Consider the following 57671-nt stretch of genomic DNA (forward strand, 5'->3'; position numbering starts at 1 on the left):
TCAGCGTTTGATGTTCTCCGTTCGAGTGCGCCGCGGCATACGAAAATGCGAAAATCTGACTAATCAGTTATAAATCTTTTATAACCTATCTATTCAGGCTCAACCTTTAAATCAGTGCTTGACTTCCTCTGACGCCATACTAACTGGATTTTATGTAGGTAAATAAGCCGGATTAGATGATGTTTCGTAATCTAACTGAAAATAATGCAGCTAGTTCGGACCAAATCGATCTCTTTCATCTCGTTCCCCAATTCTAACGGCAGTTTTTCCATTTAGATTGGCTTTCTAGCCAAACCATGCAAGAACGAACTGCAGAAATTACATTTAGTTAGCCAAGGCCAAGAATGATCTGTCATGGAAGCCTCTCAAAGTCAAGGACTGATTATGGTTCTGATAATGGCAAACTTGGTCTAGGCTCGCTCATGTCTGAATGCTACCTTTCGCCGTTCCTGACACGCTCAAAGAGCCTCTCGGCAGCCGCCGCCACAGCCATGGCCGTATCAGGCCCCATGGAATTGGTTTCCTCATAGTGGCTTCTTCCGAAAGAGTCCACGCCTCTTTCCACGTAGGGACGGGATGGATGCACAAAAAAGTCGCTTGGAGGAACGCCAGTCCTTGATCCTGCGGCTAATGAACCGCTTTCAAAACACTAATACGATCAGGTCAACGATCTGCTTACAGGGTGGGGATCAGTACTCGCAATACATACAAGCACATGTCGCTCAAATTTCCCCTTTTTTACCGTGCATCGATCGACAATCTCAAGTCCTGCCTGTGGAAGGATCGAATCCATTCGCTCAGTCGTTACGATAAGCACCCGCTGTGCCAGCCTGCAGGAACTGGATAATAGCTGCAACTTTTCCAGATCAGGCAGCACAGAGCACAGATTGTATGGCATATCCAAAATAACAACATCGTAGTGCCCTTGGAGTGATCTCATGTCGCCCAATGTGACGATGCTCTTGTACTGAAAATGCGCCAGATTCTCCCGTGCTCCAATGGCTGCGAGCGGATTGATCTCATTGCCCACGATGTCGATGCCCATCGAAAGAGCTTCGAGCAAGACCGTACCTATCCCACAGCAAGGGTCAATTACCTTGACCTGCTCGATACAAGGCACAGCAATGTTGACAATAGCTCGAGCGACGCGCGCACTTAATGCCGTTGAATATTGTCTTGGCTTATTCTGATGTTGCAGCCAAATTGGGACAGACTCCTCAACTTTACCAAAATACCAGCTTCCCTCGAGTTGTAAAAAACCATACACAACTGCAGGATTGCGAAGCTCAGCACGTCCTTGAATGCGGCTGCCCACCTCGCGCTCGATGCTCCGCCTTTCCTCGCTTGACAGCTTGATCCACTTCCCATCTGCCCCTACATGCACCGGATTCAGTAGAGCTGCCTTGAAGCTCTTCCCCTGTGTATCAAGCCCCTCAACCCGCTCAATCAATTCTCCCAGTGCATCTGCCTTGAGCAGAACCTCGAGCCTCTTTTTGACAAATGGGCTCCGGCTAGGCTCAATTTCTCGCGAGCTGAGGACATAATTGCTTGCTGAAGACAGGGAATGCTCACCACCAAGGAGACTGCGCAGCTCCATTTCACAAAGCGCTCGCTCATCCTCATGGCAAACGATCATATAAACATAGTAACGCATAAACTCATTATTCATTCTCAACCGTAAACCTCTTTCCTAGCTCTAGCCCGGTCATTAGCGTTCAAACCACTCAGGGACTTGATTCATTTATATGACTTATCCGAGACTTCATTATATCACAACACAGAAATATCCAATCAGTTAAACCTCTCGACGCGATGTTTACCACAATATGGGTTTTGGTTCGTAGCTCTATTTTACTGGGAATTTATTCATACTGGCTGACTAATTGGATTTTCTACAGGTCGTTTTATGTTTTGTTCGTTAGATAGCCGGACTAGATGGAAAACCTACAGTTAGAATGGGAGTTAGTGATGGATAGACTCGATTTGGCCCAAACTAGCTGGATGATTTCCAGTTAGACTGCAAAATCGTCTGTTTTTGGCGTATATACCTACATAAAATCCAGTTAGTTTTGAGTTTAAGGCTGAGCTCTATGTATTACTTTTTTTGGATAATCAACAGACGTGTATTTTTTACAACAATGACCAGGAGGTGCAGGGGTAAAGCGTCAAATTGTTGCACGGCATACAGCATTTCCGCCTATAAAAGGGGGTTACGCCCAGGAATGTTGTACTGCGTGCAGCAATTCCGCGGAAATCGCCTTGGCTGCCCGTAAATAATGCATCAAATAACATACAACATTTTATCGAGCCTCTGCGCTCCTTTTCTGGTTAGCATGGCCATCATCCGCCACCAACAAAAGCCCCGCCAAGCAATGGACAACTTCGGAAAGCTGTACATTACATCTGGCGGGGATTGCTTTTCTCATTATTAAACTGTTAACTGTTCAGAAGCTGATACAACATCTTGGCAAGTTCCGCCCGCGTTACATGGCCTTTCGGATCGAAACGATTGCCGCCTTTCCCGTTCATAATACCAAGCGTCTTCACTTCATTTACAGCATCAACTGCCCATGAGGATGTAAGCCCGATGTCTGCGAAAGAAGCGCTCGAGACCTCATTCTTCTTCGTTTTTCCCATGTAAGCTGCCATTCTGGCCATCATAACTGCAGCTTCCTCGCGGGTAACGGTAACCAGCGGGCGGAATTTGCCGCCGCTGCCTTGTACGATTCCCAGGGCTGCAGCTTTGGCCACATACTCGGCATAATAAGCACTTTCCGGTACATCGCCAAATGCAGGGCGGGATTGGTGGTCCGTCTCCGGCATGCCTAATGCGCGAATGACAAGCGTCGCAAAATCCGCACGCGATACGTTCTGTGCAGGGCCAAAACGATAGTCGTCTATGCCGCGAATAATATGCTTCGCCGCGAGCTTCTTAATGTACGGCTCAGCCCATCCGCCCGTTACATCTTCGAAAGCTTTATAAAACTCTAAAATTGCATATTGCGATAATTGATCGGCAGTGAAGGTTACCCTGCTGCCCTCAAATTTGCCGCCAACATAGTTCGTTTCTCCTTTGGCCAACGAATATACGCCGGCATAATCGATATTTATTTGGCGAAGCTGGTCAGCGGTCAAGGTGATCACAATTGTCACCGGTTCTTTTAGCTGCTGAAGCAAGGTCTCCTTGCCATCCTTAATCATGCGAAGCGTTAATCCGTATGCAACGCCGGTTGGCCTAAGCTTATCCTTTGCTTTGACCCAAGGGTTGTGCAGCGGCTCGGAATCTTGATTCAGCGCCTCAAGCTCCAGCACAACGGTCTCAGCATCAGCCGCCTGATCCGGCAATGATGAAGCCGGAACCTTCACCGTTACAGACGGCGTCACAATTTCCAGCAGCAGCTTGCGCTTTACCGCTTCCTGCCATGCGGCCGCATCCAGCTCCACTCTCTGCTTGGAGCCGCTTGGCACCTGATCGTCGATACGAACGCCAATCTTTCCGCTATTCGCCTGCTGCATCGCCTTCTCCATAGCTGCACGGTCCGCGATATACTTGCCATCAGCTGTTCCAGGCGCAAATTTGATGATGCCATTTTCTACAGTTGGCTGCGTTACCGGCTTAGGGTCAACCGGACCGGTTGATGATCCTCCTGAGCCGCCTGAACCGCCGTCAGATCCGCCGCTGCCACCGTCGCCTCCGCCCGGCGCGTCAGCTTCGCCCGTCTGGAAGCTCCAAATATCTGATAGCACCATGCCGCTGTTCGCATCTTCTGCTTTTACATACCATTGATAATTCGTTTGGGGGCTCAGCTTCTCCCATTTCAGCGAAGCCTCAGTGCCGCTCGGCACATCTTTGATGCTGCCGATCAGCTGATCGGTATATATTTTTACGCCGATATAGTCCGTGGCAACGCGCTTCGTTTTTGGCTGCAGGTCAAGATCAAGTGAAAACTCATCCTTTCCAGGGAATTCAGCCGGATCATAATAGTTGTATTGATTCAAATACGGTGAATAAGTTTTCACATGAAGCTTATTATTCTCGATATCGAACTGCAGAAGCCGAATATAACCGAGTCCGCCTTCCGCCGCTCCCTGGTAATCGGCAAGAATCTGATAAACCTTGCGATCCGCTATGCCGTCGCCGTCATCATCCAGCTCATCAACTTTTAGCTGCGAATCATGGTAATGGCCTGACAGCGTTGCAAAAACGTTCTTATTCGGCATGACAACCTTCTCGTAAATTTTGTCCGCAATCGGCGCGCGGTTGTTCGATACGAGCAAATATTCATGCAAGGCCAGAATCGCTTTACGTTCCGGGTAACGGGAGACAACTTCATTCATCCATTCGATTTCCTCGTCTGCAAGGCCCCAGCCCATATAGACGATAATGAAATCATTGCCGCCTGCCGACACCAGATCATAGTGGCCGCGGTTATTTTTATAGGAGCCGCCGAATGTTGGCATATCCTTGAAGCGCCAGTCGCCAAAGTACTCATAATACTTCGTATAATCGTTATTTTGGTGGCCGACGTCATGGTTGCCTGCCAATACGCCGTACGGAATGTTGGCAGCCTCCAGCACTTTCATATCCTTGTCCGCTTCTATCCATTCGTACTCCTGATATTCCTTGTCCACAATATCGCCGGTGTGAACAATATATTTCAGATTGATGCGGTCCTTGTTGTCCGCGAACCATTGTACAATGGACTGGTAAATATAAGGATAGCTTTGGGAATAATACTGCGTATCTGACATCCATCCGATCGTAAAATCATATCGGTCTTCGGTAACAGGCGATGGCGATGAGTAGGCAGCAATCTCATCTTGAACCAGGATTTGAATCGTATGGTCTTTGGCATAATCACCAGCTTTTACAGCCGCCTTCAGCTCAAAATCTTCTGTTCCGGCAATTTGGCTGTTCAGCAGCTCCCATTTTCCGCTTGAATAGCTCCATGCATACAAGCTTACTTTACGCCCTTCAAGCGAATTGCCCTTCCACTCTATAACAGCCTGGTCGGTTGCTTTCACTGTAGGATCGAGTTTGATCTCATAACGCTGGTACGGGAATTGCTCGACACTATCATTAACCAAGTACTGCCCGTCTGCAGCCCCGATTTTGACATAATCATCCTCAGTAAGCGCCTGCTCACCGCCCGGAATCATCACTTTAGGCGGCTCTGTATCGGAGGCATGCTGAAAGCCTTTGAACCCTGTTTTATGCTGGCCGTCATATTTATATCCTTTGTAGAAAGAGACGTTTAGCGCATCTCCTTCCGGGTCCTCCACCTTCACGATCAGGCTTGGATTGCTGCCGACATCGCTTTGGCCGTCTTTCGGCCCTACAAGCAGCGGCGCGTTCGGATTTTCATCCGGTACCTCGAAATGAACCGTCTTCTCGGCCGCATTGCCGGCCTTATCTATTGCTTTAATAAATAATGTGTGAGAACCGCCATCCAATTTGCCGGACGAGGTTGCATACGGCAGTGCAATAAGCTGTCCGTCCAGCTTCACTTCCACTTGCTCCACGCCAGACAGCGCATCGGAAATATCAGCGTTAATCTCGAAATTGCCGCGGTATTGCTTGCCCTCCTCCACGCTTGTCTTAATCGATGGAGCTGTATTGTCGACCATCACCTTAGCGGTTACTTCACCAGCCCCATGCTTCACCTTAATCTCATGGCTGCCATCCGCCAGTTCTGCGGTGTTCCATGCATACGATTTGGATTTCAGCATATCGGGCGTCAAAGTAAATTGGAAACCGAGCCACTCATGCTTGCCCGCACTGTCGCCCATCTTAATTTCTTTGTCGCGCTCAGCATAGAGCGGATCTCTAATTTCCGTTCCGTCCGCCAGCAAGAGCCGAATATTTTTAATTTCGAAATCGTCTTTATTTTCCTCTGGGCGCGGATCAAAAGGCGATGACTTGGACCCTGCGCGGATATAAATGACATTGTCGCTGCCAAGCTGAAGGCGCTCCGCAGGAATCGGGAAGGACAGCGTCGTATAATTCGGAATCGGGTCCATAAACGTATACAGAATCGTTTCATCGCCCAGCTCTGGCGGCCCCATCGTAATGCCGTTTTTAAAGTAATAGTCTACATTTTTGGCTTCAAATACAAAGTATGCATCATTCTCAAGCGCTTGTGTTGTGCTGCTCGCAGCAATCTCTTTGCCGTCAATGAATAGCGTTAATTGCTCTTGGCCGGCATTTTGTGCTGTGCCCTTAATAATGGCAGTACCGCTAATAATGTCTCCGTCTTTCACATTAAGCCTCAGCGGCGATTGGTCCGGCCCGCCAACAATCTCCACTTTTTTAATATTGGTTTCTACGATATTCGTTCCATCGGACACACGGAAGTAATACTCCACATAAGCTCTGCCGATCAGATCAGCAGAAGGAAGCTTGTAATGGTACAGTTTGTCGTTATAATCCTCCGTTAAATGCTGGCTGACAAAAACAGGCTGCTTGTCGGAACGGACGAAGGCTTCTACCGAAGTAATTTGCTTGTCATCTTCGGCACGAACCTTAAGATCGAGCGTTTTGGATTGATCGATCTGGGTTACGTTTGTAAATTCGGTAACCACTGGCGGGGCCGTATCGGGAATAACATGCTTAGGTTCGGCAGGAACTTGAGACGGATCTACTTTGCCCGGCGATGCCTTTGCCATGCCTGAGCTTGCTTTGATCATCGTCGAACTGCCGTTGACCGGATATTTGTATTGAATGCCCCGATCCTCTTTCGTTTCGTCGCTTTTCACGCCGCCGTCATACATTTGGTCCGCATCGTAATAGGCAGCTGAAATTTCCGTGCCGGTATTCGTCTTAATGACAACTGCACGCCGGCCTGAATTCGCCATCCCGTCACTCTTAATGATGAACAGCTCTTGATTCTCTACCAAAGCGGTATTAAAAAATGAATTGAAATCCTGGACCGTATAATCGCTGTTCGCGCTGTTCATAATCCAGAACACAACAGACTGCCCGGCCGGAATGATAAAATCCTCTTTCGTAGATGCCCATTTTACGTCCGCAGAAGGGCCTTTATCGGGATAGCGGTAATAAATCTTATAATCGTTAAAGTTTAACGGCTGATCGGTATTGTTATAAATTTCAATAAACTCGTAAGCATCCGAAGACGTGCCAGACACATTCGTTGAATTAGGCAGCAGTTCGGTGACAAGCAGATCAGGCGCCTTCTCAGAATCAAATTCAGGCATGTTAACCTGAACCGAATAGCTGACCGATGTATCCTTGACCCGAAGCTTGTATTCAAGCACAGGCTCAACCAAGGCTGCTGCAGGGATCATGGCGCTGAACTGCCCTGCGCCCTTGTCCATCATAGATACAACCGTATATCTTGCTTGGGAAGGTGTTTTGTACAGCAGCTCCATTGCCGGCAGCTTCCCTTCCTCGAAGTCGGAGAAGTTCTGGACAGAAGCGGCTACCACATAATCAGCGGCCTCTATGGAGGAAGCCGGCGTATGTACAATTACAGGCTCTACCTCCGTAGTAGCCGGAGGCGTAATTTGCTGTGTTGTTACTGTGCCTGGAGTCGCTGCCAACGTACCCGAGTCAGGCATCATAACGTTCATATTTTTACTTGCGCCTTCCGGATGACTGAAGAAAATACCTTTGTTCAATTTGACATGACTGGCCTCATAGGAAGCCGATACCACTACAGCATCGCTTCCCCGCTCCCTGATTTGCAGATTGCGCGCAGCTGTATTCGCCATGCCTCCGCCGCCTTCAATGCGGAACAAATTGACGCCTTCCTGAAGAGCAACGTCCGTGGCGAAATTCGCCACAAAGCCGTCTACTGTTTCCGCCGCATTTTTTCCGTTCATGATCCAGAAGACAACAGCTTTCTGAGCCGGAATGACAACAGGAGCTTCTTTATTGGTCATGGACCAAGGATCAACATTATTGTAGAAAAAATAATAGTTCTCAGCAAAATTGACCGGTTGATCCGTATTGTTGTAAACCTCAACAAACTCGTAAGCATCTGCCCCATTGACATTATTCGTGTCCGGCACCATCTCTGTAATTAACAGTGCGGGTCCGGTAGGGCCTGCTTCGGCTGCTGTCTGAACAGGATCGCTTACAGCTGCTTCTGTTGCCACGCCCGCAGCACCTTCTTCAGCTGCCGCACCTGCCGCCTGAGCAGGTTCCCTTACAGCTGCTTCTGTTGCAATACCTGCTGCACCTGCTTCGCCTTCCCCTGCCGCACTCGCCGCAGGGACGGCCACGCCCAGCAGCAAGCTGCCCAATGTGAGCATCGATACCCACTTCTTCAATTTCCTCGTCAAAATCACTACTTAATACTCCTCTCCTTAGATGAACCAAAATTCCATGGAATTCATCTGTGCGTCAGCTAAGGATAGCAAGTAATTATTTGCCGGGGATCAACTGTATGTTTAGATTTAGTAAAGCTTTAAATAACATTCCAATTCCCCCATGAACGCTTTTCCATACAAAAAAATCACGTCCAAGGACGTTCCTTTGGTAAACGCGGGCGAAGCCGACCTGAGCGGACCGTGGTTCCGTTATCTGTGAACAAAACAGCAAAAACGGCTTGCTCGCGGACCGTAGATCCGTTATTGGTCTCAAATCGCCGCTAAACCCCAACAAAATCGGCAAATAACGGAACGTCTGTCCGCGTAACCTCCAAATTAGCTGGCTTTCCACAAAATAACGGATCCTATGTCCGCACGACTCACAGTTGCCCGCTTCTGCGGCAAAAAATCGTTATTGCAATGCCCAGGAGGCGACAGGTTCGTGCCGCGGTACACGAAAAAGGCCGAATACAGGAGCATATTTCATCCCTGATTCAGCCTTTTTTGACCGCTTATTGATCGGCGTTTTTGCTAAAGCTAATACGATACGTACCGGAACCAGCCTCAAGAAGTACCCCTTCTTCAGTTTCGGTATAGGCAAGTATTCCTTCTGCGTCCTGGATTGCTATCCCGTTCTCAGTCATTGAATCGAGACGGGCTCCGGGCAGCCAAATCTCTGCGCTTGTATTTGCGGGTATTTCGGTACAGATCTCAATATTATTTTCCATAATATTCCACCAAACAGAAACTCTGCCATAAGCCGAATCCAGGCTTGCCCGGGCAAAGGTTAGTTCCCCTCCGTCATAGCCAGGACGGATTCGCAGCTTGCGATATGCCGGGATCGTTTCGTCCATGTCTAACCCGGCCACATAACGGTACATCCAGTCGCCGATTGCTCCGTAAGCGTAATGGTTGAAAGAGTTCATATCGTCGCTCCAGAACGATCCATCAGGCTTGATGCCGTCCCAATGCTCCCAAATTGTAGTCGCACCCTTTGAGATGGAGTAAAGCCAAGAAGGGTAGCTCTCTTGAAGCAGCAGCCTCATCGCCGTCCCGTGATAACCGTTCTCCGATAGTGCGAGGCATAAGTATGGCGTTCCGACGAAGCCGGTATCGAGATGGCAGCCTTTTTTCCATACCAGCTCATTCAAATCGGAAGCAATCTGTTTGCGGTCCTCGCCTTCGACCAATCCGAATACAAGAGGCAAAATATTTGCCGTTTGGGTTGCAGCTATCATGCTGCCATCAGCGGTCAAGAACGTTTCACGGAACCTGGCTGTAATGCCTTGGAGCAGTTGCCCGTACTGGCGGGCGTCTTCTTCTTTGCCCAGTACAGCAGCGGCATCTCTCAAGATACGGGTTGACAGTGCGTAATATGCGGTAGCGACCAATTCGACTGGGGTTGCACCGAAATAGCTGCCTTCATGGGCATCCAGCGCCAGCCAGTCACCGAAGTGGAAGCCGGTATTCCATAAATGCTCGTCATTGCCCTGTGCCCTAATAAATTCTACCCATGCCTTCATGCTCCCGTATTGCTCTTCCAAAAGACGGCGGTCCCCATAAACCAGATAGACGGTCCAAGGACAGACGGTAACAGCATCTCCCCAGGCAGAGGAGGTGTACGTTTCGTCTCCCCACTGGGGTGAAGTGTAATCACCCAATGCATTCGGGACGACGAATGGAACACTGCCCGTCTCGCGCTGATCTGCTTTAAGATCGCGCAGCCATTTTGTAAAGAAAGGACCTACATGATAGTTAAAGGCGGCCGTGCGGATGAACACCTGTGCATCTCCTGTCCAGCCCAGACGTTCGTCTCGCTGCGGACAATCTGTTGGGACGTCCAGGAAGTTACCTCTTTGTCCCCAGACAATATTTTGCTGGAGCCGATTGACCAGCGGATTGGAGCACTCAAAGCTGCCTGTACGCTGCATATTTGTATGGAGAACTTCTGCGGTGAACGCTTCAAGCAATTGCTCGTCCGACCATTCTTCTAATCCTTCTACCAACACATATCTAAAGCCTTGAAAAGTAAAATGCGGGGCGTAGTTGACTTTGCCGCCTTCCCCAGCCATATACTCGACGATTTGCTTGGCTTTGCGCAGGTTGGCTGTATAGAAATTGCCTTCCTTGTCCAGCACCTCTGCATGCTGCAGCCGAATATGAGCTCCGGCGGGCAAATCCAGCGTCATTCGCATGCGGCCGACCAGATTTTGTCCCATATCGAGCACTCTTGCGCCTGCAGGGGTTCTCACGATGGAAAGGGCAAGCAAAATTTCGGTTACACGTGTCGGTTCATTTTCTTGCGCTGCCAGTTGAGCGTATCCTAGGGGAAGGATCTCTATCCCAAACCAGTCGCCGTCAGGGAGAGCCGCGTCGCTCCAACCGTTGCGCTCTTGTCCGGCATCGTAGATCTCGCCCGCATACAGCTCCGACATACGGATGGCGCCCGTCGAAGCTTTCCATGAACGATCGGTGGTGACCCATTCTTCCGTTCCGTCCGTATACTGTATCCATAATTGCAGTAAAGCTGCTCTGCGATTGCCGTAGATGTTTCGCTTGCCGAGCCAGGTCAGTTCGCCTTTATACCAGCCGTCGCCAAGCAGGATGCCGATGCCGTTCTCGCCGTTTTTTAGCAAATCGGTTACATCATAGGTCTGGTATTGATGGCGGTCATGATAGCTTGTCCAGCCCGGTGCCAGCACATCCTCTCCCACGCGACAACCGTTGACATACAGCTCATAAACCCCGGCGGCTGTGGCATAGATTCGCGCCTTTTCAATCCCTTGCTTTGCAAGGAAGCTCGACCGCAGCAGGAACGCTTCCGGTGCATCCGGATCGATTGCTTGCGACTCAGGTGTGATCCAATCTGCCTTCCACTCTTCCGATGACAGCAGGCCGGTTTCCCACCAGCAGGGAAGGCTCCATTCCGACTCGCGGCCATCATGATCCCATGCTTTTACCCGATAGTAGTATCTCGTTCGTGAACGGACTTCCGGACCGCCATACTCTACGAGAATTGTCTGGCTGGATTCGATCCGTCCGGAATCCCAGCTCGGCGAGTCAAATCCGTGAATCGATTCCGCGGTTTGAATCCGGTAAGCCAGTTGTGTCGTTCCTCTACGATTTGCATCCAGCTTCCAACTGAAGCGGGGGACTTTTACATCGGTTCCAAGCAGCTTTTCGCGGTATTCGCAAGCTAAAGATTGGACCTTTAATTCCGCCATTTTCCGTTTCCTCCTCTCATTGCTCATGCGGATAGACGACGACTTTCAAGCTCTCGCTCTTATTGTTCAGTGCCCGTTCCATTGCTTCCTGAGTCTGGCCCAGCGAATATCGGTCGGTGATCAGCGAACGGATATCGCAAATGCCGGACGCCAAAATTTCGATTCCCGCAGCGTAAGTGTCTGTGTAGCGGAATACGCCATAAATATCGACCTCATGATCGCTTATAAAATGAATATTTAACGGGACTTCCGCTTGTACGGGCAGACCGACGACCGCCAGCTTTCCTCCGCGCTTCAATGACAGAAGAGCCGACTGCAGCGCCAGCGGATTGCCCGCTGTCTCCCATGCGACGTCTACGCCGGAGCGGCCGTTCAGCGCTTTGATCGTTTCCACCGCGTCCTGGTCGCGGACGTTGATCGCGTGTGTCGCTCCCAGCTTCCTGGCAGCTTCCAGCCGGACAGGCTCCAGATCGGTAACATAGATCCGGCTTGCCCCATAAGCTTTGGCAGCTGCGACGGCAAGCAGCCCGACGGGCCCCATCCCCATAATCGCTACAGAGGAGCCGGGCTTCAGGTTCGTCCGGTTGGCAGCATGAATGCCGACGGAGAACGGTTCGACAAGTGCAGCCTCTTCATAAGATAAGGTGTCGGGAATAGGGAACAGCAAGTCCTCCCTTGCCTTGACATATTGGGCAAATGCTCCGTCGATTGGCGGCGTGGCGAAAAACTCGACCTCAGGACAAAGATTGTATTTGCCGGATTTGCAGGCGGAGCAGCGTCCACAGGTCGTCTGAGGCTCAATCGCCACGCGGTCGCCCGCCTTGACTCGGGTAACCCCGGGACCGACAGCAATAACTTCTCCTGCGCATTCATGACCGAGGATCATCGGATATTGCACGATCGCACTCCCAATTCTTCCATGCTCATAATAATGGACATCGGAACCGCATACTCCGACCGCCATCACCTTTATGAGCGCCTCATGCTCGCCGGGCTCGGGAACCGGCAGTTCTGTTGTTACAATTGTACGCGGTTCTGTCATAATTGCTGCTTTCATCGTTGCAGGGATATTCATTATGATTGCTCTCCTTTTGTTGATTGCAGCTATGGCACGACATGAATCCTTCACGGATAACGTTTCGAGGCTATTATAACCCTGGGGACGGTGCATTAACTTTAGTGAAAAAAGTACACTATTTTTAGACACGCAGTATCCTTGTATGGCTAATGCTGTTGGCTTACCGCAGGCAATCGTGTTATCCTATTTTTAGATTCGAGTACCTGGAGGATTGCTGATGATCAAGCGCAATATTAAGAATAAGCTGTTTTTCGTCTTTCTCGGCATCTCAATCATCCCTATTTTTATCGTGACCTTAATTTCATATAATGCTTATACTAGTCTCGTTGCCAAGCAGGTTTCACTCGTCTCAACCAATACGATTGACAATACGGTCGAACGGATCGACCACATTTTCCAAAACATTGACCGCATCACCTTGACCTTTCAGCAGTTTTCCACCAGACCGGGTGCTGTAACTGTATCTCAGGAATTAAACAAGCTGGTCAATAATCCGAATGCTGACCAATACGACTTGTTCATGGCTCGTTCCAATATGCTGTTTTTTTTCAATAATCTTATTCTTGGCAACCCTTACTTGAATGGCATCTACATCTTCTTGCCGGACGGCAAATCGATCAGCTATGGAATCGGCACCGATCTGGTCATCGATTATGAGCCCTTGCAGGACGATTGGTACGTGCGAACGCTGGAAAAAGGGGGCGGACTGTATATAAGCGACGCGGATAAGAAGGATTTTTTATTGAACGGAGAGCCTTCTATTACTTTTTCGCGGGCACTGTATGATGTGGATACCCGTCAGCTTCTCGGCGTGTTGATGCTCGATAGCGGGCTGGATATTTTCAAAGGAATAGATAAAGATATCGTTCCCAATATTACGAACATGTTTCTTGTGAACGGCGACGGCAAAATCTTATACGATAACTACAAGGCAAGGATCGGAGAGCAGCTTCCCGAGCCGCTCGCGGAAAGATTGGCCGGCTTCGACGGCAAGACGGCGGAGAAAAACAGTGACGGTACATTGACCGTCATCAGGTCATTCCCGGACAATGACTGGAAGATTGTCGCTTCAATCACCTTATCCGAATTATATAAGCAGTACGGTGTCTCGAAGCGCCTGCTGATTTATATTGGGGCTACATGTACAGTGATCTTTGTTCTGCTTTCCGTGCTGCTGTCGAGCTTGATTACGAAGCCGATTATCGACCTCAGCAAGACGATGAGAAAGAGCAAGTTTCTGAATCTCGTTTCGGCGAAAAAGCATCTGGAAAGGTCAGACGAGATAGGTGCGCTCTACTCGATGTACAACAAGATGATCCAGGATATTAACAGCTACATTAAGGACAGCTACCAGAACAAGCTAATAACGCTCGACTCCCAAATGAAAGCTTTGGAGGCGCAGGTCAATTCTCACTTTTTATACAATACGCTTGAATCGATCAACAGCATTGCCGAGATCGAGGAAGTCGAGAGCATCGTCGTCATGACGAAAGCGCTGGGGGACATGTTCCGTTATAGTATTAAGACGGAAAGTGAGCTGGTAGCGATCGAGGATGAGCTCGCGCATGTTAACAACTATTTGACGATCCAGAAGATCCGCTATGAGGAAAAAATCGATTTTCGCTTTGAAATCGAAGAAGGAGTGTCATCCTATCGCGTATTGAAGCTCATTTTGCAGCCGATCATTGAGAATGCGTTGTATCATGGGCTGGAAGGCACGAATAACAAGGGAACCGTCACTGTCAAAGTGTACCGAAGCAACGAACAGATCCTATTCGAAATCGCGGATGATGGCATTGGAATGGCCCCCGAGCAGCTTCAGGAGCTGCAGACGCTATTAGATGCGCCTCCTGCGTTCAGCGAATTGGGACGGCGGGATAAGCAAAGTATAGGGCTCAAAAATGTTCATTCGCGAATCTCACTTTACTACGGCTCTGAGTATGGCTTGACGCTTGAGAGCGAACAAGGCAAGGGAACGAAGGTTTTTGTCAACGTTCCCATTCTGAATTGAGGTGTTTCGGATGTATAACTATATCATCGTGGACGACGAGGCGCTGATCCGGCGCGGGACGCTTAAAAAAATCCGTGCGGCCAAGTTGGATGGCCGGCTGAACTTTGCCGGAGAAGCGAATAATGGCGAGAATGCGCTTGCTTTAATAAACGCAGTCAGCCCGGACATTATCATTACCGATATGCGAATGCCGGAGATGGACGGCAAGCTGCTCTTGCAGACTTTGCAGCAGGACTTCCCTGACAAAAAGGTGATCGTCGTCAGCGGATATTCCGATTTCGAGTATATGAAGGAAGCGATTTCTGCCAAAGTAGTCAGCTACCTGCTGAAGCCATTTAGCCGCGCAGAAATTCGAGATGCGCTTGTCAAAGCGATCACACTGCTGGATTCGGAGCGTTCAGTTCAGAAGCAGCTTGAGCATCGGGAGATAGAGAGACAGGAAATCAGCTATGATGCTGATTTGCAGCTATTAAGCCACCTCATTATAGGGCTTCACCGCAAAGAGAAGGAGCCGGGCTTCCGCTCAAGCAAGCTGCTGGCGCTTGCTCAAGCGAAGCGGTATGTACTGCTGACTGTCTATTCCTTGAACGGGTCCGACCCATCCAATCTGGACTCGTTCATTGAAGAGCCGAATGCTGCATGCGTCTATGTACCGCATACCCAGCACGATCATCTCTCTTTCTATCTGTTCTATGACGGGCATGGCGATCAGGGGCTGCGAGCTTCAGCTATAACGGCCGCCGCACAGATCGCGGCAAAGGCGAGCGGCAATCTGAAGCTGGGGATTAGCAGCGAGAAAGGCGCCTTGAGCGAACTGTTCCGCAGCTATGAGGAAACGATGGAAGCGCTCAACAGCATTCGCATCGATGAAAATGGAACAGTCGTTGCCAGCCATGGGGACGACTCTGAATATTCTGCGTCCGCAGTGCGAACTTGGGACCGGACGGATGAACTGCTGTTTTTTATCGAATCGGGCAATGTGGCCAAGACGGCCGAGTTGACGGAAATGATGTTTGCTTATTACTCGGAAATTTCGGATATGAGGCTGGCTGAAGTGAAGAATGAGTGCCGGCTGCTCGTCCAGGAAGTTCGTACGATCCTGAACCGCAACTTTCAGATCGACGGAAATCAATCGCCGTCCTCCAGCTTTGAAGCGGTTTTGTCCGGATTTTACGATCTGGAGGCGATCAAGGCTCATCTACAGACCATTCTGCCGAGCATTGCCGAGATGATGCTTGAACAGCATGTATATTCATCGGAGCATATCATTGACAATATTAAAGCGTACATTCGCAACAACTTCAACAAGACGCTGACACTGGAGAAAATCTCCTCTTTATTTTTTCTGAATCCAAGCTACTGCAGCTTTCTGTTCAAAGAGAAGACTGGGATTAATTATATCGATTATGTGAACCAGGTCCGGATCGACAACGCCAAGGCCATGCTCGAAAATTCCGATGATAAAGTGTACAAAATTGCGAAAGCGCTCGGGTATGACAACACCAAGTACTTTTTTCGCGTGTTTAAGAAGCTGACAGGCTTGACGCCTGAGGAGTATCGAACACAGAAAAACCGTTCCTCGTGAAAGCAGAAGCCTGGCTTCTCTTTCCCGAAGAACGGTTTTTTGGCGTCTCTCCCATTGCCGATCCTTAACTTAGCCTTTGACTGAACCCACCGTAAGACCGCCGATGAAGTATTTTTGCAGGAATGCGAACAGGAGAAGCAGCGGCAAAGCGCACAGAAAGCACGCCGCGAACAGGACATTCCAGGCGGTAGGGTTCGTCTGGTCTCCCATAAAGCCGAGCATTGCCAGTGGCAGCGGAGAGTCTGCAGCTTTGGAAATAAAGATCATGTTGAAAAAGTAATCGTTCCAGATCCATACACCTTGCGTAATGACAACCGAGACCGTGACCGGAAGCAGCAGAGGAAAGACAATCTGCCAAAACCGGCGCAAAAGACCTGCACCGTCAATCAGTGCTGACTCCTCGACCTCGATCGGAATGCTGCTCTTGATGAACCCGGTATAGAGGAAGGAAGAGAACGGAATACTGCAGGTGATAAACATAAGAATCGGTGTAAATTTTGAGCCTGGAATGTGAAGCTCTTGAATCGTCTGCACGATCGGGATAATGACCATTTGACTGGGTACGACCAGTCCGCACAGAAAAAACAAATACAAAGTTTTGCTGAGCCGATTGTTAAGTCGCGCGATCGGATATGCAGCCATCGAGGTGAACAACACGACGACGACAACGGAGATGACCGTCAGCAAGAGGCTGTTCCCGAGCGCTTGCATGAAGTGCATCTTCCCAAATGCAGCCCGATAGCTTTCCAGTGTAAATTCGCTAAACAGCTTCAGCGGATTCGTCATGTTGGAGACAGAACGAAACGAACTGGACAACGCAATGACTAAGGGCAGCAGATTGAGCAGCAGGACTGCTGAGATGCCGATATGTGTGAGCGTTTTTTTGGCAATGCCGTTCATGCCGACACCTCCCGTTTATTCAAGCGCAAGACGAAGAAGATTGTAATGACAATAATGACGGCGAATGATACGACTGCAAGCGCAGAAGCTTTACCGAATTGCTGTTCCCGGAAGGCCATGCGAAAAATTTCAAACAGCAGTGTACTGGTCGCCCTACCCGGTCCGCCGTTCGTCATGATGAATGAATAGTCGAATGCTTTTAAGCCGTTGATTAAGCTGAGTGTAACGTTAATCGTCATTGATGTGGCAAGGAGCGGCAGCCGGATAAAGCGGGTCACCTGCCAGGAGCTTGCTCCGTCTATACGGCCCGCTTCCTCAAGATCAACAGGAACCGTTTGCAGACCTGCTAGGAAAATAACGGTGCTCGTCCCGATATGCTTCCAGACGTCTACTGCAGTGATCGCATAAAGCGCAGAATCGTAGCTGCCGATCAAATTGAGATTTGCCCCGTCAAGTCCGAACCAGCTCAGTACGGTGGCAATTAAGCCGCTGTCCGGCATATAGACATAGCTCCAAATAAAACCGACGACGATTGCGCTAAATAAGGTTGGAATGTAAGCAGCTGTACGATAAAGGCCAGTGGCTCTTATTTTCATATTTAAGAGGAATGCCAGACCCAACGCGATCAAGTTGCTGAACACGACAAAAACAAACGTGTAAATTAACGTGTTGGATAAGGATGTGCCGGCTACGCCGTCCTTGAAAATGAACGAGAAATTATCGAAACCGACATAATTAAAATTTTGCACATACCCGTTGTAATCGGAGAAGCTGTATTGGAACAGCTTGAAGATCGGATAGATCCAGAAGACAAGATACATCGTTAGTGCGGGCAGAACGAACCAGTACATCGTTTTTTTCATAACCGCTGAATTCATGCTGAAAATTCCTTTCCGAATGGAATGAGAAGGGGACAGGTTCAGTCCCCTTCAATTCTCTTGGCGGAGTTGGCCTAACTTATTCCTTCCAAAGCTCATCAAACTTGGCTTGCATCGCGCTCGTTACTTCCTCCGGCGTAGTATTGCGTCCGCCAATAATCTCGCCAAATTTCACTTGCAGTGTATCGGCAACGCCGTTCGGCCACATTTGGTTGGCGAAGTAGATCGAATTGCCGCTGGATTGATAGAGCTCGTAAGCATCCTTGTACAATTCGTTGTTAAGCGGAACTCCGTTGAACGCACTAATGGAAGGATTTAGCTTGACCCACTCTGCAAACAGATCGGAGCTGTTATCGAACCAATAGTTTAGCACTTGCTTCACTTCATCCAGATGCTTTGATTTCGCATTAACACCCCAGCCTGCTGCTGTCGAAACGGCTTGCCATACCGGCTCACCTTGCTCATTGCCCGGGAGCGGGAAAAAGCCGCGTTCAAAATCTGCCGCACCTTTGGCCGTCAGCGTCGGGTAGTCCCATGTGCCGTCAAATACCATGGCCGCCTTGCCGTCAATGAACATCTGGGTTGCTTGCGGTCCGCCCAGTCCGAGCGTATTTTTGGCGATATAGCCTTTGTCATAAAGCTCTTTGTACATCGAGAGAGCTTTTACCCAGGTTTCATCCGTAAGCTTCTTCTCGCCGGCTTGCAGCTTAAGGTCGAAATCTTTATCTGCAGCATACACCGTGTTCGCTGCTAATTGGTATGAGCCAAATTGAATCCACCAAGGATCTTTGTCTCCCATGACGATCGGCGTGACACCGGAATCGAGCAGCTTTTGACAAGCGTCAAGGAACGACGGCCAGTCCTTTGGCACATCTGCGATGCCTGCTTTTGCGAACAGATCTTTGTTGTAATAAGTGCCGAGCATATCAATGCCCTTGGTAATGCCGTATACTTTGCCGTCATAAGACATGTCCTCGCGGGCGCCGTCACTGATGTTGCTCATAAAAGTCAAATCTGACAAATCGGCCAAGTAGCCGCCTTTTGACAAATCGATGATGCTGGCCGCATTCCCCATTCTAGGCCACACGCGGAAAATATCAGGCGCTTCCCCTGCTGCCAGCTTTGTTTTAATAGAAGTATGGTACTGATCATCCGGAAGCTTCTGCACTTCCAGCTTAATATTCGGAAACTTGGCATTGACCAGCTTCGGCAGTACATCTAATTCAAAGTCTTGGCCGTCTGCCGCCTTGTTGCCGGAAACAATCATCGTTAATGTAACGGAATCCCCGTTTTTACTGCCTTCGTTGTCATCGGAACTGCCGCAGCCGCTTAATAGCATTACACTTGTTGCAAGCGCTGTTGCACTTGCGATTACTGTTTTCTTCGTAAACATTGCACTCATTCCCCCTATTCTTGTTGTGCGATTTATATCGTTTGTTAAGCTATGTTTATGTTACCCCCTATGCCGGTGTATTAACTTTAGTACTTATAGTGCACAATTTTTAGAAAAGTGTCCATAGGTAAACTCGCTTTTCCTTTGGATTTCAATGTCCAACATCAATTCACTCATCCTTGTAAAATTCAGTTGGCTGTGCTACATTAGAAATATGTTGGTCAACCAACCAAATTAGAGGGGGTGAATGCAGCGAAGAATGGCCAAACCAAAACGCGAACAGATTATTGACGCAGCTTACAAAGTGATGTCTGCCAAAGGGTATGAAAAAGCCTCAATCAAAGACATTGCCCAGGAGGCGGGAATAGCGCCCGGACTGGTTCACTATTATTTCCGCAACAAGGAAGAAATCCTTACGGAATTGTTAATGTCGGCGTCCAAACAATACACAACCGCTATGCAAACCCTTCAATCCAGTGTCCCTCCCGCCGAGATCGCCAAAGCAGCCTTAAATGAACCGAAGGAACGGGTAGAACAGCAACCCGAGTGGTACATGCTCAGATATGAATTGTTTGCATTAGGATTGCGTGACCCGAATATTTCGCCAGGAGTTAATGACCTGTTAGAAAATGCCCGCAACGGTATTTCCGATATTCTGCAAAAGATTTTTGGCAGTTCCCAGGAAGAAACGGCTTCGATTGCTGCGATCTTGGTTGCTTGCTTCGATGGGCTTGCGCTGCAAAAGCTGCTGAACCCCGAATTCGACTTGGAGCGTGCCTACTCGCAACTGGAGAAAATGGCAAGTTCTTTGAAATATACTCCCTAACAAGGAGTTATTTCTTTGAAATGTACTGGTTGGTCATACAACCAAATCAGAGGAGATGATTATCAATTTGTTTAACCTCATTTTACTGTCTATTGAAAACCTCGCGTTAGCACTCATCGTTGGCGGCGGTGTCATAATGGCTGCAGGCGTTCGTCCGCTTTTGCTGGAAAAATTGTCGCAGCGTTCAGATCCGAATCTCGTTGCTGCAATCGAGGGGATTTCCATCAGCTCATGGAACAAATACAACCGTTTTGCCTTTTTTGCAACACTTTTAATCGTTGCTGTAGATTTGATCCGGCTAGGCAGCGGCTTCTCTTTTGCCTATTGGCACATTGGTTTAGCAATATTGATGGTTATAGCGCTGATTAGAAAATTCGCCATCGATAAACAAATGAAAGATCGTCTTAACGTTGACGCAGCCGCCGCAGTAGGAAGCAAAGAACAGAATGCCGGTCATCGTCAGGTCGAGTTTTTGTCCAAAATGATTCTGATTTTTGCACTGCTGTTAATTATTTTGCCTAAATAACGTGAGAATTCTGCTGAGCCTGTGCGGCTTCAATATACTTATCCGGCCCTTAAAGCGGCTCGGGAGGGATGCCCCATGTGGCCATGTGGCGGCACCCTTCTCCTTTTGAGCCCGAGTTGGCTGGCAATGATGTCAGCGACATGCCAGTTCTTCCGTTACTTCCGCTTGCCGCGTCTAGGGATGCTGCGGATATTTCCCTTTTATATATTGGTACGTACGATCGTATACTTCCCGCCCAGCCGCCGTTTCGGACTGTGCCGCCTTGAGCAGCGTCTTGACCTGCTGATAGAAGGCGTTAAGCGATTTTTTCATAAACTTGTATTCCCTGCCCGCATCGAGATACGCATAGTAGCGTTCCCGCAGCTTCTCGTCTGTCAGCACCGTGTCGCTAAGTTCGATCTCCACGCCCATTCCGTTATTAAAGGCAGCCTGCGCGATGGTGTCCAGCCGATCGACGCCTGCATTGGCATGGAAGAAATAATTTGGCTGCATCAGTGCGCTGTCAAACCCATTGGCCTGCCAATCGTTCCAGCCACGGGCGAAATAATACGGAATCCATTGAAACGTCGCGCCTTTGGAGCGGACATAATCGCCCGTTTGCTTGACCAGTTCGTGGTCGAGCTCGCTTAACTGATGCGCGATATATTCGTTGTACCAGTAAAAGGATACCAGCTCGAGGTCGCTGTACGCCTTTGCATTCCACCGTTTATAGACTTCGTCGACGAACCACTTCGTTACTTTCAGCCGGTTTTCCAGCGCTGCCGCTTCCCCAACTTCGCTAACGTTCAAGTTTTCGCTGATGCCGTCGCCGTCCACATCTCCGAAGTCGCTTTGATCCGTGCGCGGATACGGGATCGCGATAACGACTTTCGCCTCGTATTTCTTCCCCGGCATGTCCGCCTTCGCTTCTTTCACCGCTTCGTTCAGCGCGCCCAACTCATAATCGTCGCGAAACAGGCGGTCAAGGAACTGCTCAAAATGCGCCTTGCTAGTCGGTTTGCCGGTTGTCGGACCGTAATTGGCTCCGTCCATTAGAGGTGCATACGGCAGGAAGAGGAAGCCATCGAACATGAAGTCCTTGCGCTTCATATTGGTGTCCACATAAGATACGTAAGGCTTAAAATCCTCCTTGCTGAAAGAAATCCAGTCGCTTGGCTGGTACTGCCATTCCCCGGTATAGATAAGTACTTCGTTCTGGATGCCTCCCGTCTGCTCGGAGCCCGGGCGCGGATAACCCTGATTTGGTTTCGGTTCTGCAGAAGCTTTCAGCTTCCGGCCGGACTGGTCACGCGTACCCATAACCTCGATCTCGTCGAGGAACAGCCAGCTCTCTACCGGAATCGTCACTTTGACGTAACGGGCGACGGCATTCACCCCGGTCCTGGCAATCGTTTGCTTTACCGGACCTTTTTCCGTCGTGGGCCGTCCGCTTTTTACTTGGCCCAGATCCTCCCACGTTTTGCCGTTCGCCGAGAGCGAATACGAGATTTCTTCCGGAAAATAGATGCCGTTCGCTATATCTTGCAGCGTGCTGACACGGATGTCCTGAATCGTCGCGAGCTCGCCAAGATCGAGCTTGAAGGTGCGATAACCCTGCCACAGTCTGCCCACATATGCCTTGTCCGAGAACGTCATCCCGCCGAAAATTCCGTCCGTCAACTGCTTGCCGGTGTCATCCGGATAAGCGTCTTCTGTCGGTCCGAAATGCGAATCGCGCGGGTATGGGCTTTCAAACGTATACGGCAGATTCAGCGCCAGATTGACGAGCGGTGCCGATGAGGTCGCTGTCGTAAGATCCGGAGCAGCCGACGCAGTCGGCAAGAGCAGTGTTCCAGCCAGTATCAGAGATAAAAAAGCTGACAAAATATTGGATCGTGATTTCATTTGCTTCCCTCCTGTTAATAAACGTTTGACGAAAACGGTTTCAACGACAGGCGCAATTAATTGTGCTGCAGGATGACCGTATTGGTCCCTGTCTTGGGCGTCAGATTAGCACCGCCGTAAACTGCTTCCTAGCGAGCCATTCTATAAAGGCAAAAAAGAAAACCCCTCCCTTATGCTGTCTTCAAAAAATACTATACAACATTCGAGAGGAGATTTCCTCCTTTTTTATTTAATTTTATGAATTTATTTTTCAATAAAGCTTTCCGACAACCGATTTGGTTGTTTTCTCAATCGCCTGAAACGTCTCTTCTTTCCGCCGCAGCGCAACGATGGTCGATAAAATATCCAAAACGTGAATCTGCGCCAGTTTGGAAGCGAACGCGCCTCCTTGCAGCGGTGTTTCTTTGGAAGAAGCGAGCAGCACGGCATCGGCGTATTGGGTAATCGGCGAGCGGGCATGGTTCGTCAGGCAGACGATCGTCGCCCCATTCGCATCGGCAAGCTGGATGGCATCGACCAAATCTTTGGTGCTCCCAGAGGTCGAAATGCCGAACACCACATCTTCCGGCCCTGTTAAAGCGCAATTCATAGCGATGACATGGGAATCGCTGGCGCAGAAGGTTTGAAAGCCAAGGCGCATGAAGCGGTAATGCGCATCCATCGCCGTCACGCCGGAAGAGGCAACGCCGAAGAAAAAAATCCGCTTTTTGGATAGCAGCGCGTCGACTGCCTTTTGCAATTCCTTCCTCTGCAGCAGACTCAAGGTGTCTTTCAGCGCCTGGCTGTTGCTGGAGGTCATCTTTTGGGCGATGTCTTCAATCTTGTCGTTCTCGTCAATCTTCCCGTGTACGTTTTCGTTCGGGCTGACGAGATCCTGAGCGACGGCAAGCTTGAACTCCTGAAACCCGCGAAATCCGAGCTTGCGGCAAAATCTCAGCACGGTTGTCTCTCCGGTCGCCGCCATCTCGGCCAGATCGGTAACGGAGCTGTACACGACTTTTTCTTTGTTATGCAGCACTAAATCGGCTACTTTTTTCTCCGTTTTGGTCAGCGAATTGTAATGGCTTTCGATCCATAGCAGCGTCTTTGCGCCCGTCGACTGATTGTTCATATGCAGCCACCTCATAAAAATAATTTCGTAAAACTGCTCGCTGGCCGGAAGCTTCTTTAGAAGGCGATAGACAGCAATTCCGTCAGATCGTCCGCGCGGTAAACCGCAGTCAATCCGTCGAGCCGCTCGGCCTGCGTTCCATCGTACCGGCGCGCATCGGCCTGCTCGGTATGCAGAAAGCGGATCGTCAATTCGTACGGTCCGGCGAGCTGCAGCGGCTTCACGCTCTTTGCATTCCCGACTGCGCGGCGCACCGCTTCCTGCAGCTCGCTGCGCACCCGCTGCGGCGGCTTAAGCAGCGCAGCATGGCGGCCAAGCGCTGTCTTCGTCGCATATGCGGCCACTTCGGGCAGCTCGCTTGCCGCTTCCATGCATGTCTTGTCATCGCCGGAGACGAGCAGCACCGGAACGCCCCGCTGCCCGATCAGGAGCGCGTCCAGGCCGATCTCGCCGATCGGGCGCCCGTTCAGGCGCAAGGACTGCCAGCCTTGGGAGGTCATCGTATGATCCCGTACGGCCAGAGCCGTTCCTCCCATCGCGTGATAGCCGATCAGGAGCGCGCCGGCGAAGCTGTCGTCGAGGCCGGGGAAGCGGTTTTCGACCCGCGTAGCGCCCATCACATATTCGGCTTTCGGATGCAGCAGCTCGGGAATAAAATTGAAACCGCTCCCGTGAGCATCCTTGACGACGATGTGCGTTGCGCCGGCTGCCAGCAGCGCCTCCGTAACAGCGTTCGTTTCCAGCGTCAGCAGCCGCCGGGCTTCCTCGTACAGCAATTCACCTCTTATCAGTTGTTCCCTTAGCGTCACACCCCCAATCCCTTCCATATCGCAGCTAACGTATATTTTCATGCGGTGCTCCTCCTTTTCCTGTATCTGACTGGCATTATTATACTATAAGCGCCTAGAGGAAATCTTCTTTTTTTATCACGGATACGGAATAATCCTCCAAAAACAGTTTGCCAGCAGCTACCCCTTCTTATATAATGGAGATGTTCTCCGGAATACTTTATTTTTTTGGAGTTTAAATTCAATCCAACGACAACGGAAGGTGACCTATGAACGCGCATGAAACGGATCGGCTCGAGACCGAAACGCGTAACCCTTGGGCTCCCGAACTGGATCTAATGCAAACGGCGGAATTGGTCCGCTATATGAATGAAGCCGATCGATCGGTTCCCCTTTGTGTCGGAGAAGCCTTGGAGGATGTCGCCGTCGCGGCAGACGTCATCGTCAACGCCATTCGCCGCGGCGGACGGCTGTTCTACGTTGGCGCAGGAACGAGCGGCCTGCTCGGGATGCTCGATGCGTACGAATGCCCGCCTACTTTCGGCACCCCGCCGGAGCTGGTTCAAGCGATCATGCCCGGAGGCGGCAGTCTCGCGGAGGCCGATGAGAGCGGCGAGGACAATGCCGTTGCCGGCGCAGAAGACTTGCGAGCCCGCGGGCTCACTCCGCAGGATGTCGTTGTTGGCATTGCCGCCAGCGGCCGGACACCTTACGTCGTTGGCGCGCTGCACTGTGCCCGCCAGGTCGGAGCGGCCACAGTCGCGGTCAGCTGCGTGCGCGGCTCAGCCATCGGCGCGATCGCCGAAACCGCGATCGAAGTGCCGGTAGGACCAGAGGTGGTGACAGGCTCCACCCGACTCAAGGCAGGTACGGCCCAGAAGCTGGTGCTGAACATGCTGAGCACTGTCACCATGACCCGGCTCGGCAAGGTGTATGGCACCCTGATGGTCGACATGAGACCGACAAACAGCAAGCTGCTTCGCCGAGCGAAGCGCATCGTCGAGATGGCGACAGGCGCTTCGCCGGAAGAGGCCGACCGCGCGATGCAGCAGACCGGGGGCGAAGTGAAGCCGGCCATCGTAATGCTGCTTGGCTCCGTCGGAGACGCCGGCCGGGCGAGCGAGCTGCTCCGCCTGGCGGACGGCAATGTGCGGGCTGCACTGCGGCTCGCACAAGCGGCGGAGTGATCGGGTAGAGTGATCCGCTTGCTGGCGGGAACGGCGCGTTAAAAATTTTAAGAGAAACGAGGAACGGCGATGAAACCGATAACAGGCACGTGGTTCGATTTTTATCATTGCAATCCATACGAGGGTGACACCTGGAATGCGGCGACGCAGCAGTTCACGGCCCGCGACTGGGAGCTGAAGCTGACGGAAATGGCGGAGGCCGGCATGGACACCTTCGTGCTGCTCAGCGTGGCGCTGCACGGCAAAGCATTCTATCCATCGGAAGTGATGCCCCTGCGTTGGGACACAGTATGTCCCGATCCGCTCGAAGCCGTACTAGCCGCTGGAGACAAGCTGAACGTCTCGTTATACCTTGGACTCGGGTTCTTTACCACGCCAATCATGGGCCAGCTGTCCATCGACGGCGACTATTCCCGTCTGCGCATCGACATCGCGAAAGAATTGTCGGAGAAATACGGGCATCATCCCTCCTTTGCGGGCTGGTACTTTCCCGTGGAAGCGGCGATTCGCGAATATTTTCCGGACAAATATATTACTTATGTGAACGATCTGGCCGATTGGTGCCGCAGGTCCGGCCCGGATAAGGTGCTGATCGCCCCGTACGGAACCCGCACCGTGCGTGCCGATGACCGCTTCACGGCGCAGCTTCGCTCGCTGGAGGTCGATTTTATCGCTTATCAGGACGAAATTGGCGTAGGCCGGACGACCCGCGAGGAAGCAACGCGCACGTTCTCCGCCCTCCGGGAAGCGCATGACCGCGCCGGCAAGCCGTTGTGGGCGGACGTGGAGCTGTTCCGGTTTCAAGGAAAGGTGCTCATGCCCCCTGACTTCGAACGGATCGAAGGCCAACTGCAGGCCGTCTCGCCTTTGGTGGACAAAGTGCTCGGCTATCAATATCTCGGCATGATGAACAAGCCGGGAAGCCCCGTCCATGCGGGACATGAATCATCCGTCCGCCTGTACGAAGACTATATGGCGTTTCTGGATCGCAACGGCCTGCGTCCGGGGCGATGAGCCCGCTAACAGGGGCAACTAACTATCCTGAAAATTGCCCGGTTTGGTTTGGTGCCATCTTCATTCCTCTGATGGCACTGCGAGAGCGGCATAGGCGTCTAACTGGATTTTATGCAGTTAGATTCGAGCGAATTGTAGAAAGGGATTAAACTAGCTGCAAAAATGGCATTTAGACTGGGTGATCGCTACCCTTATATCGCCCTTTTTGCCCTAACTAGAGAGAGATTTTCTTCTTAGTTTTTCGTTTTTCTCCCTAAAGCAGCAAATTAGCTGCACAAATGTATTTAGTTTGTCCCTCGCGGAGCGGATGGGAGCAGGGTGCGGGGGTGGGGACGGGGCGCCGCCAGTAAAGCAGCGCCTGACGGCTTCCTTGGCGCGAAACAAGTTCCTTCCCCTGAAACGTTATCGCATGCATCGCCGAAGGTCACGGGTTTGAGCCCCGAAGGAGGCAAGCTGCAAAGCGATTTCATCTAAGGGAACCCACAGACGTTATTTCGTCAATAACCTTCCTTTTTGAAATCTAACGGATGAGAGCGCTCTTAATTGGACGTTTTCCGGCAAAATCGTGCTCATGATCAGCTAATAACGGCGCACAGTTCCGTTACAATTTCAGATCGGCCGAATTTTCGAAAATAGCGGCTGTGACTTCCGTTAGCGTTCGTTCATGCGCCAGGCCGCTGTCAAACTCCGCGGCCGCCATAAAGCCTCCCCCGAACGGACCGTGGGAGGCTATCTATTCATTGTGGACATCTGTCGAAGTGGGCCGTGGCGCACCGTGGTTCCGTTATCTATAAACAAAATAGCTGAAACGGCTGGCTCGCGGACCGGCTCAATTATCAAGAAAAAGAGCCTCTTTGCGTCCGGTAAGGACGAAAGAGGCTCTTTTCTTCTATTTTGCTTGCCTTGCACGAGAGCACGTACCGCTTGAGAGCTACACCTGACCGATCGACGGCCAGGCCAGTTCCACGCCGCGCTGCGTCAGCGCCCGCTGGAAGTCGGCGAGCCTGGCGGGATCGCGGCGCACTTGGCGCGGGGAAACGCCCCGCTGCAAGCAATAGGCGGCCAAAGCCCCCGCGGACTCGCCGATGTTCCATTCCACCGGATGCAGCCGATAGCAGCCGTTCGTCAGGTGGGTAACGCCGATATTTTTGCAGGCGGGCAGCAAATTCTCCATCCGGATCGGGATTAGGCTGCCGAGCGGAATTTGAAACGGAAAGCTAGGGATATAGAAGCCTTCGCGGCCGCCGGTAGTCGGATGCAGATCGATCCGGTAGCAGCCGACGCCGATGCTGTCGCTGAACGCCTCGCTGCCGCCCGCGCCGCGAACCTCAGGGCTGATGTGCTGCTCCTTCACCGTAAATTCCGCCCGAATACGGCGGGATTCGCGAATATACGGCGCTTTGGCGAGACCGTCCGCGGTACCTGTCACATCGCCGCGCAGCCGCAGTCCGGGGTACCCGGTTCCGCCGTCCGGCCGGGGAGCGTCGGTCTGCAGCCAGTACAGCAAGCTCAGACTTAACTGTCTGGCCCCTTCCAAATGCCGCTGCCGCTCCTCCTCCGTCACGTCATAGATGCTGCCGAGCCAATAGTCGTTTTGCGGCCAGTTGATGAGCGTTATATCGCTGTCGAAGGCTCCCGGAGCGAACTGCGTACGGTCCGCGATGCGCCGGTAGTTCCAGAGCGAGAAGGCCCCTGCTTCCGGGAACAGCGAGAAGCTTTTCACCGCCCCGTTCGTCTGCAGCGGCGTCCAGCTGAACATCCGGTCCCGTTGGAACGGAGCCTGGTAGCTGCGCCAGAAGTCGTAAACCTCAGGCTTCGCGATCGTATGATCCTCCCCTTCGCGGTAATCAAGCGCAAAGCACCATGTGATCGATTGAATGTCGTCAGGCTCCGCCTCGCCCTCGAGCGCATGCGGCTCCCCCGTATCCCGGCGGGATTCGGCGCCCGTGACATATTCGGTTCCGGTCAGCGGGAGCAAGTCGCCGCATTCCGTCGCATCAAGCACATAGTGCGCCGAGACGGTGATACGTTCTCCGGATTCCGCCCGCTCCAGCATAACCGCGCGAACCACGTCCCCGTCCGTATCTGCCGCAACGGGACGAACGTGCAGCAGCAGCGTAATTCGCCCGGCATGGATATAAGGGGCAAGCATATCTTCCAGCACGGACAAGGCGACTCGCGGGTCGCAGGACAGGCGGCTGACGATGGCATTGCCTGGATTAAACCGGTTGTCACGCATCGCATTTGCCGTCAGCGGATAGTTCGCCTTATAGTAGCCGCGGACGCGATTGCGGAACTCCCGGTACTTGGCTGTGCAGCCGAACTGCTCGATCCAGGGGTGCTCGTCTGCCGGTACAGCTTGGCTCGTGAACTGCCCGCCGATCCAATCCGTCTCCTCCGTAAGCACGACCCGCATTCCGGCTTCCGCCGCGGCCAGGGCGGCTGCGCAGCCGCCGACTCCGCCTCCGATGACGGCGATATCACAATCGTAATGCGAGGCGAACATCGCTTCGCTTCGCTTTTTAGTGCTCATTGCTCATCTCCCCTTCTGTCGAATCACCAATTTCGTAGAAGCCTCTGACGGCCGTCTCCATCACTATATCATATTAAGGAGGAATAATCCGCTGTACAATATAAAAGAAGAAGAAAAATTCCTGCGGACTTTCTTGACATCCCGCATTCCGAGAGACTACTCTTAAAGCATCTTAGACAAGCCCGGGGGGTGCACATCCATGTGGAGACAAATCCCATGGTTCCGCGATACATCATTCAAACGAAAATTGTTCATATACTCCCTCGTCATCAGCCTGCTGCCCGTCGTCCTGATCGGCAGCGTTCTTGCTCAAATGGCGGCCTCTGCCATCCAAAGCGAAGTGAACCAGAACCATCAGATCATCCTGCAGGAAATGCAGCGGCAGGTTGATTCGTTCTGGGCCGAGCTCGACAAAGCTTCCATTCAGCTCGCCAATCATAGCGCGCTGGAGAAAGCGGTGCAGGTTGGACCTTCAGGCAAATATTTGGATGAAATGCTCGAGCTGACCGATACGATACAGAAACAGCGAAGCATTTCCACATTTCCCTACGACGTATCTGTCGTCTTTCTTCATTTCGGAAAAGTCTATTCCAGCAAGCTTGGCTTCATTGATCTTGAAGAATTCCCGCTCCGGAACGCGATCGACCGGATTCCGTCGCATTTCCGCTCGGAAATCATTCCGCCGGATACTTATCCCGGACAACACGAGCTGCTTTATCTGAGGCCGGTGCCAATCTTCTCCGATACTCAGGGAAGCGGCATTCTTATGCTTCATATTCAGAAGGACAAGTTGGCTGACTTCGCCCAGCATGTTCCGCTCGGCACGAGCCGCAAGCTGTACGTTTCCGACGAGAAGGGCATCGCCTTGATCAGCCGGAAGCCCGAGGAAATCGGCACCCGTCCTTTGCTGATTTCCGGCGGGCTGCCCCGTTACGGCGCCGATGATGCGGCGGAGACGGAATTGGACGGCGAGACGTACAGTTTGACTGTCCGGCAATCGGAATATACGAGGTGGACTTACGCGGCCATGACGCCCAAAAAAGAACTGACGCGCCAGGCCAAGCGGATTCAAGTGACGACCTTCGGCATCGTACTGCTGCTTGCCGCATTCTGGGCGTTGATTGCCCGCTTCGGCTCCACGCGGATGTACGGTCCTGTGCAGCATCTGCTGAACCGGCTGCTGCCAGCGCGCAGCGAGGCCTCTCCCTCCTTCAAGAACGAGTGGCGCACGCTTGACGCTTACGTGACCGGAATGCTCCAGACAAACGAGCAGCTCCGTAAACAGCTTCACGAGCAATCGCCGTATTTGAAAGAGACAATCGTGCAGCAGCTTCTGCGGGGCGAGATCAACAGCAACGAGGCTGAACGGATTCGGCAAATGTTCGGTTTTCAGCTCCGGGGAAGCCGGTATGCGGTATGCCTGATCGACATCGACGATTATGCCGCATTTCAGCGGATGTATTCTGACAAAGACCGGCTGTTGATGATGTTCGCCCTGCGCAAATTCGCTGAGGAGATGTTCGAGGAGCAGTTCTCCTGCGTGTCCGGCATCTCCTTGCCTGGGCAGATCGCCATGATTGTAGGGCTTGAAAAGGGCGATCCCGCGTTGGAAAGTCTGCACCGTACCGCCCGTTCGTTTCTCGCAACCTCGTCGGAATACTTTCGGTTCACGGTCACGCTCGCCTGCTCCCATCCCGTACTTGCCTATCGGGATATTAACGATGGCTATCGGGAAGCGCGGGACGTGCTCGGCTACCGGCTGCTGCACGGACCGGGCAATCTGCTGCTGCCGCAGCAGATTCAGCCGGCAGAGAACCGGATTGCGAGCGATCTTCTCAAGCGGGAGAAACAGATCGTCTCCGCCGTTATGCAGGGCAAAACAGCTGAGGCCGCGGCGCTGCTCCGCGAATGGGCACGGGACATCCCGCCGTTTGTGCATCATTTCAATGCGGCGCTTGGACTGTTCGCCCACCTGATCGGGGAACTGGTTCTCTATATGCAGGAGCTGGAATTGGCCCCTTACGAGGTATTCGGTGAAGACCCCTACAAGCGGTTGTACGAGACAGCGACGATGAACGAAGCGGCGGAGTGGCTGGCGGATTCAATTTTCCCTGCAATTGGTGAACGTCTGGAGATGGCAAGTACCAGCAAGCAGCAGCGTCTGATTGGTGAAATCATCCGGTTTATCCACGGCCATTTCGATACCGATTTGTCGCTGCAGCAATTCGCCGACCAGTTCCGCATCTCCCCTTCCCAGCTCAGCCGGATGTTCAAGGACGAGACGGGTATGAACTTCATCGACTACCTTATCCGCTTTCGGATGGACAAGGCCAAGGAGTGGCTGGCGCATACCGGAATGCCGATCAAAGAAATCGCCGAAAAATTAAGCTACACCTCCGTTCAGAACTTTACGCGGGTATTCAAACAATACGAGCAGCTTCCGCCGGGCGAGTATCGCAAGCGATTTCGCGGCGAATGAAAGTCCGCTGCTCACTGCCAATATTTCTACTGACGTCGCTGCTTCGGAGCTTCCTCCTGAAGCCGGCGTTTTTTGCGCATTTTTCAAGCCGGCCGCGGCGCTTCGGGCGCTCGGGACGCGGCTTTTTTCTTTGTTTGCGGATCTTTATCTTTTCTTCCCTCCCTTTGCGAAAATGGAAAATTGCCGTGTCGCGCCGCGTCCCCCGATAATCAGATCAACTACTTCATCGCAACGATCCGGAATTTCACATCGTCCAGTTCGTTGCGGCTTTAATTAAGGAGGAAAGCGCTTGAATGCATTAACCCCTCATCCGAACCTCCCTTCCGCCGCCAGCAAGGCTCCGGGCGTTAGCCGCCTTGGCCGTTTGCGCGCCCGGCTGTGGAAGGATCGGTACCTGCTGCTGCTGGGCTTGCCGGGTATCGCTTATTTTCTCATTTATCGTTACGTTCCGATGGCGGGTCTGTACATGGCCTTCATCGAATTCAGCCCGTTCCAGGGCATTGCGGACAGCCCATGGGTCGGCCTGGAACATTTTTCCCGCATCTTTGAGGATAAGGAAATCGTGCAGGTGCTGTGGAACACCTTGGCGATCTCATTCTTGCAGATCGTCTTCGCATTCCCGATTCCAATCGTGCTGGCGCTGATGCTGAACGAGCTGCGCAATCAAATTTTCAAGCGCATCGTCCAGTCGGTCATCTATCTCCCCCACTTCCTGTCATGGGTTGTGGTCATCGGCATCACTACGATCTTTCTGAAAGGCAACGGCGTCATCAACGACCTGCTTGTGCAATGGTTCGGCCTCGCGCAGCCTGTCCCGTTCCTGACTGATCCGGACTATTTCAAGCCGCTCGTCGTCCTGCAGGTCATCTGGAAGGAAGCCGGGTGGGGGACGATTCTCTTTCTCGCCGCGCTGGCGGGCGTCAATCCGCAGCTTTACGAAGCGGCAACGATGGACGGCGCCGGACGGTTTCGCCAAATGTGGCATATTACGCTGCCGGCGATCCGCAATACGATCGTCATCCTGCTCATTTTGCGACTAGGCCACGTGATGGATGCCGGTTACGAACAAATTTTCCTCCTGCTCAACCCGTTCAATATGGAGGTCGGCAACATTCTCGACACGTATGTGTTCTTCAAAGGCATCGGGCAGTCGGATTACAGCTTCGCGACGGCCGTCGGCCTGTTCAAGGGCGCCGTAGGGCTCGCGCTCGTGCTCTCGGCCAATTACATCGCCAAAAAACTCGGCGACGACGGCGTATTTTAACCCGTCCGCTTTGGAAAGGATGATTCACTTGCATCATCGAACCCTAGGAGACCGGTTCATCAATATCGCCAACATTTTGCTGCTTAGCCTGATCGCTCTGGTCATGCTGGTGCCGTTCTGGTACGTGCTGGCCGTATCCTTCGCATCATATAAAGAATTTCTGCAAAATGAAATTATCTGGTTTCCGAAACAATGGGTGCTGAGCGCCTATGAATTTATTTTCGCCTCAAGTTCATTTGTACGCTCGATCGGCGTCACGGTGTTCGTCACCGTTGTGGGCACGATCGTCAACCTGGCCTTCACCTCTACCTTCGCGTATACGCTCGCCCGCCCGGTCATCGGGCAGCGGATTATGGTGATGCTGGTGCTGTTTACACTGCTGTTCAGCGCCGGGATGATCCCGACCTACCTCGTCGTCAAGGAGACCGGTTTGATCAACTCGATCTGGGCGCTTATTCTGCCGATCGCCATCAATCCGTTCAATCTGATCGTCATGCGGCAGTTTTTCATGAGCATTCCCGCTGAGCTGCATGAAGCGGCCGTGATCGACGGCGCCAATGATTTGAAGGTGTTCTGGAACATTATGCTGCCGCTGTCGAAGCCGTCGCTGGCCGCTTTCGCCCTTTTTTATGCGGTGATGCACTGGAACAACTATTTTACGGGCATTTTGTACTTGAACGAGCCGGAGAAATGGCCGATCCAGGTTATACTCCGCCAGATGGTGGTCGTCGGCGAGGCGCAGACGGCGCTCGGCAGCGGCCAAATTCTTCTGGAGCACGCTCCGCCCGCGGAGACGATTCAGATGGCGGCGATCATCGTGGCGACCGCGCCGATTCTGATCGTCTACCCGTTTCTGCAAAAGCATTTTGCCAAGGGGGTGATGCTCGGATCCGTCAAAGGCTGATACCGGTTCATCCGGCCGGAACGGGCTTTCTTGCGCAAGGAAAACTTTCGAAGTATGATCCAATCATGGGAGGGGCTTGTCAATGAACAAACGAGGAAAGACTTGGATTGCAGCAGCGCTCATCGGAGGAATTGCGCTGATGTCCGCCTGCGGCGACAGCACGAAGACCGAGAACCCGAATACTGGAGGCGCTGCCGGCGAAACGCCGGAAAGTCCGCAGCAGCAACAGGAGAAGCATACGATCACGATGATCGACTTCCGTTACGGAGCGATTCCTCCAACAGATGGCAAAGGACTCAAGATGATAAACGAGAAATTCGGCGTCGATTTCAAACCGCAGTACGTCGTTCGCTCCGATTACGACCAAAAGTTGAGTGCCGTCGTCGCTTCGGGTGAAATTCCCGATATCATCCTCATGGAGGCGCCGGATTCAAATTTCTATAAGTGGGCGAAGCAGGGAGCCTTTCTGCCGCTGAACGATCTGCTGGACAATTATCCAACAATGAAGCAAATTCCGGACAACATCCGCAAAGCAGTTACGGTAAACGGCAACATCTACGCGGTTCAGAGATATTTGACCGAGAACTACCAGCTCACCCCGGTAATTCGCAAGGATTGGCTGGACAAACTTGGACTTGCCATGCCGACCAACTACGAAGAGTTGAAGCAAGTCGCGATCGCCTTTACCAAAAACGATCCTGACGGCAACGGCAAAAACGATACGTACGGAATCGCCATGTCGCAAAATATAAACCCGAGCTTCGGGATGGGCGCATATTGGGATTTTGAGGCCTGGTACCATAAAAACGACGAAGGTCAGCTCATTCCAGGCATCATTTCCGAAGCGCGGAAGCAGCATATCGGCTGGCTGGCGGACTTGTACAAGGAAGGCGCGATTACGAAGGATTTCGCCCTGCTGAACTGGGCGCAGACGAATAAGGAATTTTATTCCGGAAAAGCGGGCATCTTTATCGGAACGCCTCGCGGCATGAACCCGACCTATATGCAAGGGCTGGTTGAGGTGAACCCGAATGCGGAGATCGTCCCGATTCCTCCATTCGCGGCACCGGACGGCTCGCAAGGCTTTGTCTCCTCCCCCGGCTTCTACGGCATCGTAATGCTGAACGCGAAGCTGGCGAAGGAGCCGGACAAAGTAAAAAAAATTATGGAAATGCTCGATTATGGCCGGACATTCGTGCCGCTTGAGGAGCGAACGGCCAGCAACGCCGATTTCGACTGGCTGAACGGCAAAGAAGGCGAAGGCTACAAGATCGAGGATGGCAGCGTCCGCCGCGAGGTCGAGGAGAAAGGTCTTGCGCCGATCAACTACTTGCCGGACAAAACGATGTGGGCTCCGAACGATGCAGCCAACGGCTACTCGCAGGAATACACCGTACCGCTGCTGCGTGAGCTGGCAGCCAGCCTTGAAAAAATGCACGGGGAAACAAAGCATCTGATCAATCCGATCAATTCGGTATTCTCGGAGACCCGTGCGGTGAAGGACAGCGAGTTGTCCAAATACCTGTATACCGAACAGACAAAAATGATCTTCGGCGAAAAGCCGCTTTCCGACTGGGATGCAATGGTGAAGGAATGGTCCGATAAAGGCGGCGCCCAAATCATCAAGGAAGTGAACGAGGCGCTCCAGGCGAACGGTTACTCTGGCCCGGAATGGAAGTAATTTCTATGCCTCTTGTCAATTCCGATTGACAGACCTAATTAGGGCAAGCCCGGTACTTGCGATAAAACCGTAAGTGCCGGGCTTTTTTGCTGATTTCATGGCATGATTAAGAATGCTTAAAAAAGAATTGACAAGCTATTTGTGCTATGGTAATATTTATCTTGTCGCAAAAATGGGGCCATAGCTCAGCTGGGAGAGCGCATCGCTGGCAGCGATGAGGTCAGGGGTTCGATCCCCCTTGGCTCCACCATAATTATTCAACGGGCAGCCTTGTCGGGCTGTTTTTTTGCAACAAAGATGGTAATGGTAAATGGTATTTGTAATTACGTTAAGTTTGTACGATAAAACGTACAAGTGCCCCTGGTTTTGATGTGTGTTGGAGCCATTTTGTACGATTTATCACACAAAAGGCGATCGGATTGCGACGAAATCATGGATTTTGTACGAAGAATCGTTTGAATAGGCTTGAATTGACCGGTACCAGTTGAGTTTTATACGATATTTCACTCAAAGTGACGAAGCACGCCCCGATGATCTGCACTACGCAGGGTTAATCGGGGCGTTTTTTATTCTAATCCAGGAGGCGAAGAGAGAGTGAGCTTCGAAATCGAACATGCAAAGTGGATGAAATGGCATTTGAGCAGGCGTCGTGGAGAGCGAAAGGACGCACTGATGCGGGGACACGGTTATGGGAATCAAATGTTTGTCGAGAAGATTTGGTGGTCGCTCATGGGACATTTTGTCGGGCTGCATCCGGAGTACGAGGTGAATGATTGGCGGGGGCGATCTTATTTTTTGGACTTTATGTGGAATGTGGGAGGAAACCGCTTTGCGTTCGAAATCATGGATTACGGTTCGCACGGCAAAGACCGCTCGAAGTATCGATTGGATCTGAACCGCGGGTTGTTTCTCCAGTCCCAACAATATCAAGTTATAGCGATCTCATTCGACGAGATGAAAGAAAACCCTTCATTCATTGAAGCTATACTTCGGAATATGTTGGCTCCATATCTGGCTTCAGCTACAAAGCAAAACGCGATGGTTTCGCGTACGTTTTGCAAAATTGAACGACAGCTCATGCGTTTCGCCATCCGTCACAATCGAATCATTCGTCCCCCCGAGGCGGCAAGGGAGCTGGAGCTTCATAAACAAACTATTATTAAATATTGCCGCATGCTTGTTCAGAAAGATAGGCTTCGACCGGTACCAGCCGGCGCAACAGGAAAGATCTATCGTTACGAATACTTGGGATCGATCCAAAGCCCCGATTTGTTATAGGTATTTCGGCATCAACGGTCTGATCGATCATGGGTGCTATTACTCTTAGAGACGACGAAGAGGTGCATGCGCTAGAGCCAAAGCCGGACGAGCATGATGTTTCTATTGCTAAGGTTGTCCTCGTCGAGTGTGCTTCTGCTGTAGGGTTAAATGAAGGATTCAGCCCCCCCCCTTGGCTCCATCAATACACAAAAACGAAACAGGCTGCGGCAGCAAATAAAGAAAACAGCCGTCCGGCGGACAAGGTTGACAATGGTCAAACAACGACATCACACGTCTGCACACGAAAATGGAAGTAGAGGTCGCGTATCGAGCCTAGGTTAGCTAGCTGTATCCCTCTATTCTCCGCCAACATTTAACACAAACGGCAGAAATGCCGTTTTTTTGTTTTAACAAATTCTTTTGCAGTTCAAACATATTGTATCCAATCCGGGTATCTGGCCAGGACGGCCCGTATTTGAACGCGGTTCGTCTGCGCGCATGGTGTGAAGCGGATGAGTACAGCGTTTAACTCTACTTTAGCGATCTGTATCATTGAACATTCGATATACAAAATATTGACAGTAAGATTAAAAAGATATAAACTACCAAATGAAAGTTAATTTCATAATAAATAAACTTCAATGATCTTTTAAAATCCCGCCCAGTAGAGAGCAAAAACGCCAGGACGAGTCTTGAAACAAAGGAATTGTGTCTTAATCAATTGCGGAAAGGAAGTGATCGTGTTGGAGTACCAAAATACGTTAGCTATTCTTATGAACAAAGTAAATAAATCTTATGGCTCGAAACGCGGGGTTACAGATTTAAATCTAACCGTAAAAAAAGGTGAAATTGTCGGATTTATTGGGCCTAATGGTGCAGGGAAGTCGACCACGATCCGGTTGCTTATGCAGATGATCAGCCCTACGTCCGGGGATATCTCGATTCTTGGCGAACGAATAAAGAAGGATCATCCAATGATACGCAGCCGAATCGGTTATCTGCCTTCCGAGATTAGACTTTACCCGGATTTAACTGGAAAACAGATGCTGGAGCTTGCAGCAGGCATTCATGGGGTTGATTTGAAAAAAACAAGGATTCCCGAATTTGCGCAGAGACTGCAATGGGAGATGAACCCTCGGATCCGAACCTACTCATTAGGAAATCGCAAGAAACTAGGCATACTGCTAGCACTTCTCCATAAGCCTGAATTGCTTATCCTGGATGAACCTACCTCCGGGCTTGATCCCCTCGCTCAGCAAAGCTTCTTTGAAATCGTTCAGGAATTAAATGAGACAAACGGTACAACGGTATTCTTGTCCACTCACATATTAACCGAAGTGGATAAGGTCTGCCACAGGGTCGTGTTTATACGAGACGGGAAAATCATTCAAGATTCTTCTGTTCCCGAACTAACCAAAGGAGGGGCTCATCTTTACGAGGTGACCTTTAAAGAATCAGGTGATCTAAGGCAAACGTATGGACTGCTAAATATAGATCCCCATTCAAAATATAGAGATGGGGCTTGTAGCGGAAGGGTTGAGGATGGTTGCCTAAATAAATTGCTTTCCATTCTTGCCGATAAGCCCATTAAAGATTTGAGCCTCAGAAAATTGTCTCTTGAGGAGAGATTTATGGAAAATTACAGTCGAAACAAAGAAAAGAAAGTTGAGGAGCCCAATGATGAGCAAGTTGTTTGAGTTAGAGTGGCGTCAAAATAAACGGAGTTTTTGGATCGCTCTTTGTGTTATTGCAGCGCTTCAAGCAATCCCAGCCGCCGCATCTAAGGCTTATTTAGATAGCCAAATCTCCAGCGGAACAGATCATACGGGTTCCACCGCACTTTCAACTTTTGAAGGATGGATGGCCGGTCAACCGTTTATGTTTTTCGTACTTCTTCTAGGATGCTTCGCCATAAACTGGTCAATAGGATCCATTGTAAAGGAGCGGGATCGTCATACTGCCGAATTTCTTTTCGCAACCCCTCGCAGTAGAACGAATATCTATCTGGCAAAATGTGCGGCGCATGTCGTGAAAGTCGTGATTATCGCTAGTATATCCACTGGTATTGTGCTGCTGATTGGCAAAAGTTTAGGCGTGATGAATGACGTTGTGGCTGTAAGCAGCGTCATGGCGGCCGGTCTGTTGATTATTCTCGGATTTATGGGAATCGGTTATGCGCTAACGTCTTGGCTTCCTTCCGAACGCAGTGCATTATCGCTAGGAATCGGAATCGTGTTTCTCATGTTCTTGCTTTACATGCTTTCTGATTTGACAGCATTAGAATGGCTGGGGGCTGTATCACTCTTTAACCTTTTTGATGTGTACGCAATAAGCCAGGGCACCGGGCTTGCATGGGGCTCTGTGATTGGAGCGCTCGCCGTATTTTTGATCGGCGGTTGCGTGGGCTGGAGGAGGTTAGTTCATAGAGATTTGTAAAACAATTTATTGTATCACCAGCCTATCCCTTATCAAGGAGGGCTTTTCTTTTTGGTTAATCAGAGAACGTTGAGGTTTATGACCTTAAGTGTAAAAAGGCTGTCATCAGTTGGGAATCATTAACCGATCACGCTAGTACAAGCGAGCCGTCCATGATGCTAAGGACAGCGCTGCCAGTGGATTTATCAATTTCCGCCAGATCGGAGATAAGGTTAATCATCCCGTTGCAGCTCGTGGGTAAAGACTTGGCGTACCCCAAAATAGCGCATCATCCCAGAACTGATCAATAAATGCCTTGATTTCTCCCAAGCCCTCCTTTCTCAGGCCGTAATACCTCCTGCTGCCTTCACGGCGGACGGTAACTAATCCTGATTCCGCCAGAACATTGAGATGCTGCGATACTGCCGATTTTTTATGGATAGAGTGTAAGATAAATGTTCATACTCTAATGAAGAACAAGTGGTATAATGAGAAATGTAACACCTTTACAACGATGGCGAAGCAGGTGATCATGAGATGGAAAGGGACCGCGGGACGGATCTTCTATCAGGTTGGTTGACATTGTCTCAAATTCAAATGAATGTTTCGAATGAGCTCGAAGCCGCTCTGCAGAATAAACATCAATTGTCGCTAAATGAATTTTATATGCTTTTGTTTTTATATGAAGCTCCGGACAAAAAGTTAAGATTGCAGCAGTTGGAAAGTATGATCGGCTTAAGCCAGAGCGCCCTTTCGAGGCTAGTTAGCAGATTTGAAGCAAAGGGATGCGGGGCTTTGAGAAGATACGTTTGCGAGAATGATCGCAGGGGCGTTTATACTTCTTTAACTCCGTTAGGCGTGGAAAAGCTCGAAAAAGCATTGTCAACATTCCAATCGGTATTAATGCAACAGTTTTCGAAAGAAGAGATTCAAAGTTCGCTGCAATATTTGGTCCACATGAACGAGTAAAGACAGTCTGCCTTGACGAATTGGCAGAGTCGCGCTATCATAAATGCATGCACATGCATGTATTTTCTATAGTATCCGCACGTTTTTGTCTCACGCAGCCTCATCATGCGTTAAGAAAGGCTTTTTCATTGCCGCTATAAACCGAAAAGGAGTTAAACGTCATGAATCATCTTTTTAGTTCGTTCAAGCATAAAGGGTTAGATCTAAAAAATCGGGTCGTTATGCCTCCCATGTGCCAATACTCGGTAACCGCCAAGGATGGAATTGCGACAGAGTGGCATTATCAGCACTATGTAAGCCGGGCTGTGGGCGGAGCAGGCCTTATTATTATTGAAATGACAGATATAGAGCCCGATGGTCGCATTTCGGACTATGATCTGGGCTTATGGTCCGACGATCAAATACCGCCGTTGGCGCGGATTGTAGATGCCTGTCATCTTTATGGAGCGAAAGTTGGCATTCAAATCGCTCATTCAGGTCGTAAAGCGCAGGATGCCGCCATTCCGGTCGCACCATCGGCTGTTCCATTCGACGAAAATTCAAAAACACCACGAGAAATGACTACGGACGAAGTGAAACAAATGGTTGAGAAATTCCGAATGGCCGTACGGCGTGCCGTAAAAGCCGGATTCGATACGATTGAGCTTCACGGCGCTCATGGCTATTTGATCCATCAGTTTCACTCGCCGCTTACGAATCGAAGAACCGACGAATACGGCAATGAATTGACCAAGTTTGGTATAGAAACGATTCAAGCGGCCAAAAGTGAGATGCCGGATGACATGCCATTAATTATGCGAATATCCGCAATTGAATATGTGGAAGGCGGGTATGGAATGAAAGAAAGCGTGGCATTTTCTAAACAATATCAACTAGCTGGCGTCGATATGTTTCATATCAGTGCAGGAGGAGAAGGCCCAATTGCCGCTTGGGGCAGACCAGGTACACATGCCGCTTATCAAGTGCCTTTGGCAAGAGAAATCAAGCACGCCCTGAATGTTCCGGTTATTGCCGTCGGGAGATTGGATGATCCGGGATTGGCAAATGCTGTCATCGGCAACGAAGATGCAGATCTTGTGGCGGTTGGAAGAGGCATGCTGAGAAATCCTTATTGGGGTTTGGAGGCTGCTGCTGTACTGAAAAAAGAAACTGCTATACCAAAACAATACGTTTCCGGATTCCCAGGCAAATGAAAAAGCCTGCCCGGGTTACAAGATGAGGCCAGCGGTTCAGTCCCAATAGAAGGCTCCAGGTGATCCGCAATCACTCACAGGAGCCTTCTATACTCAACGGATGCTGACATTGTCCCTCAGCTGCGGCAACCGGCATACTGCTATTCCAAGTAAGCCCAAATATCGTCCTCAATCAAAAAGCTGTGGAGCTCCAGCAAGCCGCCGCGTTTAACCCGGTTCCATGCTGGTCCGCTATAGCCGAACTCCCGCTCACAATGCTTGGCGGCCAGCTTTACATTTTTAAAGTGCAACGACTCTCCATCTTCATGCTCAATAACTAGCTGCATTGTATTCACTCCTCCGAATTAATAAATTTATTTTGTTTATTTTTATTTGATTCCAAGTAGCAAAGCTTAATATAGCTATATAATGCCTGGCACTTCTCATCCGATGGCTGGTCCACAATATGCTCCAGCATCGTACGGATAATGGCCGTCTGCTCCTGAGTTGTATAATACTCGGGAAAACCCCGCTTGTTTTGCTCGCAAAATCCGACATATCCCCGCCCGTAGGCGAACATGATCGTATCCGCATCAAAACAGACGTCCCGCCAATACCAGCCATGATAAGGGATCGGCATGTCTGTCCCGCCGCATCCTGCCAGTCCTGGCTCGTTATAGGCATCGATCTCGGCGATTTGCATATTCAGCTCATCCGAGCTATATTTCCATCTCATGTCCTGCCGTTCACCCCGCCAGTCCATTTTTTCATTTTGCTGCAGCGCTAATGCTTCTCTGACAATTTGTCGGTCCTTTCCCCGCCTGCTATGCTCATTTGCGTGCCTCAAAGCGCCGGGTCACATCCCCCGAACTCCCGTGCAGCATGCATCGCCTCGGACTTCCTGCGGTATTGTCTCAGTCTTTCCGGATAATATTTTCCGACTAGCGAAGCAAAATAGTCCTCGTTAAACAATTTCCTGTATTCCAGCAATTCTTCATAGGAGTGAAACTTGAACGGTTCCCATTCTCCGGTCCGCTGCCAATGCTCGAATATTTTTTGGTGCTTCGTCTCGTCATACAAGTCGTAGTCGCTGCTGCGAAAGCCTTGCGGCACGAGCTTAAAGGAACGAACGAGCTCCAGCAAACATTCTTCGCACAGCTCGAAGCTCCAATTCTCATTGTCATACCGGCTGCTGTAACCGAAGCTGCATTCGAAGGATTGCATTTGTATTTGCTGTTCATCCTTTGCCGTCTTGTCCGGCAGCGGCCGGTACATCGCTTGCTTGCCGCATTTGTTGCAGACGATGCTGGACGAGACGACAACCTGCTCCAGCCGCGTTATTTCCCTCAGTTCCGTTACTTCACTTCGCACAACCGCTCCCCTCCTGCTCACCCTTCAATGACTTTCACCTGAAGCTTTCTTCTTCCGAACTCTAAAGCATCATCCAGGTTTTTCATATAAATGTCCAGCTTTCCTTCCTTGATCGCTCCCCCCCGATCCTCGCAGACATACTGTTGATCAAAGTAGGGAATGTACAGCTCGGTGCCGAAGGGCATCGATGGCGGGCATGCCGCTGTATGGTTTTCTTTTACTTTAGCTCCGCTGGCCGTAATTCCGTATTCGGGATGTCCCGGTGATTTGCCCGTTGATTCCTTACCCGCTGTATAAGCTGTTACTGTAAAAATCTCATAACCGTTATTTTCATCCGCTGCATCCTGCTGTTCGCTCAGTTGGACGATCGGCAGCGGCGGCTTGACTTGTTCGGTTTCCGGCAGCGGCTCCCCGCAGCCTGCCGCACGAAAGAGCCCCATCATAATCCAAAGAAATAATACCATTGTGTCAGTTGTCATAAGCTCCCCCTGCTCGATAGGTCTGTAAGATACCGCCATACGTTAAATTGGCTAGCATGCGTCATATATGCGCTAATCTCCAAACCCATTCAAAGTTTTGTATATATTTGTTTTATATATCATCAACATGCATCAAGCATGGGATTGTATTGGTTCAATGAAGCTTGCAAGCTCGCAAGCGATGAGAAGAAACGGCTGACGCCGTCCTTAGCACGAGGCAAGTTTCTTCCCCTGAAATTTTATAGAATTTATCGAGTGAAACTTAAAAAATTCTATAAAATCAAAGATTAGGCCGTAAATCGACCTTCTCTATGTCAGCAGCCGGCATGCATTCAGCAGCCATTCGAATGGACGTTCCACATGAAGCTGATAAAGCTTGTCCGGGTCAATCGTCAATGCTCGTTTAAGCTTTAAATCGCAAATCGGTTCCTGAAATAATGCTGTCAGCGCCTCCCTTGGAGACTTCTGCATAAGGGCCAAAAATGTAGGCCGATCCATGTTATACGCAAATATTCTCCCTTCTCTTTCCCGTCGAAGCTCTTTGCGTACATCAAAAAAATTCAAACCGTATACCCGCTTCGCAAATTCCTCCTTTTCCTTATCTGTCGGATATAAGAACGCGATTTCGCTTGCAATGGATTGTGCAGTCGGCGGAATCCCCAGCTCTTGTAACATACAGTGCTCCATTGTCAAGTTCATGAATCCACCCCCCGAACAGTTCCTAAGTACTACTCTATATCTCCACATACCCAAAATACAAACGTTTGTTCGCATTTCAGGTAGTTCTCATTATACATGAGGTTGCCACATTTTACAACATTAGCTTTTTATTCATTTTTGCTTATATTTATTTGTTGTAAATAAAAAAGGAAGAGCCCGCGCTCCTCCTTTAATCGATCTGATAGACCTGTTTCATTTTTTCGATATTTAAAAAATCATTTTTGTAATTGGTAATATTCATATATTCGGAAGGAGACTTGATGACATGGAAAGCTTGCAAGATCGCCTCCAGTTCGCGAACGGTAACATCACCCTGCTCCAAATAAATATCGCGCATCATTTTCAGTATGCCGGAATTGCGAATATTGATCGCCGTGTAGGTTGGAAAGCCGCTGTATTCCGCAATGCCGCGAAGCCGCTGCAAAATAAGGTGCTGCGCTACCTGCTGCGCCTTGATCCTGCCGTTGTTCACCGATTTCAGCACATAGCCGTAGTCCAGCAGTTGCGAGGTTGCCGGAGATTTCATGTCACTGTCGGCATTGCCGTTCTTTTTGTAGTATTCCCTTTGCGTATACGCGCCTTGAATAAGCTTGATCAGCCGCTGCGAAACTTTAAGTTCTCTTACCGATCCGTCATAGTCAGTCAGCTTTAGCAGGCGCTGCCCGATGTTTACATCGGACATTTTCAAATTTCTAAGCTCTGCGCACTGCTTGCCCAGCGCCCCCTCGAATATGAGCGCAGGAATGACCGCATCCTGGTCGTTAACTAAATCCTTGTATGAATCGAGCATTTCTGCTTCTGTAAAAAAACGTTTCTTCGAATTGCTAACCATCTTTTGCACATATTCAATGCCTGCAACCGGATCAAGCGGATTAGCAGCAGAACGGGTCAAGCCGTTCTCGATTGCCCAGCGAATATAGTTTTGGACAATCCAGAACGCTCCTTTGGCGCTGGCATAGGAGGTCGGATCCAAATAACGAAAAACATCCTCAATTTCGCGCAAATTGAAGTCGTATAAATCTTTGCCGTGTTTCTCTTCGAAAATTTTGGCGCGGCTTAATATGCGGCCGTATGCGGCAGCACTTGCAGGATCTCCGGCAGCGCTCAAAAAAAGCCGCTTGTGATGCTCATTGTAATAGCCCTGTTCATAGGTCAAATTAGACATCCGGCTTCACCTCTATCGCTGCACCTGTTTGCAAATTGAATCTGTTCACGCTGGCTTGCTGCTCCCGGCTTGCTTGTACGCGACTGCATGACCGGCATAAGCCGCATCTTCACTCCTGATCGCTCCCTTATCATACATGTTCACCGCCCCGCCAGCCTTCTCCCCGCTTAAGCTGGTATTTTTTAAATTCGACATAGTCCTTCAATTCTTCCAGCAGCTGCCGCTGATCGCTTGCCCTTATCCCATCCAGTGCTCCGGCCAGCCATTCATTGAATTGTTCCATGTCCGGCCCTTGTCCGGCATATGTCCCATCCTGCTCTTGAATGGTACGACTTTCGGCCTGCGGACCGCTCATGTCGCAGCTGCTTTTCAATGCATAAATATAATCGATATCCGGCAAATATCCGGCGCTATATAACCATTCATCCCGATTGCCTCCCAAGGCGTCGGCAAGCTTTTCCACATTCGTACGCAGCGGCACGCTTTCTCCCCGCTCGATCTTGCTTAACTGCGAGTAGCTGACACCGCTTCGCGCCTCCAAATCCCTGAGTGTCATCTGCTGCTGCTTGCGCCCTTCTCTTAGCAGTTGACCGAAAGTAAGCTGACCTGCTCCCATTCCTTTCACCTCAACACTAAGATAACACAACAATTTTCACAACACAACAACCAAATGCGAACATTCGTTTGATTTTTGTATATTTTTATTTTATAATAATCGCATTCATTGAGCAACTTGATTTTTACAAGGAGGTTAAGCGATGAGCGCTTCACGCCAATTGCAACGTTTTGTCTTCAAGTTTCACTCCTCGCGCATCAGGGAAGCCGGCTGGCAGCTGCAGCTTACACTTGAGGAGGCCATCGCCCGCGATGAGCTGATCGCCTTGGCGGATAGTACATTGCTCCGATTTATCCGGCAAATTCAGCATAAAGAACAAAGCCGCGAGCAAGAAATAGAACGCCGGGCCGCCCGGCTGCGCCATGCCCTGGATGCCGAGAAGGACCGTTCGCCCGCACCCGACAGGCAGGCAAGCTACCTGCAGCTTTATCAATTGCTCTTTGTTCCCGAGTATGCCGCCATTGTCATGGATACGATGAAGGACTTTGACCGTTTAAACCTTAAAAAAGGCTTTATGATCAACGGCAAGCTGTTCCGCAGATTGCTGGCGACGCCCGGCGGCGCCAAAAACAGCACCGTCATCTATGTATCCGAGGATGTCTACGAACCGCTCGCCAAACGGCTGGACAATGGCCGCAACCCGCAGCAACCGTTCATCCCGGCCAAGCTGGAAGCCTACAAAGCGCTCGCCTGCAGCTCCAGCATCCCGGTTCCCGATCCTGAGGGCGTGCTTGTCGTGCCCGATTGCTGGACATCATTTAAAACAAATATAATCAGAATTTCCGATTCTGATGGCGACAACCCGACACTTTCCTATGAGCAGCAGGCCGAGGTTGCTTTGAATGAAAGCGATGGCTACGGTCTCATCCACCCTGACCTCAGCTTGCAATGGAGCCGCAGCCTGGGCGCAGCTTACCGCAGCAGCGGCTTTTGCATCCGCAATGCGTTTGCCAAAGGGATGGTGTTCACCTTCGACTTTATCGATTTCGCGGACAAAGTTGCCGGGCATTATATCGTCAAGGACGCATGGGGCTGCGAGCGCGATATTCGCCGCGTCCGGCTTATTTTAACGACCTCCATGCTCAAGCTGTGGGACAGCTACCGGAGTCTCGAGCATTATACCGCCTGCTGCCGCGAGAACGGGTACAAATACAGCGTAACCAAGCTGTTGCCCGAGAAGCTTGAACATGAGCGCAATCTGAACTACCAGTTCTTTCAGTCCTTCGATTTAAGCGATGAGGAGCTTGCCGAACTGGCCAGGCCAACGATTGAAGAAATTAAAGCGTGCCTGGGCGGCGACTGGCGCATGAGCCTGTTATTTTTGAAAGGAACCCGCCTACATCTGGACGGCTTCCAGCGCATGGATCCCGATTATGCCAAAGCGTTAATGATCGAGCCGCGCATGATTGATGATCCTTTTGTCAGGGAGAAAATTCATTATGCGATCAAAAAACGGATCAACGACGCCAAGATCGGCGTCCTTAAAGTAAGGGGCAATTTCTCCACCGTATCCGGTGATCCCTACAGTCTGTGCCAGAGCATATTCGGGATGGAAGTGACCGGGCTGCTCCGGGCCGGACAATTTTACGCGGAGTATTGGCAGGATCGGCAGGTCAATCAGATCGCCTGCTTCCGTGCGCCGATGACTTGCCACAACAATATCAGGCTGCTCAATCTCGTGCACAATGAGGAGATGCGCTATTGGTACCGCTACATGAAGACGGTAACCATTTTCAACTCCTGGGACACGACCGCCCATGCGCTCAATGGCTGCGACAAAGACGGCGATGCGGTGCTGACCACGGATAACCCGATTTTGCTGCGCAATCTCCGCCCGCTTGACGCGATCATTTGCCAGCAGCGCAGCTCCGGCAAGATCATTCCGGCAGAGCAGCATTTTATCAAAGCGAATAAAAGCGCTTTTGGCGATGCGATCGGTTCGATTACGAATGTCATTACGTCCATGTTCGACGTCCGCGCCAGGTTCAGTCCGGGGAGCGAAGCTTTTGAAGAGATGCAATACCGCATTATGTGCGGCCAGCATTTTCAGCAAAATGCCATCGACAAGCTGAAGGGCATTGTGAGCAAACCGATGCCGAAGCACTGGTACGATTACCGGAGCGCCGCGCCTGAAGATGACAATGAGCAGCAAGAACAACAGCAGCAGCTTGCCGCGGACAAGCAGCCTTATTTTTTCATCTATATTTATCCGCAATTAATGCGCAAGTTCAAAAGCTTTATTAAAAATGCCGAAGAAAACTGTCTCGTCAATTTCAAGCTGACCCTTGCCGAATTGCAGGATAAACCGGCGCGTACCCCGGAAGAGGAAAGCTTTTTACATTATTTTCAGCTGACCAGTCCGGTATCGATGAGCCCCTCCACGATGAACCGCCTGTGCCGGCATATCGAGGCAGTCTTTCAGCATGACCGGCTTCCGGCAACCGCTGCGGGCGCAGCTTTTGACTACAGCCTTTTGCAATCGGGCCGGGTCATTGATCCATGCCGTATGGAGGCAATCAAGCATTTATATGAGCAGTATTTGCAGCAAACGAAGGAGTTTGCCAAAAAAAGCAGCTATGAACGCATCGATAAAGAGGAGCGGTCGCAGAAACGCAAGCTGTTCGCCTCCATTTTCCAACAAAAGGCGCTGGCGCTTTGCCCTGACCGTGAGCAGCTGGCTGACATCGCAGTTGAGCTCTGCTATCCGAAAAACAGCTCGTCCAAGCAGTTTGCCTGGGATTTGTGCGGCGAGCAAATGCTGCTGAACCTGCTGCGGCATGCCGGCGGACGCATTTTTATTCCGGAGCGCGCAGAGGATGGCGATCTCTTTTATCATGGCGAATCCTTCAAGCTGAACACCTACTATCTGCAAGCGGAGGAGCTTTTTGATGAAAACCGTAACGAATGAAATCGAGATGCTGCAGCAAATTTTACTGGAAAATGCCATCGATCCGCACAACCCGCTCACTTCCATTCGCATCCTGGCCAAATATCTGCATCAGTACGGCTGCGATAAGCCGAAAATTGAGGCCACCCTGCAGCAATATATGGACAGCCACCGGGAATCCCTTCGCCTCGACCCGCTCGTTTGGGGCCGCCGGCTGACCAGCGCCGTCAACTACACAGTCAAGCATTCGCCCAAGCTGATCTATATCGACCATGTAACCGTTACAGAGACAGAGCTGCAGCGCATTAGCGCATTGAATAACGACAACCGGGAAAAGCTGGCCTTCTCCTATCTGGTTCACAGCAAGATCAATAATAAAAAATACAACAATGAGCTGTATGATGTCTACACACCGACCTCCGACATTATAAAAGAAGCGGAGTGCAACAAGCCGGTCCGCCCCCCTTCCGGCAAGCGGACGCTGGCACGAGCGGTCCGTAAGGAAAACCCGCTGCTGGCCATCAGCGACCTTGTCCAGGCAGGCTATTTGGAGCAAACCCGCTCAATTGGCAAAAACACAAAAAAAACGGTGCTGTTCGCCGACGAGCATAGCCCGGCCGTTTTCCGCATTGACGATTTTAATCACTATATGAACTATTACTTGGAATGGCGCTACAAAGCGGTTGCCCGCTGCCCCGCCTGCAATGACTGGGTGCGCACAACAACCGGCCGTACCAAGTATTGCCTCGCCTGCCGCAAGGAAAAAGAGAAGCAAGCCAAACGGGAATCCTGGCATCGAAATAAAGCGAATTACAAGGACTAGACGGTATTTAAAATAAAAATATATAGAATTACCAACAGGAACATGTGTTCGTTAATAAAATACTAATATGAGTAGATGCAGCTGATCTATTCGCTCTTTCAGGAGGAGAAAGAAAAATGAACAAGAAGGAACTGACAGAAGCTGTCGCAGCCCGGCTTGACGCCTCAAAGAAGGATATCGCCCAGATCGTCGATGCGATTGTGCTCACGATCTCCACCTCACTTGCGGCAGGCGAGGCTGTAAAAATCGCCGGGTTCGGCCATTTCATCATTTGCAGCCGCGCACCTCGCAAAGGCCGCAATATCAAGTCCGGCGCAGAGGTGGCCATCGCCGCTCGCCGGGCGGTCAAATTCAAGCCGCTCCGCGTCCTGCGGGCGGCCGTGAACGTGTATAACTGCAGCCCCTGATCCGAAAGCTGCAGACGATTGGAGGGATTTTGCTTTGTCCAGACTAGCCGAACTAACCGCTTGCCGCAATCTCATTGCCGGACAATTGGCGAACGATCAAGAGCTGCGCAAAGCGCTGTTCTATACGGACAGCGACTTTCTGGCCCAGCCCGACGTCGCGCCTGAACAAATTATGTACAGCCATCTTTATCCTTATGCTTACAGCCCGACGGCCGAAGAGTCGCCGCAGCTGAAAAAAAGCTACATCGCCGTCTCGCTCAAAGACTACGCCAAGGCAGGCGGCGGCGCTTTTATGGCCGGCAATTTATTCATCCATGCCATCACCCATCGCGACTTGTTTCGCACGGACTATGACTGCATTCGCCCGGACTATTTTGTCTCCAAAATCTACGACCTGCTCGCAGAGCTGCGCGGCATTGGCGTCGGTTCATTAGAATTTGCCGGCATGACTGAGCTTGTCGTCAACGAATATTTCATGGGCAATGTGCTGCAATATCGTCCGCTGCAATTCAGATAGTCCGGATGGAGTGATGGAACGCGATGTTTAACCGACTGTCCGCCTTTTTAGGCAAACCGCTCCCCTTTCACGGGGTCAGCGTCCATTCGCCAACAATTGACGAAATTGCCGATAAAGGATATGCGCATTATCAAATTCATCTTATTTTAGCTACATTTGATAAAGAAGGCGTGCTTCTTCACCTGTTTGGCATCTCGGAACAGGATTACGCGCCGCTGGCTGAGCAAGACAGCTTTGACCTGCTAACCTCTCATTCGCAAATTGCCCAGCACATTGCAGATTCTCTCTCCTTCTTTGTTAAAGCGGATGTCTCCTATCTTCCGGAGGAAAATTCGTTCGCATGCGACGGCACGCTGTTTCTGGACAAAACAAATTATCAGGAATGGATCACACTCATTCAGCAATTGAACGGCATGACCGACAGCAGCAAAAAAACGGAGCTCCAGTTCAAAAATGAGCGGGCAAAGCGCCTTTACAACGAGATGCAGAGGCAAAAAAGAAAGCTGAGCGCAAATCAGCAGGACGCGCTGGAGCTGAAAGACATTTTGTCCATCCTGTGCAGTGTCGAGGGCAACGCGGTCAGCGTTTTTAATGTCGGCAGCTTGACCATCTACCAGGTTTACGAGCAGTTCGAACGATTGAGTCTGAACTACAAGCGGCAAACCTTGCTGCCAGTATGGGCGAATGGCTACTTGGGCGAAGGCGAGAAATTGCCCGAGCTCTTCACTAAAACAACCCTATAATCCGCCAAAGCGGATTCAATTATGAGGAGGAACATTTATTATGACAATCGATATTGGACGTTTGGGATCCCGCGAAGTACTAAAACTGCAAGTATTTGACTACGTAACGCAAAAGCCGCTGATGCATTTTGACTACGCCAACACAAGTACATACGAAGGCAAATCGACCCGCGTATTCGCCATGGGCGCCGGCACGAAACGGATCGCCTGGGACGGCGAAAAAGAATTGACGCTGACCGTCGAGACGCAACTGTTCTCCCTGGAGCATCTGGCCCTTATTACAGGTGAAAGCATCGTAAGCGGCGCCCGCGATATTTATGAGGTGGAAACGCTGGTCGTCGGTGCCGACAAAAAGCTCGAGCTGCGCAAAACCCCGATCGGCGCGGAGAACGGTGTTGCCGTATTCCCGTACATTAATGGTGTCATCACGCACGACAGCCAAGCGATTGAAAGTGTAACCGACAAAACAGTAACGCTCGATGCCGCCGCAACCGTCAAGCCTGGCGATGAAGTGCAGGTGTACTACCAATATCAAGTGATGGATTCCAAAAAGGTTTCCTTTACAGCGAACGGCTTTCCGAAATACGTCAAGCTCGTCGGCGACACGCTGTATGTGGATGAACTGCGCGGCGAAGCGATCGATGCCCAGCTGGTCTACTACAAAGCCAAGCTGCAGCCGAACTTCACAATCGCTTCCAGCAGCTCGGGCGACCCAAGCAGCTTGAGCCTCGTCTTCGACCTGTTCCCAGTCAAAGTCAACGGCGAAGACACCATCGCCGATCTCGTGCTGTACGAGGACTAATTCGTTTTTTTCGCGAGAGCGGGACTCCTGTGCGGGTCCCCTCTCCCTTCTTTTTATTTTTCAAGCAGACTTTACAGCCGGTCATTCACGACTACCAACAGCCTGCTTGATTGTGCGGCACTTGTCAGGCGCCGCAGCGCAACGTCTGTTTTAAAAATAAAAAGACCGAAGGAGGCATAACAAATGGCCGACAATAGCAAAAGCATCACTCCGAAAAGCAGCAAGCCAAAAAAACTGAGCGCCACCGCCCTCAACAAAATGGCAGCTAAATTAGATGAAAAACAAAAAATTATCGTACTCGGGGAATACGAAGTCAACCTGCAGCAAACGTGGCGCAAAAGCGCGATTCGCGACGTCATTTTGAACTACCTTGATATTTTGCAGCAATTAAATCAGCAGGACGATATTACCAACACGACAATCGCCAATTCCGTCGCCTTGATCGACACCTTGCTAGTACAGGCGTTTACCGATATCCCCTTTCCGAAAAATAAAACCGATCTGAACAGTCTCATTCATATGACCAATGTTTTGCTCGATAACGGCATTCTCGAAGAAGTTGTACAGGCCTTCCATCCTGACAATATCACCCGCTTCCAGCAGGAATTCGAAGCCTTCCAGGCCAGGCTGGGCGAATATCTCGGCGACCTGGCCATCAAGCGCGGCGCCAGCCAGCCATGGAATCAACCGTTGAATCCGTCTTCGGACTCCGATGAATCGCAAGACAACCCGACAAACCCAATTACAAAGGAGAATTAATCCGCTATGAAATTACTTGCCTATGAATTAAATCCATTTATCGAATTTCTGTATCACCTGAAGCTGGCTGGCAAAACAAGCAGAATGCGCAGCCGCCTGCTCGCCGTCCTGTCTGAGCTGGCCCAGCGTCACGAGTCCGAAGTGAACAAGCTGGTGCAGGAATATGCCGAAAAGGATGAGCAAGGTAAGCCATTCATCGTCGAAGAAGAGAAAGGCAGCTACTACAAAATCGCCAATATGGAGCAGTTCAACAAGGAATACCAGGAGCTGGCTCAAGAAGAAATCGTGCTCGATCTGACCGCCGAGCGCCGGGCGATGCTGGAATGCGTCCGCGATGCCGTGCTGGATTGCGAAGATGTGTTCGAAGGCGACGACGCCATCCGTTACAATCGCTGGTGCGATATTGTCGAAGCGATTCAGTATGAGGAATAAGGGAAGTTGCACAAATGTAATTTTAATAGAAAGGAGCGAGATGAATGAGTAAAAAGAAAAATGAAGGCCGAATCTCTCTTACCCCAGAATTGGATCTCAACTCAACAGGTAAACTCAAAAGTGATATTATAACACTATCCAAAGATGCTAGTTTGCCTGCTCTGAAATTAAAACTTGCCATCGATCATGCCGGATCAATCAAAAATATCAATATTGCAATCAACGCGCTGGCAAACGATTCCGGGCTAAAAAAAATTTCGATTGGCGCAAAGCTTGATCCGAACAGTATCACACAGATTCAGCAGAATATTTCCACCAAAGGAAATGTCAATATACGAGCAAACATCGTTAATACAGATAAAATTATAAAGAATATTGACAATGTAAGAAAAGCGATCGAAGAACCGCCAGAGTTCGAAAAAGCTTTTGCCGGTGAACTGATCAAATTTCCGGCTGCAGAGGCAGCTAAGGCCATATATAGCACGCTTAAAAACGGGCTTGTATCCGCCGTCGACACCATTATTTCTGTCGATGGTAGAATGAATGAGCTTAAACGCACATTGTCGGATAGCACCAATACAGATGCCGTCTTAAAAAACAGTATCAGCCTGGCTAAAGAGTTGGGCATGTCCATCGAAAGCGTTTTGGAAACCACTACCGTCTTCGCCCGACAAGGCTTTAATTCTGTAGACGCCACGGCGCTTGCTCAAGTCTCGTCTACCATGCAAAATATTAGCGGCATGAACGCTGACGAGAGCATGAAAACCCTTACCAGCGCTTTGCAAAACTTCAATATTGAAGCACGCAACAGCATGCAGATTGCGGATAAGATCACCGAGGTTAACAATCTGGCCTCCTAGCATGGCGACATGTTAGACAAATCTAGCTATATCAAGGGAAGTCCAGGAGTGGATGATCTTGAGGAAAGACATATTTATCAAGATAAATATGAATCCGCAACGACTATACGCTAGAGTCTCTTTAGAAGCCGAACTTCATAAGAGAACAAGACATAGTCTGAACTACACGTATAACTCAAGTTGCAATGAAGGTGTAGAGAGAAGGTCAAGTGTAAAGACACTTTCGAGAAGCACCTTCTCCGCTATTCCTCCTCAGGGATAGTCAGTAGCCGCAAGGTGAAAGTAACAGCATGGGATAAAAAATTCGCAGTCACATCGCAAGATATTGCCAACTCACTGCAGCAAGCAGGACAAGCCGCCAAATCTTTTGGAGTAGATATTGACCAAGTCATCGGCCATAGTACCGCTATTATGTCTCTTACGAAGGAATCCGGAACCGAAGTCGGGGATGGATTAAGCAAGATCTACTCTCGTGTTGCCACAGCGCCGGAAGCTAAAGATGCTTTTAAAATGGCCAACATAGACTTCGAGCAAAATGGCAGCATCCGCAAAGCCGGCGATCTAATCGCTGACCTCGCGGCCAAATGGTCCTCCCTATCCGATACGCAACGTGAGAATATCGGTTTAACATTAGCGGGCGAAGAGCATTACCGGCAGTTTACTGCGTTGATGCTAAATTATAATACAGCTGTGCAGGCAACTGAAGCGGCTGTTTACTCCAATGGATCCGCATCTCGGGAAAATGCAGAGTACATGCAGTCGTTGCAAGGAAGAATAGATGCGATGAAGGCATCTTGGCAGGAGTTTTCGCTTGCACTTGGGAATAGTGCTCTAAAAGACGCCTTAATAATACTTATTGAACTCGGAACGAACTTCATTAACAATCTGACGATGTTTACCGAAAAGTTCGGTAAATGGCCGGCAGTTCTTGGTATTGCAACAACAGCTGTGTTTGCACTTACTAGAGGACTTCAGGTGCTTATCCAGTCATTAATAAGTACAGTAAAAGGATTCTATCAGACTCCTCCTGCTGCAACAGCTGCAACCGGTGGCGTTAGAGGCCTTACTGTTGCTGTTAACGGTCTTAAGTTAAGTATTAAAGGATTACTTGCCACAACAGGTATTGGTCTGCTCCTCGTTGCTATCGGGACTGGTGTTGAATGGTTAATCGGAAAATTTGGCGATGCGAGCAACTCCAGTGACGACTTAGCGGATTCTTTTACAAATTTACAAGAAAAAAGTGCCAACCTAAATCACTTGCAATCACTGTCTGACGAGTATAGTAAATATAAAGATGTTGTTTCTCTAACTGCGGATGAAAAAATCCGTCTCAGTGAAATTGAAAATGAGTTGCAACAAACCTATGGAATTAATATCACCTCGTTAAATGAAAACTCAGACGCGTATTCCAAAAATAATGAATTAATACAAGATAGAATAAACTTGTTAGACGACGAATATAAGCGTGAACAACGGAAAGCTGAAATAAACTATAAGGCTGATAAAAAAGAAATTGAAAAAACAATCACCGAAAAGCGTTCACAGGCTGACGATGCAGAAGTAGAGTACGAAAAGGCACTGGCAGAGTATAATGAATTCTCAGCAAAAGTCAAAGCCAATACTCCTGTTCTTGGTGACAAATATACTTTTACAGCTTCTGGAGCATTTAATGTGCAAACTATACTTGACCCTGCAAAAGACACCGAAGAAATCGAAAATATGGGGGAGAAACTAGCTGCAGCTGTAAAAAAAGCACAAGAAAAATGGGAATCAGCTAATGAGGAATTCGCATCCTCTATTAAGCCGAAGGAACAGTATCTCAATGTCATGTTTCAAGATTATATCAAAAATATTGAACAAAATGGCACAAAAATAAACAATTTTACACGTCCGTTATTCGAAGCTCTATCCACAATTTCGATTAAAAGTAATATCGAATTTGATGCAGAGCAACTAAAAAGCATCTTTAACATCTTTAACACTGCTAAGATTACTTCATTAGACGATATTCAAAGGGTATTTGATCAGCTTCCAGGTAATCTTAAATTAACTGGAGACGAACTAGCTGCACTAAAACAAGTAATTGCACAAGTAGGGCTCGATAAACCAACTAAACAGGGTTATGAGTTAAAAGACGCTATGGAAGAAATCTCAAAGGCAACAAACAACTACTCTGAGAAAACCAGAGCGATTGCTGACGAGATGAGAAATTTCGATAACGCTATCCGAGGGGTAACAGATGGACAAATCTTGAGTAGTCAGGCTGTACAGGACCTGATACGTCAGTATCCAGAATTGGCGCCTTTAATTCGAGAAACATCCAACGGGTGGACCATTGAAAAAAATGCTTTAGATGAAGTTCGTAAAGCAAAAGCAGAAAAAGCAATTCAGGATTTAGAAAATGAAAAAGCTTCTACTTACGCAACACTTACCAATATTCTAGCAAGAGTCCAAATGTACGGCCTAGAGGCTAAAGCATTAGCTACCCCCGAAGGAAGACAAAAAGCATATGATGATTTAGATAGTAATAAACGAGAAACAATTGATATCAATATAAATGCTATTAATCCATTTGAATTTGCTGCAACTTCTATGTACAATGCTGCTGCAACTCAACATAACAAAACAATAGAAGAGGCCCAAAGGCAAATATTAAATCTTAATGAAATTGAAGCAGCATTAGAAATATATAAGAAAAATATGGATAATCCGAATTACGGGATTGAACCACGAAAAGCAAATTCCAGCTCGGGTCCTCGCTCTTCAGGAATATCTAATAGTAATAATGGTACGCCACCAAAAAAAGAAGTTGAAGTCTACAAACCAAACTTCAACTACGACAAAAACGAGGAAGCATTAAAAGAGTACAATCGTCAGCTGCAGGAAAACCAAAGACAAATTGATGAAGCTAAAGCTACTGGTCAAGATTATAATCAACTGCTTCAAAACAGAACAAAAATTTATGAAAACATGTCTAAAGAGCTGGCCAAGCAATTAAAGCAACAAGAGAAACAATTGGATAACCGTAAAAAAGTATTAACAAGTCTGGAACTGCTCGATAAAGATGGCAATATAGTCGATAAAGTCCAAAACAAGTTAGTCGAGCTTAGCAAGAAAGACCAAAAAACACGTTTGAACTATTCCATGGAGCAAATCGAAACCCTTTTAAGCGAATATACTTCATTGCCGGATAAAATAGATAAAACGAAATCGGATCTTAGCCAAGCGATCGCTGGCATGGTGGAAATTCTCACATCGCCGCTCGATCTTATACAATCTACCGGACAAACAAATCGCAGCCGGCTCAATCGGAATATCTCCCTGCTAGGCGAGATTAATACTGAAGAAGAGAAAAAAGCAGTAGCCGCCTACGGCCAATCCATTCTAGCTTCCTTAAAAAAAGAAGCAAGCGATATTGCCAAAGAAATCGCGCGTTTAAATAAATTAATCAGCTCCAAAAAAAGTACGAATGAAGAGAAAAAAGCTGCACAAGAAGCTCTTACCAAATATCAAGATTCCGCAAACAACATCAATTTAGAGATGATGCAGCAAGCTGAAAAGGTTGGCAAGGAACAATCCGATGCCACCACGTTTGGCTTTAACAAAAAAATCGAAGATATTGATTTTCAAATTTCCTTGCTGGGCGATTCAGATGAAGATCTAAAAAAAATTGAAGA

44 protein-coding genes and 1 tRNA gene (1 of these 45 only partly in view) are annotated in these 57671 nt (G+C 49.9%); 27 read left to right on the plus strand and 18 right to left on the minus strand.

Translation table 11 applies throughout. From position 1 onward, the window contains the following. Window positions 1–658: 658 nt before the first annotated feature. From ACFQ0N_RS10125 to ACFQ0N_RS10140, 4 genes are all read right to left on the minus strand, one after another. On the minus strand, window positions 659–1669 hold the full coding sequence (locus ACFQ0N_RS10125; RefSeq protein WP_379326008.1) for a TRM11 family SAM-dependent methyltransferase: 1011 nt from the start codon (window positions 1667–1669) through the stop codon (window positions 659–661). A gap of 767 nt (window positions 1670–2436) precedes the next feature. Next, window positions 2437–8310 (minus strand): S-layer homology domain-containing protein, encoded by a 5874-nt coding sequence (locus tag ACFQ0N_RS10130; protein WP_379325490.1) that lies wholly within the window; start codon window positions 8308–8310, stop codon window positions 2437–2439. Window positions 8311–8843: 533 nt separating this feature from the next. After that, window positions 8844–11555: a family 78 glycoside hydrolase catalytic domain gene (locus ACFQ0N_RS10135; RefSeq protein ID WP_379325492.1), complete on the minus strand. Its 2712-nt coding sequence runs from the start codon at window positions 11553–11555 to the stop codon at window positions 8844–8846. 16 nt (window positions 11556–11571) lie between these two features. Beyond that, on the minus strand, window positions 11572–12636 hold the full coding sequence (locus ACFQ0N_RS10140; RefSeq protein WP_379326010.1) for an NAD(P)-dependent alcohol dehydrogenase: 1065 nt from the start codon (window positions 12634–12636) through the stop codon (window positions 11572–11574). Window positions 12637–12850: 214 nt separating this feature from the next. Here ACFQ0N_RS10140 and ACFQ0N_RS10145 point away from each other — a divergent pair, with 214 nt between their 5' ends. Both ACFQ0N_RS10145 and ACFQ0N_RS10150 read left to right on the plus strand, forming a co-directional pair. Further along, complete coding sequence (locus tag ACFQ0N_RS10145) at window positions 12851–14644, plus strand: cache domain-containing sensor histidine kinase (RefSeq protein ID WP_379325494.1); 1794 nt, start codon at window positions 12851–12853, stop codon at window positions 14642–14644. A gap of 10 nt (window positions 14645–14654) precedes the next feature. Further along, window positions 14655–16229: a response regulator transcription factor gene (locus ACFQ0N_RS10150; protein ID WP_379325496.1), complete on the plus strand. Its 1575-nt coding sequence runs from the start codon at window positions 14655–14657 to the stop codon at window positions 16227–16229. Window positions 16230–16298: 69 nt separating this feature from the next. On the opposite strand, the gene ACFQ0N_RS10155 is transcribed toward ACFQ0N_RS10150, so the two are convergent. From ACFQ0N_RS10155 to ACFQ0N_RS10165, 3 genes are all read right to left on the minus strand, one after another. Beyond that, window positions 16299–17129, minus strand: coding sequence for a carbohydrate ABC transporter permease (locus ACFQ0N_RS10155; protein WP_379325498.1), 831 nt, complete (start codon window positions 17127–17129; stop codon window positions 16299–16301). Next, window positions 17126–18007: a carbohydrate ABC transporter permease gene (locus ACFQ0N_RS10160; RefSeq protein WP_379325500.1), complete on the minus strand. Its 882-nt coding sequence runs from the start codon at window positions 18005–18007 to the stop codon at window positions 17126–17128. Before ACFQ0N_RS10160 ends, ACFQ0N_RS10155 begins: the two co-directional genes overlap by 4 nt. A 79-nt stretch (window positions 18008–18086) precedes the next feature. Beyond that, entirely contained in the window at window positions 18087–19400 is a 1314-nt protein-coding gene (locus ACFQ0N_RS10165; RefSeq protein ID WP_379325502.1) for an ABC transporter substrate-binding protein, read from the minus strand. A 259-nt stretch (window positions 19401–19659) separates the two neighbouring features. On the opposite strand from ACFQ0N_RS10165, the gene ACFQ0N_RS10170 reads away from it, so the two are divergent. Next, the gene (locus ACFQ0N_RS10170; RefSeq protein WP_379325505.1) at window positions 19660–20226 is read left to right on the plus strand and encodes a TetR/AcrR family transcriptional regulator; all 567 of its coding nucleotides are present in this window, start codon (window positions 19660–19662) and stop codon (window positions 20224–20226) included. A 67-nt stretch (window positions 20227–20293) separates the two neighbouring features. Further along, a complete protein-coding gene (locus ACFQ0N_RS10175; RefSeq protein WP_379325507.1) occupies window positions 20294–20752 on the plus strand; it encodes a hypothetical protein in 459 nt (152 codons plus the stop codon). A gap of 174 nt (window positions 20753–20926) precedes the next feature. Here the strand turns inward: ACFQ0N_RS10175 and ACFQ0N_RS10180 are convergent, their stop codons facing one another. From ACFQ0N_RS10180 to ACFQ0N_RS10190, 3 genes are all read right to left on the minus strand, one after another. Next, window positions 20927–22636 carry a DUF4855 domain-containing protein gene (locus ACFQ0N_RS10180; RefSeq protein WP_379325509.1) on the minus strand — a complete coding sequence of 570 codons (1710 nt, stop codon included), beginning with the start codon at window positions 22634–22636 and terminating at the stop codon, window positions 20927–20929. A gap of 250 nt (window positions 22637–22886) precedes the next feature. Then, the gene (locus tag ACFQ0N_RS10185; protein WP_379325511.1) at window positions 22887–23747 is read right to left on the minus strand and encodes a MurR/RpiR family transcriptional regulator; all 861 of its coding nucleotides are present in this window, start codon (window positions 23745–23747) and stop codon (window positions 22887–22889) included. Window positions 23748–23803: 56 nt separating this feature from the next. Continuing rightward, entirely contained in the window at window positions 23804–24598 is a 795-nt protein-coding gene (locus ACFQ0N_RS10190; RefSeq protein ID WP_379325513.1) for a M55 family metallopeptidase, read from the minus strand. Window positions 24599–24804: 206 nt separating this feature from the next. Here ACFQ0N_RS10190 and murQ point away from each other — a divergent pair, with 206 nt between their 5' ends. The 3 genes from murQ to ACFQ0N_RS10205 all read left to right on the plus strand — a co-directional run bounded on the left by murQ (window position 24805) and on the right by ACFQ0N_RS10205 (window position 27210). Further along, window positions 24805–25722: an N-acetylmuramic acid 6-phosphate etherase gene (gene murQ, locus ACFQ0N_RS10195; RefSeq protein WP_379325515.1), complete on the plus strand. Its 918-nt coding sequence runs from the start codon at window positions 24805–24807 to the stop codon at window positions 25720–25722. 69 nt (window positions 25723–25791) lie between these two features. Beyond that, entirely contained in the window at window positions 25792–26736 is a 945-nt protein-coding gene (locus ACFQ0N_RS10200; RefSeq protein ID WP_379325517.1) for a DUF4434 domain-containing protein, read from the plus strand. Between the two features lie 318 nt (window positions 26737–27054). Continuing rightward, window positions 27055–27210 (plus strand): hypothetical protein, encoded by a 156-nt coding sequence (locus tag ACFQ0N_RS10205; protein ID WP_379325519.1) that lies wholly within the window; start codon window positions 27055–27057, stop codon window positions 27208–27210. Window positions 27211–27667: 457 nt separating this feature from the next. Here ACFQ0N_RS10205 and ACFQ0N_RS10210 read toward each other — a convergent pair whose 3' ends face one another. After that, entirely contained in the window at window positions 27668–29269 is a 1602-nt protein-coding gene (locus tag ACFQ0N_RS10210; protein WP_379325521.1) for an FAD-dependent oxidoreductase, read from the minus strand. A 199-nt stretch (window positions 29270–29468) separates the two neighbouring features. Between ACFQ0N_RS10210 and ACFQ0N_RS10215 the strand changes: the two genes are divergently transcribed. From ACFQ0N_RS10215 to ACFQ0N_RS10260, 10 genes are all read left to right on the plus strand, one after another. Then, on the plus strand, window positions 29469–31748 hold the full coding sequence (locus tag ACFQ0N_RS10215; RefSeq protein ID WP_379325523.1) for a helix-turn-helix domain-containing protein: 2280 nt from the start codon (window positions 29469–29471) through the stop codon (window positions 31746–31748). 289 nt (window positions 31749–32037) lie between these two features. Further along, window positions 32038–33012 carry an ABC transporter permease gene (locus tag ACFQ0N_RS10220; protein WP_379325525.1) on the plus strand — a complete coding sequence of 325 codons (975 nt, stop codon included), beginning with the start codon at window positions 32038–32040 and terminating at the stop codon, window positions 33010–33012. 28 nt (window positions 33013–33040) lie between these two features. Beyond that, a complete protein-coding gene (locus ACFQ0N_RS10225) occupies window positions 33041–33916 on the plus strand; it encodes a carbohydrate ABC transporter permease (RefSeq protein ID WP_379325527.1) in 876 nt (291 codons plus the stop codon). Between the two features lie 82 nt (window positions 33917–33998). Next, window positions 33999–35597: an extracellular solute-binding protein gene (locus tag ACFQ0N_RS10230; protein ID WP_379325529.1), complete on the plus strand. Its 1599-nt coding sequence runs from the start codon at window positions 33999–34001 to the stop codon at window positions 35595–35597. A gap of 174 nt (window positions 35598–35771) precedes the next feature. Beyond that, window positions 35772–35847 (plus strand) — tRNA-Ala (locus tag ACFQ0N_RS10235). A gap of 344 nt (window positions 35848–36191) precedes the next feature. Continuing rightward, complete coding sequence (locus ACFQ0N_RS10240) at window positions 36192–36875, plus strand: hypothetical protein (RefSeq protein ID WP_379325531.1); 684 nt, start codon at window positions 36192–36194, stop codon at window positions 36873–36875. Window positions 36876–37600: 725 nt separating this feature from the next. Further along, window positions 37601–38554 carry an ABC transporter ATP-binding protein gene (locus ACFQ0N_RS10245; RefSeq protein ID WP_379325533.1) on the plus strand — a complete coding sequence of 318 codons (954 nt, stop codon included), beginning with the start codon at window positions 37601–37603 and terminating at the stop codon, window positions 38552–38554. Beyond that, window positions 38538–39293 (plus strand): ABC transporter permease subunit, encoded by a 756-nt coding sequence (locus tag ACFQ0N_RS10250; RefSeq protein ID WP_379325535.1) that lies wholly within the window; start codon window positions 38538–38540, stop codon window positions 39291–39293. The genes ACFQ0N_RS10245 and ACFQ0N_RS10250 overlap by 17 nt, the downstream gene beginning before the upstream one ends. A 516-nt stretch (window positions 39294–39809) precedes the next feature. Continuing rightward, window positions 39810–40241 (plus strand): MarR family winged helix-turn-helix transcriptional regulator, encoded by a 432-nt coding sequence (locus ACFQ0N_RS10255; protein WP_379325537.1) that lies wholly within the window; start codon window positions 39810–39812, stop codon window positions 40239–40241. 161 nt (window positions 40242–40402) lie between these two features. Beyond that, entirely contained in the window at window positions 40403–41434 is a 1032-nt protein-coding gene (locus ACFQ0N_RS10260) for an NADH:flavin oxidoreductase/NADH oxidase (protein WP_379325539.1), read from the plus strand. A gap of 140 nt (window positions 41435–41574) precedes the next feature. On the opposite strand, the gene ACFQ0N_RS10265 is transcribed toward ACFQ0N_RS10260, so the two are convergent. From ACFQ0N_RS10265 to ACFQ0N_RS10295, 7 genes are all read right to left on the minus strand, one after another. Then, a complete protein-coding gene (locus ACFQ0N_RS10265) occupies window positions 41575–41760 on the minus strand; it encodes a hypothetical protein (protein ID WP_379325541.1) in 186 nt (61 codons plus the stop codon). A 5-nt stretch (window positions 41761–41765) separates the two neighbouring features. Further along, window positions 41766–42149, minus strand: coding sequence for a hypothetical protein (locus tag ACFQ0N_RS10270; protein WP_379325543.1), 384 nt, complete (start codon window positions 42147–42149; stop codon window positions 41766–41768). Between the two features lie 107 nt (window positions 42150–42256). Beyond that, entirely contained in the window at window positions 42257–42784 is a 528-nt protein-coding gene (locus tag ACFQ0N_RS10275; protein ID WP_379325545.1) for a hypothetical protein, read from the minus strand. A 17-nt stretch (window positions 42785–42801) separates the two neighbouring features. Further along, window positions 42802–43263 carry a 3D domain-containing protein gene (locus tag ACFQ0N_RS10280; protein WP_379325547.1) on the minus strand — a complete coding sequence of 154 codons (462 nt, stop codon included), beginning with the start codon at window positions 43261–43263 and terminating at the stop codon, window positions 42802–42804. A 309-nt stretch (window positions 43264–43572) separates the two neighbouring features. Beyond that, entirely contained in the window at window positions 43573–43962 is a 390-nt protein-coding gene (locus ACFQ0N_RS10285; protein ID WP_379325549.1) for a hypothetical protein, read from the minus strand. A 190-nt stretch (window positions 43963–44152) separates the two neighbouring features. Continuing rightward, complete coding sequence (locus ACFQ0N_RS10290) at window positions 44153–45148, minus strand: phage lytic cycle repressor MrpR family protein (RefSeq protein WP_379325551.1); 996 nt, start codon at window positions 45146–45148, stop codon at window positions 44153–44155. Window positions 45149–45278: 130 nt separating this feature from the next. Then, complete coding sequence (locus ACFQ0N_RS10295) at window positions 45279–45764, minus strand: helix-turn-helix domain-containing protein (protein WP_379325553.1); 486 nt, start codon at window positions 45762–45764, stop codon at window positions 45279–45281. Window positions 45765–45906: 142 nt separating this feature from the next. Between ACFQ0N_RS10295 and ACFQ0N_RS10300 the strand changes: the two genes are divergently transcribed. From ACFQ0N_RS10300 to ACFQ0N_RS10345, 10 genes are all read left to right on the plus strand, one after another. Next, window positions 45907–48672 (plus strand): RNA dependent RNA polymerase, encoded by a 2766-nt coding sequence (locus tag ACFQ0N_RS10300; RefSeq protein WP_379325555.1) that lies wholly within the window; start codon window positions 45907–45909, stop codon window positions 48670–48672. Continuing rightward, window positions 48653–49474 (plus strand): hypothetical protein, encoded by an 822-nt coding sequence (locus ACFQ0N_RS10305; RefSeq protein ID WP_379325557.1) that lies wholly within the window; start codon window positions 48653–48655, stop codon window positions 49472–49474. The genes ACFQ0N_RS10300 and ACFQ0N_RS10305 overlap by 20 nt, the downstream gene beginning before the upstream one ends. Before the next feature lie 116 nt (window positions 49475–49590). Then, a complete protein-coding gene (locus ACFQ0N_RS10310; protein ID WP_379325559.1) occupies window positions 49591–49881 on the plus strand; it encodes an HU family DNA-binding protein in 291 nt (96 codons plus the stop codon). Window positions 49882–49915: 34 nt separating this feature from the next. Further along, window positions 49916–50398 (plus strand): hypothetical protein, encoded by a 483-nt coding sequence (locus ACFQ0N_RS10315; RefSeq protein WP_379325561.1) that lies wholly within the window; start codon window positions 49916–49918, stop codon window positions 50396–50398. A gap of 23 nt (window positions 50399–50421) precedes the next feature. Then, entirely contained in the window at window positions 50422–51141 is a 720-nt protein-coding gene (locus tag ACFQ0N_RS10320; RefSeq protein ID WP_379325563.1) for a hypothetical protein, read from the plus strand. A gap of 40 nt (window positions 51142–51181) precedes the next feature. After that, entirely contained in the window at window positions 51182–51943 is a 762-nt protein-coding gene (locus ACFQ0N_RS10325) for a hypothetical protein (RefSeq protein WP_379325565.1), read from the plus strand. Window positions 51944–52126: 183 nt separating this feature from the next. Next, a complete protein-coding gene (locus ACFQ0N_RS10330; protein ID WP_379325567.1) occupies window positions 52127–52702 on the plus strand; it encodes a hypothetical protein in 576 nt (191 codons plus the stop codon). Between the two features lie 6 nt (window positions 52703–52708). Continuing rightward, window positions 52709–53134, plus strand: coding sequence for a DUF1617 family protein (locus ACFQ0N_RS10335; RefSeq protein ID WP_379325569.1), 426 nt, complete (start codon window positions 52709–52711; stop codon window positions 53132–53134). 44 nt (window positions 53135–53178) lie between these two features. Continuing rightward, a complete protein-coding gene (locus tag ACFQ0N_RS10340; RefSeq protein WP_379325571.1) occupies window positions 53179–53994 on the plus strand; it encodes a phage tail tape measure protein in 816 nt (271 codons plus the stop codon). 276 nt (window positions 53995–54270) lie between these two features. Continuing rightward, window positions 54271–57671, plus strand: the 5' portion of a protein-coding gene (locus ACFQ0N_RS10345; protein WP_379325573.1) for a phage tail tape measure protein. Its footprint extends 1474 nt past the window's final position; only the first 3401 of its 4875 coding nucleotides appear in the window; it begins with the start codon at window positions 54271–54273; its stop codon lies beyond the right edge, outside the window.

This window comes from Paenibacillus sp. GCM10027626 (assembly GCF_042676285.1).
In the GTDB taxonomy this organism is placed as follows: Bacteria; Bacillota; Bacilli; order Paenibacillales; family Paenibacillaceae; genus Paenibacillus_Z.

Coding starts and splice junctions, on each gene's coding strand:
- ACFQ0N_RS10125 (WP_379326008.1), bottom strand. CDS start 1,669: ATGAATAATGAGTTTATGCGTTACTATGTTTATATGATCGTTTGCCAT.
- ACFQ0N_RS10135 (WP_379325492.1), bottom strand. CDS start 11,555: ATGGCGGAATTAAAGGTCCAATCTTTAGCTTGCGAATACCGCGAAAAG.
- ACFQ0N_RS10145 (WP_379325494.1), top strand. CDS start 12,851: ATGATCAAGCGCAATATTAAGAATAAGCTGTTTTTCGTCTTTCTCGGC.
- ACFQ0N_RS10150 (WP_379325496.1), top strand. CDS start 14,655: ATGTATAACTATATCATCGTGGACGACGAGGCGCTGATCCGGCGCGGG.
- ACFQ0N_RS10155 (WP_379325498.1), bottom strand. CDS start 17,129: ATGAACGGCATTGCCAAAAAAACGCTCACACATATCGGCATCTCAGCA.
- ACFQ0N_RS10160 (WP_379325500.1), bottom strand. CDS start 18,007: ATGAATTCAGCGGTTATGAAAAAAACGATGTACTGGTTCGTTCTGCCC.
- ACFQ0N_RS10165 (WP_379325502.1), bottom strand. CDS start 19,400: ATGTTTACGAAGAAAACAGTAATCGCAAGTGCAACAGCGCTTGCAACA.
- ACFQ0N_RS10170 (WP_379325505.1), top strand. CDS start 19,660: ATGGCCAAACCAAAACGCGAACAGATTATTGACGCAGCTTACAAAGTG.
- ACFQ0N_RS10180 (WP_379325509.1), bottom strand. CDS start 22,636: ATGAAATCACGATCCAATATTTTGTCAGCTTTTTTATCTCTGATACTG.
- ACFQ0N_RS10185 (WP_379325511.1), bottom strand. CDS start 23,747: ATGAACAATCAGTCGACGGGCGCAAAGACGCTGCTATGGATCGAAAGC.
- ACFQ0N_RS10190 (WP_379325513.1), bottom strand. CDS start 24,598: ATGAAAATATACGTTAGCTGCGATATGGAAGGGATTGGGGGTGTGACG.
- murQ (WP_379325515.1), top strand. CDS start 24,805: ATGAACGCGCATGAAACGGATCGGCTCGAGACCGAAACGCGTAACCCT.
- ACFQ0N_RS10200 (WP_379325517.1), top strand. CDS start 25,792: ATGAAACCGATAACAGGCACGTGGTTCGATTTTTATCATTGCAATCCA.
- ACFQ0N_RS10210 (WP_379325521.1), bottom strand. CDS start 29,269: ATGAGCACTAAAAAGCGAAGCGAAGCGATGTTCGCCTCGCATTACGAT.
- ACFQ0N_RS10215 (WP_379325523.1), top strand. CDS start 29,469: ATGTGGAGACAAATCCCATGGTTCCGCGATACATCATTCAAACGAAAA.
- ACFQ0N_RS10230 (WP_379325529.1), top strand. CDS start 33,999: ATGAACAAACGAGGAAAGACTTGGATTGCAGCAGCGCTCATCGGAGGA.
- ACFQ0N_RS10250 (WP_379325535.1), top strand. CDS start 38,538: ATGAGCAAGTTGTTTGAGTTAGAGTGGCGTCAAAATAAACGGAGTTTT.
- ACFQ0N_RS10255 (WP_379325537.1), top strand. CDS start 39,810: ATGGAAAGGGACCGCGGGACGGATCTTCTATCAGGTTGGTTGACATTG.
- ACFQ0N_RS10260 (WP_379325539.1), top strand. CDS start 40,403: ATGAATCATCTTTTTAGTTCGTTCAAGCATAAAGGGTTAGATCTAAAA.
- ACFQ0N_RS10265 (WP_379325541.1), bottom strand. CDS start 41,760: ATGCAGCTAGTTATTGAGCATGAAGATGGAGAGTCGTTGCACTTTAAA.
- ACFQ0N_RS10270 (WP_379325543.1), bottom strand. CDS start 42,149: ATGAGATGGAAATATAGCTCGGATGAGCTGAATATGCAAATCGCCGAG.
- ACFQ0N_RS10280 (WP_379325547.1), bottom strand. CDS start 43,263: ATGACAACTGACACAATGGTATTATTTCTTTGGATTATGATGGGGCTC.
- ACFQ0N_RS10285 (WP_379325549.1), bottom strand. CDS start 43,962: ATGAACTTGACAATGGAGCACTGTATGTTACAAGAGCTGGGGATTCCG.
- ACFQ0N_RS10290 (WP_379325551.1), bottom strand. CDS start 45,148: ATGTCTAATTTGACCTATGAACAGGGCTATTACAATGAGCATCACAAG.
- ACFQ0N_RS10295 (WP_379325553.1), bottom strand. CDS start 45,764: ATGGGAGCAGGTCAGCTTACTTTCGGTCAACTGCTAAGAGAAGGGCGC.
- ACFQ0N_RS10300 (WP_379325555.1), top strand. CDS start 45,907: ATGAGCGCTTCACGCCAATTGCAACGTTTTGTCTTCAAGTTTCACTCC.
- ACFQ0N_RS10305 (WP_379325557.1), top strand. CDS start 48,653: ATGAAAACCGTAACGAATGAAATCGAGATGCTGCAGCAAATTTTACTG.
- ACFQ0N_RS10310 (WP_379325559.1), top strand. CDS start 49,591: ATGAACAAGAAGGAACTGACAGAAGCTGTCGCAGCCCGGCTTGACGCC.
- ACFQ0N_RS10320 (WP_379325563.1), top strand. CDS start 50,422: ATGTTTAACCGACTGTCCGCCTTTTTAGGCAAACCGCTCCCCTTTCAC.
- ACFQ0N_RS10325 (WP_379325565.1), top strand. CDS start 51,182: ATGACAATCGATATTGGACGTTTGGGATCCCGCGAAGTACTAAAACTG.
- ACFQ0N_RS10330 (WP_379325567.1), top strand. CDS start 52,127: ATGGCCGACAATAGCAAAAGCATCACTCCGAAAAGCAGCAAGCCAAAA.
- ACFQ0N_RS10335 (WP_379325569.1), top strand. CDS start 52,709: ATGAAATTACTTGCCTATGAATTAAATCCATTTATCGAATTTCTGTAT.
- ACFQ0N_RS10340 (WP_379325571.1), top strand. CDS start 53,179: ATGAGTAAAAAGAAAAATGAAGGCCGAATCTCTCTTACCCCAGAATTG.